The 51,669-nt window shown below is 41.9% G+C and carries 47 protein-coding genes and 2 pseudogenes; 30 read left to right on the plus strand and 19 right to left on the minus strand.

Annotation, left to right across the window (positions count from 1 at the left end):
• The 4 genes and pseudogenes from F8R90_RS31730 to F8R90_RS31745 form a co-directional block, all read left to right on the plus strand.
• The coding region (locus tag F8R90_RS31730; protein ID WP_196514041.1) for a zinc ribbon domain-containing protein at positions 1-281 on the plus strand (281 nt) is incomplete at its 5' end.
• 17 nt (positions 282-298) lie between these two features.
• Positions 299-721: pseudogene (locus tag F8R90_RS31735) on the plus strand (gamma-glutamyl-gamma-aminobutyrate hydrolase family protein).
• A gap of 386 nt (positions 722-1,107) precedes the next feature.
• Positions 1,108-1,479 carry a hypothetical protein gene (locus F8R90_RS31740; protein WP_196514042.1) on the plus strand — a complete coding sequence of 124 codons (372 nt, stop codon included), beginning with the start codon at positions 1,108-1,110 and terminating at the stop codon, positions 1,477-1,479.
• Positions 1,480-1,758: 279 nt separating this feature from the next.
• Positions 1,759-3,072, plus strand: coding sequence for a hypothetical protein (locus F8R90_RS31745; RefSeq protein ID WP_196514043.1), 1,314 nt, complete (start codon positions 1,759-1,761; stop codon positions 3,070-3,072).
• A gap of 237 nt (positions 3,073-3,309) precedes the next feature.
• On the opposite strand, the gene F8R90_RS31750 is transcribed toward F8R90_RS31745, so the two are convergent.
• Both F8R90_RS31750 and F8R90_RS31755 read right to left on the minus strand, forming a co-directional pair.
• A complete protein-coding gene (locus tag F8R90_RS31750; RefSeq protein WP_442946773.1) occupies positions 3,310-4,572 on the minus strand; it encodes a hybrid sensor histidine kinase/response regulator in 1,263 nt (420 codons plus the stop codon).
• 52 nt (positions 4,573-4,624) lie between these two features.
• Positions 4,625-7,057, minus strand: coding sequence for an MASE1 domain-containing protein (locus F8R90_RS31755; protein ID WP_196514045.1), 2,433 nt, complete (start codon positions 7,055-7,057; stop codon positions 4,625-4,627).
• Positions 7,058-7,354: 297 nt separating this feature from the next.
• Here F8R90_RS31755 and F8R90_RS31760 point away from each other — a divergent pair, with 297 nt between their 5' ends.
• The 9 genes from F8R90_RS31760 to F8R90_RS31800 all read left to right on the plus strand — a co-directional run bounded on the left by F8R90_RS31760 (position 7,355) and on the right by F8R90_RS31800 (position 19,881).
• Positions 7,355-8,773: a DUF3370 domain-containing protein gene (locus F8R90_RS31760; RefSeq protein WP_196514046.1), complete on the plus strand. Its 1,419-nt coding sequence runs from the start codon at positions 7,355-7,357 to the stop codon at positions 8,771-8,773.
• A 15-nt stretch (positions 8,774-8,788) separates the two neighbouring features.
• The gene (locus F8R90_RS31765) at positions 8,789-9,172 is read left to right on the plus strand and encodes a VOC family protein (RefSeq protein ID WP_196514047.1); all 384 of its coding nucleotides are present in this window, start codon (positions 8,789-8,791) and stop codon (positions 9,170-9,172) included.
• 31 nt (positions 9,173-9,203) lie between these two features.
• Complete coding sequence (ylqF, locus tag F8R90_RS31770; protein ID WP_196514048.1) at positions 9,204-10,085, plus strand: ribosome biogenesis GTPase YlqF; 882 nt, start codon at positions 9,204-9,206, stop codon at positions 10,083-10,085.
• A 254-nt stretch (positions 10,086-10,339) separates the two neighbouring features.
• Positions 10,340-11,980 (plus strand): adenylate/guanylate cyclase domain-containing protein, encoded by a 1,641-nt coding sequence (locus F8R90_RS31775; RefSeq protein WP_196514049.1) that lies wholly within the window; start codon positions 10,340-10,342, stop codon positions 11,978-11,980.
• 215 nt (positions 11,981-12,195) lie between these two features.
• Complete coding sequence (locus F8R90_RS31780; RefSeq protein WP_190900370.1) at positions 12,196-13,563, plus strand: NAD-dependent succinate-semialdehyde dehydrogenase; 1,368 nt, start codon at positions 12,196-12,198, stop codon at positions 13,561-13,563.
• A 109-nt stretch (positions 13,564-13,672) separates the two neighbouring features.
• Positions 13,673-15,316 (plus strand): acetolactate synthase large subunit, encoded by a 1,644-nt coding sequence (locus F8R90_RS31785; protein WP_196514050.1) that lies wholly within the window; start codon positions 13,673-13,675, stop codon positions 15,314-15,316.
• A gap of 261 nt (positions 15,317-15,577) precedes the next feature.
• Entirely contained in the window at positions 15,578-16,948 is a 1,371-nt protein-coding gene (locus tag F8R90_RS33270) for an ATP-binding protein (protein ID WP_331000758.1), read from the plus strand.
• Between the two features lie 14 nt (positions 16,949-16,962).
• Positions 16,963-17,154 (plus strand): hypothetical protein, encoded by a 192-nt coding sequence (locus tag F8R90_RS31795; RefSeq protein WP_230967216.1) that lies wholly within the window; start codon positions 16,963-16,965, stop codon positions 17,152-17,154.
• Positions 17,155-17,238: 84 nt separating this feature from the next.
• On the plus strand, positions 17,239-19,881 hold the full coding sequence (locus tag F8R90_RS31800) for an AAA family ATPase (RefSeq protein WP_230967219.1): 2,643 nt from the start codon (positions 17,239-17,241) through the stop codon (positions 19,879-19,881).
• 388 nt (positions 19,882-20,269) lie between these two features.
• Here F8R90_RS31800 and F8R90_RS31805 read toward each other — a convergent pair whose 3' ends face one another.
• Complete coding sequence (locus tag F8R90_RS31805; RefSeq protein WP_196514051.1) at positions 20,270-21,268, minus strand: M48 family metallopeptidase; 999 nt, start codon at positions 21,266-21,268, stop codon at positions 20,270-20,272.
• Positions 21,269-21,502: 234 nt separating this feature from the next.
• Entirely contained in the window at positions 21,503-21,820 is a 318-nt protein-coding gene (locus F8R90_RS31810) for a hypothetical protein (protein ID WP_196514052.1), read from the minus strand.
• A gap of 352 nt (positions 21,821-22,172) precedes the next feature.
• Here F8R90_RS31810 and F8R90_RS31815 point away from each other — a divergent pair, with 352 nt between their 5' ends.
• The 5 genes from F8R90_RS31815 (at position 22,173) to F8R90_RS31835 (ending at position 26,312) form a co-directional block, all read left to right on the plus strand.
• The gene (locus F8R90_RS31815) at positions 22,173-23,255 is read left to right on the plus strand and encodes a class I fructose-bisphosphate aldolase (RefSeq protein WP_196514053.1); all 1,083 of its coding nucleotides are present in this window, start codon (positions 22,173-22,175) and stop codon (positions 23,253-23,255) included.
• Positions 23,256-23,474: 219 nt separating this feature from the next.
• Entirely contained in the window at positions 23,475-23,843 is a 369-nt protein-coding gene (locus F8R90_RS31820; protein WP_196514054.1) for a hypothetical protein, read from the plus strand.
• Positions 23,824-23,976 carry a hypothetical protein gene (locus F8R90_RS31825; RefSeq protein WP_196514055.1) on the plus strand — a complete coding sequence of 51 codons (153 nt, stop codon included), beginning with the start codon at positions 23,824-23,826 and terminating at the stop codon, positions 23,974-23,976. The genes F8R90_RS31820 and F8R90_RS31825 overlap by 20 nt, the downstream gene beginning before the upstream one ends.
• A gap of 216 nt (positions 23,977-24,192) precedes the next feature.
• Complete coding sequence (locus F8R90_RS31830; RefSeq protein WP_196514056.1) at positions 24,193-25,359, plus strand: pyridoxal phosphate-dependent aminotransferase; 1,167 nt, start codon at positions 24,193-24,195, stop codon at positions 25,357-25,359.
• Between the two features lie 173 nt (positions 25,360-25,532).
• Positions 25,533-26,312 carry a PEP-CTERM sorting domain-containing protein gene (locus F8R90_RS31835; protein ID WP_230967221.1) on the plus strand — a complete coding sequence of 260 codons (780 nt, stop codon included), beginning with the start codon at positions 25,533-25,535 and terminating at the stop codon, positions 26,310-26,312.
• Between the two features lie 380 nt (positions 26,313-26,692).
• Here the strand turns inward: F8R90_RS31835 and F8R90_RS31840 are convergent, their stop codons facing one another.
• From F8R90_RS31840 to F8R90_RS31850, 3 genes are all read right to left on the minus strand, one after another.
• Positions 26,693-26,950: a helix-turn-helix domain-containing protein gene (locus F8R90_RS31840; protein WP_196514058.1), complete on the minus strand. Its 258-nt coding sequence runs from the start codon at positions 26,948-26,950 to the stop codon at positions 26,693-26,695.
• Between the two features lie 124 nt (positions 26,951-27,074).
• Positions 27,075-27,533: a DUF3592 domain-containing protein gene (locus tag F8R90_RS31845; protein ID WP_196514059.1), complete on the minus strand. Its 459-nt coding sequence runs from the start codon at positions 27,531-27,533 to the stop codon at positions 27,075-27,077.
• Between the two features lie 140 nt (positions 27,534-27,673).
• Complete coding sequence (locus F8R90_RS31850) at positions 27,674-28,861, minus strand: tetratricopeptide repeat protein (RefSeq protein WP_196514060.1); 1,188 nt, start codon at positions 28,859-28,861, stop codon at positions 27,674-27,676.
• Positions 28,862-29,486: 625 nt separating this feature from the next.
• On the opposite strand from F8R90_RS31850, the gene upp reads away from it, so the two are divergent.
• Positions 29,487-30,122 (plus strand): uracil phosphoribosyltransferase, encoded by a 636-nt coding sequence (upp, locus tag F8R90_RS31855; RefSeq protein WP_196514061.1) that lies wholly within the window; start codon positions 29,487-29,489, stop codon positions 30,120-30,122.
• A 250-nt stretch (positions 30,123-30,372) separates the two neighbouring features.
• The gene (locus F8R90_RS31860; protein ID WP_196514062.1) at positions 30,373-30,777 is read left to right on the plus strand and encodes a DUF2294 domain-containing protein; all 405 of its coding nucleotides are present in this window, start codon (positions 30,373-30,375) and stop codon (positions 30,775-30,777) included.
• A gap of 19 nt (positions 30,778-30,796) precedes the next feature.
• Here F8R90_RS31860 and F8R90_RS31865 read toward each other — a convergent pair whose 3' ends face one another.
• Together F8R90_RS31865 and F8R90_RS31870 are read right to left on the minus strand one after the other, a co-directional pair.
• Positions 30,797-30,976, minus strand: coding sequence for a hypothetical protein (locus tag F8R90_RS31865; RefSeq protein WP_196514063.1), 180 nt, complete (start codon positions 30,974-30,976; stop codon positions 30,797-30,799).
• Positions 30,977-31,018: 42 nt separating this feature from the next.
• Positions 31,019-32,335, minus strand: a complete 1,317-nt coding sequence (locus F8R90_RS31870) for a CCA tRNA nucleotidyltransferase (protein WP_196514064.1) — start codon at positions 32,333-32,335, stop codon at positions 31,019-31,021.
• An 86-nt stretch (positions 32,336-32,421) separates the two neighbouring features.
• On the opposite strand from F8R90_RS31870, the gene F8R90_RS31875 reads away from it, so the two are divergent.
• The gene (locus tag F8R90_RS31875; protein WP_190893341.1) at positions 32,422-32,670 is read left to right on the plus strand and encodes a Ycf34 family protein; all 249 of its coding nucleotides are present in this window, start codon (positions 32,422-32,424) and stop codon (positions 32,668-32,670) included.
• Between the two features lie 77 nt (positions 32,671-32,747).
• On the opposite strand, the gene F8R90_RS31880 is transcribed toward F8R90_RS31875, so the two are convergent.
• Entirely contained in the window at positions 32,748-32,915 is a 168-nt protein-coding gene (locus tag F8R90_RS31880) for a hypothetical protein (protein WP_196514065.1), read from the minus strand.
• 154 nt (positions 32,916-33,069) lie between these two features.
• On the opposite strand from F8R90_RS31880, the gene tsaB reads away from it, so the two are divergent.
• Positions 33,070-33,726, plus strand: coding sequence for a tRNA (adenosine(37)-N6)-threonylcarbamoyltransferase complex dimerization subunit type 1 TsaB (gene tsaB, locus F8R90_RS31885; protein ID WP_196514066.1), 657 nt, complete (start codon positions 33,070-33,072; stop codon positions 33,724-33,726).
• A 45-nt stretch (positions 33,727-33,771) separates the two neighbouring features.
• Here tsaB and F8R90_RS31890 read toward each other — a convergent pair whose 3' ends face one another.
• Positions 33,772-34,689, minus strand: a complete 918-nt coding sequence (locus F8R90_RS31890; RefSeq protein WP_196514067.1) for an AEC family transporter — start codon at positions 34,687-34,689, stop codon at positions 33,772-33,774.
• A 102-nt stretch (positions 34,690-34,791) separates the two neighbouring features.
• Between F8R90_RS31890 and F8R90_RS31895 the strand changes: the two genes are divergently transcribed.
• Positions 34,792-35,592 (plus strand): M15 family metallopeptidase, encoded by an 801-nt coding sequence (locus tag F8R90_RS31895; protein ID WP_196514068.1) that lies wholly within the window; start codon positions 34,792-34,794, stop codon positions 35,590-35,592.
• Between the two features lie 354 nt (positions 35,593-35,946).
• On the opposite strand, the gene F8R90_RS31900 is transcribed toward F8R90_RS31895, so the two are convergent.
• From F8R90_RS31900 to F8R90_RS31910, 3 genes and pseudogenes are all read right to left on the minus strand, one after another.
• The gene (locus F8R90_RS31900) at positions 35,947-36,702 is read right to left on the minus strand and encodes a TspO/MBR family protein (protein ID WP_196514069.1); all 756 of its coding nucleotides are present in this window, start codon (positions 36,700-36,702) and stop codon (positions 35,947-35,949) included.
• A 625-nt stretch (positions 36,703-37,327) separates the two neighbouring features.
• Positions 37,328-39,160, minus strand: coding sequence for a penicillin-binding protein 2 (gene mrdA, locus F8R90_RS31905; protein WP_196514070.1), 1,833 nt, complete (start codon positions 39,158-39,160; stop codon positions 37,328-37,330).
• Positions 39,161-39,520: 360 nt separating this feature from the next.
• Positions 39,521-39,823 (minus strand): annotated as a pseudogene (locus tag F8R90_RS31910) (hypothetical protein); the annotation flags it as partial.
• A 310-nt stretch (positions 39,824-40,133) separates the two neighbouring features.
• Here F8R90_RS31910 and F8R90_RS31915 point away from each other — a divergent pair.
• From F8R90_RS31915 to F8R90_RS31940, 6 genes are all read left to right on the plus strand, one after another.
• Positions 40,134-41,261, plus strand: coding sequence for an ABC transporter ATP-binding protein (locus tag F8R90_RS31915; RefSeq protein ID WP_196514071.1), 1,128 nt, complete (start codon positions 40,134-40,136; stop codon positions 41,259-41,261).
• 208 nt (positions 41,262-41,469) lie between these two features.
• Positions 41,470-42,669: an AAA family ATPase gene (locus F8R90_RS31920; protein ID WP_196514072.1), complete on the plus strand. Its 1,200-nt coding sequence runs from the start codon at positions 41,470-41,472 to the stop codon at positions 42,667-42,669.
• Entirely contained in the window at positions 42,663-43,307 is a 645-nt protein-coding gene (locus tag F8R90_RS31925) for a DUF4276 family protein (RefSeq protein ID WP_196514073.1), read from the plus strand. Before F8R90_RS31920 ends, F8R90_RS31925 begins: the two co-directional genes overlap by 7 nt.
• Positions 43,308-43,393: 86 nt before the next feature.
• Positions 43,394-45,967, plus strand: coding sequence for a DNA mismatch repair protein MutS (gene mutS / locus F8R90_RS31930; RefSeq protein ID WP_196514074.1), 2,574 nt, complete (start codon positions 43,394-43,396; stop codon positions 45,965-45,967).
• A gap of 339 nt (positions 45,968-46,306) precedes the next feature.
• The gene (locus F8R90_RS31935) at positions 46,307-47,053 is read left to right on the plus strand and encodes a 3-oxoacyl-ACP reductase family protein (protein ID WP_196514075.1); all 747 of its coding nucleotides are present in this window, start codon (positions 46,307-46,309) and stop codon (positions 47,051-47,053) included.
• 184 nt (positions 47,054-47,237) lie between these two features.
• Entirely contained in the window at positions 47,238-47,591 is a 354-nt protein-coding gene (locus F8R90_RS31940) for a hypothetical protein (RefSeq protein ID WP_196514076.1), read from the plus strand.
• A gap of 450 nt (positions 47,592-48,041) precedes the next feature.
• Here F8R90_RS31940 and F8R90_RS31945 read toward each other — a convergent pair whose 3' ends face one another.
• From F8R90_RS31945 to F8R90_RS31955, 3 genes are all read right to left on the minus strand, one after another.
• The gene (locus tag F8R90_RS31945) at positions 48,042-48,278 is read right to left on the minus strand and encodes a DUF4327 family protein (RefSeq protein ID WP_062297131.1); all 237 of its coding nucleotides are present in this window, start codon (positions 48,276-48,278) and stop codon (positions 48,042-48,044) included.
• A gap of 917 nt (positions 48,279-49,195) precedes the next feature.
• Positions 49,196-49,615: a 30S ribosome-binding factor RbfA gene (gene rbfA, locus F8R90_RS31950; protein ID WP_196514077.1), complete on the minus strand. Its 420-nt coding sequence runs from the start codon at positions 49,613-49,615 to the stop codon at positions 49,196-49,198.
• Between the two features lie 123 nt (positions 49,616-49,738).
• On the minus strand, positions 49,739-49,945 hold the full coding sequence (locus F8R90_RS31955) for a DUF751 family protein (RefSeq protein WP_190893370.1): 207 nt from the start codon (positions 49,943-49,945) through the stop codon (positions 49,739-49,741).
• A 164-nt stretch (positions 49,946-50,109) separates the two neighbouring features.
• On the opposite strand from F8R90_RS31955, the gene F8R90_RS31960 reads away from it, so the two are divergent.
• Positions 50,110-50,937 carry a DNA adenine methylase gene (locus F8R90_RS31960; protein WP_196514078.1) on the plus strand — a complete coding sequence of 276 codons (828 nt, stop codon included), beginning with the start codon at positions 50,110-50,112 and terminating at the stop codon, positions 50,935-50,937.
• On the opposite strand, the gene F8R90_RS31965 is transcribed toward F8R90_RS31960, so the two are convergent.
• Both F8R90_RS31965 and F8R90_RS31970 read right to left on the minus strand, forming a co-directional pair.
• A complete protein-coding gene (locus F8R90_RS31965; protein ID WP_230967223.1) occupies positions 50,934-51,350 on the minus strand; it encodes a PD-(D/E)XK nuclease superfamily protein in 417 nt (138 codons plus the stop codon). The two genes, F8R90_RS31960 and F8R90_RS31965, sit on opposite strands and share 4 nt — an antisense overlap.
• Positions 51,351-51,366: 16 nt before the next feature.
• On the minus strand, positions 51,367-51,669 hold a 303-nt coding region (locus F8R90_RS31970; RefSeq protein ID WP_196509864.1), incomplete at its 5' end, for a zinc ribbon domain-containing protein.

Genomic DNA, 51,669 nt, shown 5'->3' on the forward strand with positions numbered 1-51,669 from the left:
GTAGTGAGACTCTGCTACCAATCCCAATATTGCAAAATGGTTATGATTCATTGGGTATTAGGTTTGTAGATTGTCCACACTGCCATAAGCAGCATGATAGAGACATCAATGCTGCTATAAATATCAAAAATGAAGGATTGCGATTATGGGCGTTAGGAACTAGCGCTTCTGCCCTTGGAGGGGATGTAAGACCAAAGTCTTCAGGACGTAAAAAATCTACGAAGGTTGAGGCAATCCCCAATGAATTGGGAAGCCTACACTGTACCGTCAGGTCAGTGTAGGTAGTTCACAAATTCTCATCGTCGCCTGTGGGGGTACTCTAATTCCTCACATTCCAGATGTTTACGGTACATCTGCATTACATCGTCTAAAGTCTGAACCTGGACGACATTTACCTACAGAACATCTCGTCAGGATAGATGTAGAAAGCCTTTTAGCTGACTGTTTACAGAATTCTCACATATCTGTAGTTTCTTGGCATCATCAAGCGGTAGATAAAGTACCGCCTGGTTGACGGGTTGTTGCTCATGCTTGGGATGATGGAGTCATTGAAGCTGTGGACCATGAACACCATCCTTGGGCAATTGGTGTGCAATGGCATCCTGAGCTTTCAATTCTCGATCCCAATCATCAAAGAGTTTTTCTAGCTCTCGTTCAGGCTGCACATACAAGACACTTCTGGGATGACCGTAACCTCGCAACCGGGTCAGAGCCAGGGTGATCCCCCCAAATTAATCGGTGCTGAAAATTTTTTCTGTAATTGCAATTATCTCCCCTATTTATCCCCTATTTATCTTTAAATTCAAATCACAATAGCAGAGAACACCATCTAATACAGGCGGACACTCTCTGTCTAGAACCTATCCCACTAATAATATTAGTGTCACAAAGCTTAAGCTTATCGAGAACTGACAACGAAAAATTAAGGTTTTTAAGCACATTTTACGAAAAGATGTAGGGATTTTTAGAATCATGGTATAGGTTCACAGATTTTGCCGTTTATACACACAAGCGTGTCTGAAAAGCTTACATGGCTAGCATCTCTGATCTACTTCATCGATGTCGAAACCTAATTATTAGTTTTTCAATTTTTTGGAGGAGAGGAAAATGAAGAAATTCACCTGTTTGATGATTGTCGGGGCAGTATTGTCGATTAGTGCGCCCGCTGTGGCTGAAAGTCGTGCGGTTAATATCAGTATTGGCAGTATTGGTGGTTCTTTAGATAATGCCGCTTTGCGAACAATTCGCCAAGTTATCGGGTTTGCAGTCGGCACTAGTACCGTCGATAAATTCATTGTATATAGTCCCAAGGCCGGATCTCCTATTCCCATCGAAGGAGGTTTATCTGCTTGTGCTGAAGCTGGCTTCGGCACAAGCAATGCAAGATTTAATGCTTTTATCCAGGAGTTGCGTTCAATTAATCCCAAACCAGGGACTTTCTACAATGTAGAACTTACCGCAACCTGCAAACAGAAATAAGACGTTTGCACTCAAGCGCCGTAGGATGGGCTGAGGTACCAAGCCCATCTATCAAGTTACACGTAAGCTTAATATGTTGCTTAACTTTGGCTTAGAAGCTGTAGATCACCTGTGCTGTGGCAATATGGGTAAAGTTGATGGCTATGAGTTGTTACTTTAGCTAACAATGACTTACCCTGCGTATTGTTGTGGGAGTGATTAACCCTGTTTTGTCACTCTCGGAAACCAATAATCATAGCCCCTCAAAAAATTTTTGTGAAATATATCCTGAAGCTCAAAATGCGTAAGCACATACTGAACTCTTTGTTTCCAGTTGTCTTACTCGCTGCTTATGTAGGGATTGGGACACATCCAGCCCAGGCAAACTGTCCACGTTTTGGTCGTCCGCCAGAACAAGTGAACCCTGAAGTACAGCAACGTGCAAACCAACTCAAAAATGATCCCAATCAATTCTTTGGAAAAAAGATTTTAGATACGATTACAAATCGCCGCATCACCTTGACTCCAGATTTTGATCGTTTAACGGGAATCGAGAAACAACAAGTTCTCAATACTTTAGAATTAGACGGTTCAACCTACGAAGTTTACGCAGCTGATGAACGGCTGGTTTCGGCGCAATATGATGGCTGTACTCGTACTTACTTGAAGACTGAGCGCGATCGCTATGGTTGGTATCTCAATCGCCCTCTGGTAGCAATGCCACTGCCGATGTTACGCGATGCTTTACGTAATTGGGGGCAACCGACTTGGCGCAAAGTTAACCAGAGTATACATCCGGAAGATGAGCGTAGAGCGCGCTTCAAGTTTTGGGAAACAGTTGGCTATGACAAATACAACCAAGGCTGGTGGATTGGTTGGGTGCCAGAAGGGGGCTACTTTGAAGTTACAGTTCGCAATGCTGATGGTGTTACCCAACTCAAGCCTTATTTAGGAACTGCGTTTCATCAATATCGCTATGTAGTAATAGCGAGTGATGGTACTCCTCTGTACGATACTCAAACAGAATTAGGTAATCCGTGGCTGTCGGTTCTAGGTAAAACCTCTTCTCCTGCGGGATGGAATGTCAGCCCTTGCCATTATCAAAATCCTTTCTTGTGCGTCTATCGCAACAAACTTGATGTGGGAAGCGTCGAACTTCAACGCCGGACGTATACTGACTATCCCATTCTGCAAACCCAATTTGAACAACTTGGGTTAGTCCCAGGGCTATTCACCTATAGCAATCCTAATGATAAAGCTAAGGCACTGATTGCATTAAAAGCTGTAATCGCAGATTACTACCAAACGATTACAAAAGAACGTACTTCGACTTATGGCACAACCTACAAAGTTCAGGTGCAACAACCAGAAGAAGTCAAAATTGGTGATTTGCCAGGGTTAAAGTATGGCTTTAAGAGTATAGACCGCTTAGGGCAGGTGCGCGAAAAGTATGTGAACTATATGACATTTAATGGGAATTTGTACATTATTACTACAGGCTACGAGCCAGCGGAAAAAAGTAATACATTCAAACAGCTTGCCAGCCTCGAGCAGTTTGAACCTCATTTAAAGACGATTATGGAAAATCTGAAGCTGTCTGAAACTGATCGTTAATGTGCTTCTAAATTAAGTGCTGCACTCATAAAAAGTATATATTTCTTGCAGTACTAATTCAGCGCTAAGGGTGGGGCTATGCTGTTGCTCGGCTTGGCGGCTATCTCGAACATCGAAGCAAAACACCTATTGGTATCTAGGTACTGTGGCGAGGTTGGTTAAAATTACACGACCTTTGTGAGGGTGGTTTGATAGAGATGGGGATGGCGTGGGTTGTGAGAGTTAACTATGTAAGTTCTACAAAGGCAACATAATTGCAAATTCAGTTCCTTGATTGAGTATGGAATTAACCTCCATTGCTCCACCATGCTTTTCTACTACAATTTGATAAGCGATCGCCAATCCCAGTCCAGTACCTTTACCAACTGTTTTCGTTGTGAATAGATAATTAAAAATTTCTTGCCTCACCTCGTCTGTCATGCCAATGCCATTATCGGCAATCCGAATCGTTACATATCCAGGGCTGGACATCTCTGTAAAGATGTTGATTGCTAGGGAATCATTGACTCGCTTGCCCTGCTGCCAAACATCTTCTAAAGCATCTACAGCATTAGCTAAGATATTCATGAACACTTGATTGAGTTGTCCTGGATAGCACTCAACCTTTGGTAAGGAAGCGTATTTTCTGACGACTTTAATTTCAGGTCGCTGTCCCAACCCTTTAAAACGATGTCGCAGGATTAATAATGTATCGTCAAGTCCCTCATGAACATCAAACTTAACCTTTACCGATGTGTCAGTCCGGGCAAAGTTTCGCAGCGACACGGATATTTCTTTAATTCGTTCTGTGCTAACCTGCATGGAATTGAGGAGCTTGGGCAAATCTTCTAAGAGAAAGTCTAAATCTATTTGAGCGATCGCATTCTGAATGACAGGCGGTAGTTGGGAATAATTTTCCTGACATAATTGCAGGACATGAGTGAGATCAGCAATATACTCTTGAGCAGGATGAATATTGCTAACAATGCAGCTAATGGGATTATTCATTTCATGTGCTACACCTGCTACCAATTGACCAAGCATTGAAAGCTTTTCTTGTTGCACCAGTTGCACTTGTGCCTTTTGTAATGCTGTCGTTCGCTCTGTAACCATTTGTTCAAGATTATCGGTCAATTGCTTCAGTTGCAAATGCATTCGCACTCTAGCAATCACTTCTGCTTGTTCAAAGGGTTTGGGAATGTAATCAACGGCTCCTAACGAGAACCCTTTCACCATATTTCCAGTATCAGCTAACGCTGTCATAAAAATAATTGGGATGTTTTGCATTAATGGATCAGCTTTAAGTTTCTGGCAAGTCTCAAACCCATCTATTCCCGGCATTTGCACATCTAACAAAATTAGAGCAGGTGGTTTATGGTGCACCATTTCGATCGCACTTTCTCCATCTTCGGCGACTCTAACTGCGAAACCTGCACTTTTTAGCGCTTGTGATAGTACTGACAAATTAGTTGGATTATCATCAACAATTAAAACAAAATCAGAGTTTTTCATGGTTATCAAATGTTTTTTTATAAAATGAATTAACAAAAAATCATTAAAGATAATTTACAGTTTATTTTGACTGGTCTATCCATTCATTTAATGCTTCTCGCAATTTCCTGATTTGGAAATTTTCTGCAAGTTGGATTACTTGTTGAGCGAAATCAAAACAAACAGGATGATTACTCTTTAAGTTATTGGCTTCATGCAATATCCCATCAACATTGCCATATTTTGCTAACTCATATAAGCTAGTCAAAATCTCAATCGAAGGTAAAGAGAGATTCTGAGAATCTGACTGAACATGAGTTTGATTGCACTTTGAATCAACTTCCAATTCTGGTGCATAAATCCATACCAAATTTAATTTTAATCGCAGTAATTCCAGCAAAATTTCAGCTACAACAGGTTTAGATAAGAAAGCATCCGCCCCAACATCTAAACTACGATTTTGATCGCTGTCAAACACACTTGCAGAAGAAGCAATAATTGCTACGTTTTTTAACTGAGCAGATTGCTTGATGTACCGAATCAGCTCAAAGCCATCCATTACAGGCATAACTAAATCAGTAACGATCAAGTCAGGTTGAGATGTAACAGCCCGATCAATCCCCTCTTGTCCATTACTAGCTTCTATTAACTCAAATCCAATTGGTTCTAATAAATTAAGGATTACCGAACGGTTTTCCCACTTGTCATCTACTACTAAAATGCTGCGTTTTTTGCCTTGATAGCCTGTAATAGCTCCTTGTTGCATTACTCTGGAACTTGCAGCCCATTGTTTTGCTTCTGGTAACTCTACTTCAAACCAGAAAATACTACCTTGACCAATTTGACTTTCAACTTCCAAGGTACTACCCATGAGGTAAACAATTTTTTGACTAATAGCTAATCCCAAACCTGTTCCTTCAGATTGTCGTTTGATGTCTCCTGCTTGCTCAAAGGGAAGGAAGATTTTCTGCAATTGCATCGATGTCATCCCAACCCCTGTATCTTCTACTTGAAAACGAATTTTATAATTAGTTATTTGTTGTGTTTCTTGACTACTGACCCTGGACGAATGATTAATAACGTTTACTTTTAAAGTCACCCCTCCTTTATCTGTAAACTTGACTGCGTTACCCAAAAGATTAATCAGAACTTGCCGCAGTCTTTTCTCATCAGCGTGGATACCAACCGGGAGTTGAGAGTCGGGCTGATAGGTGAAGGAAATAACTTTTTGATCGGCTTTAATCCGACAGATTTCGACTACTCCTTCCAGAAACGAAGGAAAATGGAAATCGATGGGATACAACTCCATTTTGCGGGCTTCGATTTTAGACAAATCCAGCACGTCATTAATTAAAGTTAATAGATGAAAGCCACATTGATGGATAATTTCAATTCCTTTGTATCCTTTGTCTGACAAGGTTTCAGTCCGTTGTAGAATTTGAGTATAACCAAGGATGCCATTAAGTGGAGTTCGTAATTCGTGGCTCATGTTGGCGAGAAATTCACTTTTGGCTTGATTAGCAACTTCGGCAACAGTTTTTGCTTCGTTGAGTTGGGCAGTTCGTTCTTCAACTCGTCGCTCTAGTTCATCATTGGTTTGTCGCAGTATCATTGCTGATCTTTGGTTTTCACTAGTTACCGCAGAGATAATAAAGGTAGTGATAGCAATTACACAAATGAATGATTGCAACAAGATGAGCGATTCATTAGGTGAGAGTTGTTTGGCAAACGAACCAAAGCCTTTAACAGTACCAAAAACAGCGATCGCTGACACAATAAGTACAGCTAGAGTCGATATCCGCGCTTCAAATCGAAATGCCGTCCAAATTAACGGCGGAATGATCATGTATTCAATTGGGTATCCCCCTGAAAAAGCGACCCGAACAATCGCCATCATTGACAATAAGACGAATGTAAGTTCGATAATTTGTCGCCGATGGAAGCTTCTCGGCGATGGAGATTTTTGCAACCATGCCAGCACTAAAGGTGTAACAATTAAAATACCTGTGCTGTCTGATGTCAGCCAAGTTCGACAAATGTTACTAAATATTGACCAAGGTGCAATACCACTAATACAAAGCGTTAGTGCAGCCAAGATGGAACTGATTAGGGGGCTGGGTATAGTCAGAACCATAAATTTAAAAATATCTTGCGATCGCTCTAAGAAATGGCGACGCTTGATAAACTTATGAATTAAAAAAGTTGCTACGAAAGGAGTAATTAAGTTGATAGCCGGAATGATAGTACTAATTAAAAGATTGTTCTTAAAAAAGAAAATATAACTAACAATAAAATCACTCAAAAATATGATGGGCCAGACCCGATAGCCTACCAATAACATTCCTGCTAAAAACACACCGAATGAAGGCCAAAATGCTGACGCACCACCGACAAATGTCATAGATAAACCTATGTATCCAAGTCCGAGGTGAACAATAGGAATGGTCAGTGCTGCTATTATAAATGGACGATCCAGCTTAGGTAGGAATTGCTGTTTTATCGTAGTTTGCTGCATTTCTTGTCTCCGTGCAGATAGCTGAAGGTCAGTAACCCTCAATAAAGGTTGTCCAGTTTATAATTCCCAAAAGTAGTTGTGACTTTTATCATCAAGAATAGATATGACATAGCTGTCATACTAATTCATTAAAAGTGTGATACAAATAGCGGGACTTAAACAAAACAGGAAAGTTAAAAAGACTATAATGCTTAGATAGCACAGCTTTCACGTTCGCATTCTCAGAAATCTGCTTCAAGGAACTTGTAGTAATAAGTTGTTATCTTTGACACCACAGCTTTCTTGACGCTCAACTTTATGCTAGCTAAATTCCCTTCACCTGTATTTACACTTCTATTAGGACTTGCCATAACTCAAACCTTCGGATGCACAACTCAAAAAAATAATTCAGCGATCGCTCAAACTTCACCGAAGCCAGCACCCCAAGAAATTGTGCAACCAGGAGAAGTTCGACCTTTACCAGGAAACTTGGATAAAATACCCGTTTTTAACAGCAATAGCCCAGAATGGATTAAAACTGAGGGTATTTTACTTTCTACCTTTCCTACAAACGGTAAAAAAGTTCCAGCAGCGCACCTCAATTTTCCCTTTCAGGGACGCTTTGACTTATTTGCCCACCACTACACCCACACTCCCAAGGATTTACAAACGCTATATTTGGGCGTAATTGTGCATAATCCTGGTAAAAAACCTGTAACAGTAGATGTATTGCAAGCCGCGAGTTATCTAATGCAGGATGCACCCTTTGTCACCTTACCCCCCTACATAGAAAATAACGATGGTAAGACTTACTCAGGCCCAGGCAATCGCGCTGTTGCTGATGTACTCCGAGGTGTTCGACAAGCAGATTTTCCCGCAAAGCTGATAATTCCGCCAGGACAAAGTCGGATGTTGTTAAATCATCCAATTCCTGTACGGAATCTAGAAAAGCCGGTAAATGGTCGCTCTAGTTTTATGCGGCTGCGTAGTAACAATCAAGTTTATGCGGCAAGTTTAGCAATGTTTGCTAAGAAAAATACTGATAATACAGACCGCCCACCCACTCTTGCAGAATGGCAAGCTTTACTAAATACCGGGAACTTCGCTGGGCCGCGAGATAAAACTCCTACTCCTCTAAATGCTACTAGTGGCGCACTGATTTATGGGCGTGTAGCTGGTGTGTCTAGTGGTTCGCAGTGGAAAGCAAAGTTGGTGGATAATCCCCAAACCACAAATCTGACTATTCCCCAGCGTGGGAAAGCTATTTCTTATGCTTTAGATACATTGCTCAGTGGTCGATTGGGCACTCAACAAATCCAAACAGCCAAGATGCTGGTACGTTATCCAGATACGGCATACGAAGCACATGGCAATTATGGGGTGGAATATAAACTCACTTTACCCTTAAGTAACAATACCAGTCAAAACCAGACCGTAGCTGTTACTTTAGAAACACCATTGAAGGAAGATAAATTATCCCAAGGTGGTCTACGTTTCCGCAAACCATCCCTAGATTTTCCTTTCTTCCGTGGTACAGTACGGCTACGCTACTTTGATGACCAAGGTCAACAAAAAACGCGCTACATACATCTATGGCACAGAACTGGTCAGGTGTTAGAACCATTAGTGCAGCTTGTACTTCCCCCATCGACTCAACGAATAGTACAGGTAGATGTGATTTATCCACCAGATTCGACACCACCGCAAGTGCTGAGTGTAAAAACTTTAGAAAAGTAATAAATTAAGGCTTATATGGTTTTCCAGTACACTAACGCATTTGTCACCATAGCATCAGTTAACTTTGAGGAGTTAGTGAGTTTTTATACTAGATTTCTGGAGCAAAAGCCAGTTCTTTTGATTCCGAATGTCTATGCTGAGTTTAATTTGGTTAGTATGCGATTAGGTATTTTTAAACCCAAGAACACAAACGAATCGGAATTTGAAGCGATAGCCAAAAGTAAGATAAGTTTGTGTTTAGAGGTGAATCACTTAGAAGATGCGATCGCTCACCTAACTGCTTTGGGCTATCCCCCACCAGGAGACATTTCCATTGCTTCCCACGGCAGAGAAATTTATGCCTATGACCCTGATGGTAATCGTCTGATTTTACATCAAGCCCCAGTGAATGATAATTAATAAGTGATAATAATTTATTTGGTAATTAATTATGGCTATAACTCAAAACTATAGATTAAACCTGATTCAATGGTATCCAGGTCACATTGCTAAAGCTGAAAGGAAGCTCAAAGAACAGCTTAAACGCGTAGATGTGGTGTTTGAGGTACGAGATGCCCGGATTCCCTTAGCGACTCACCATCCCCAAATAGGTGAGTGGGTAGAGGGTAAGGCACGGGTCTTGATACTTAACCGAGTAGATATGATTACGCCGCAAATGCGATCGCTGTGGATAGATTGGTTTAAACGCCAGGGAGAAGTCCCTTATTTTACCAACGCTCAACATGGTAAAGGTATAGCAGAAGTGGCGCGGGCAGCGCAAGCCGCTGGAGTAGAACTCAATCAAAGAAGAAGCGATCGCGGAATGTTACCCCGTCCAGTCCGGGCTGTGGTGATTGGTTTTCCTAATGTCGGTAAATCAGCTTTGATTAACCGCCTGTTGGGAAAGCGAGTAGTGGAAAGTGCAGCCCGTCCTGGCGTAACTCGCCAACTGCGCTGGGTGCGAATTTCCGAACATTTAGAATTGCTAGATGCTCCTGGTGTTATCCCTTTAAGATTGGAAGACCAAGACGCAGCATTGAAATTAGCCATTTGTGATGATATCGGTGAAGCATCTTACGATAACCAACTAGTAGCAGCAGCCCTAGTGGATTTACTCAATTATTTGGAAGCTGTAGCCGCAGATTTATTACCAAAAAAACCATTACAGTCCCGTTACCAACTCGATTCGACATCAGACACTGGAGATACCTATTTGCACGCCTTGGCGGAGCATCGTTACAAAGGTGATATAGAGCGAGCTGCAAGACAACTTTTAACAGATTTTCGCAAGGGGTTGTTGGGTGAATTAAGTTTAGAATTACCTCCTAATTAAATAAGGGTGACAGAAGCTGAACTCACCGCGCTGGCTCACAAAATTGAAAAATTCCTGGCTTCCCTTCACAAAGAGATCAAACCCCCTCTAAACTGAACCTACAGCAAAATTGCTTATTTCAATGTAATATCCGTCACATACAGTTGTCGGAATGCAGTTAACAGTGTCATAAAGAAAAGGTGAAGGTTAACCTGTAGGGTATAACTTACCTTAGAGTTGCTTGCACCTCTAGCTTCGATGGATCTATCACGCTCATGACTGAACTCACGCTACGCCTACAAGAGGGAGATACCGAGACAACGATCGCAGTTGACCAAGATATCTTCACAATTGGTCGTTTGCCGGAATGTAATTTATACTTACCTTTTGCTGGAGTATCCCGCAACCATGCCCGCCTAGTGAAAACGGCTGACGGTGTGTGGACTATTGAGGATCTGGGCAGCAAAAACGGGACGCAAGTAAATAAATATCTTATTAGCTGTCCCCAAGAGTTACATCACGGTGATAGCGTTTGGCTGGGCAATGTAAGCCTGTTAGTGCTGTTCACAAGCCCTATTTCCCAATCGACACCGGAGTATCCCGGAACTTCGGAAAATAATGAGCAAAGAACAATCCTTCACAATGTCAAGCAATTACAACAGCAATGGATCGCAGCTGATAGCAAAGATGGCAACATCAGTAATAAGGATAAAACCATTGCCCGTCTCAAAGACTTAGTGGATATAGCTAAAAATCTCTGTGCAGCCGCGTCTATAGAAGAGATTTTTTCTCAGGTGCAGCAAGTGGTTTTTCGTTACCTTGATAGTATCGATCGCTTGGCATTATTAATTGATGTTAATGGTTGCGGCCAATTAGAATTAGTGAATGCTGCCACTAGAAACGTTTCTCAACAAAAACATCTCGCCTCAGATGGAAGTTGGATTAGTCGGAGTATCTGTCAAAAGGTATTTGACGAAAAAGTTATCATTCAAACCGCCGATACCCATCAGGATGAACGGTTTGCTAGTGAACAGAGTATTTTGGTCAAAGGCATTCGTAGCGCGATGGCGGTGCCTTTATGGGATGAAAATAAAGTTGTGGGCGTACTATATGCCGATGCCAATCTTTCTTCTTACCATTGGGCAAATGAAGGCGAAGAAGAACTCAGCTTTTTTTCAGCTTTAGCAAACCTTGTAGCTTCTAGCGTCCAGCGTTGGTTGCTGGTAGAGAAACTCAAAACTGAAGAGATGATTCGTCACCGACTAGAACGCTATCATTCTCCAGCAGTCGTACAGCAGTTAATATCTGTAGGCGGATTACCGGGTGGTCGTTTAGCTCCCGCCGAGAGCGAAATTAGTATTTTGTTTGCAGATTTGGTTGGCTTTACGGCAATTTCTGAGCGGTTAACGCCAACTGCGATCGCTCAACTGTTAAATAATTTATTTGAAGAGATGCTAAAAGAAGTGTTTACCTACGGCGGCACTTTAGATAAATATATTGGCGATTGTATTATGGCATTTTTTGGCGCTCCAGAACCGCAAGCAGATCACGCCGATCGCGCTGTTGCTGCTGCAAAGGGAATGCTGACTCGTCTGGAACATCTTAATGCCAATGGTTTTTGGCACGAACCTCTGCAATTACGTATTGCTATTAATAGCGGTAAGGCTGTTGTGGGAGATGTTGGTAGTTCCCAAAGAGTCGATTATACGGCATTAGGCGCGACGATCAATCTTGCTGCTCGTATGGAAGCAGTTTGCCCCCCTAGTGAATGCGTGATTAGTGAAGCCACTCATAAAATGCTTTCACTGCCTTCAGACTTTGAGGAAATGGGAGATTATCGTTTCAAAGGTATTGATCGATTGGTAAAGGTTTATAAGACAAATTTGCAGCAAGTGCCAACAATTATTGGTCATTAGTCATTGGTCATTAGGTATTGGAATGACAAATGACTAATCTCTCTATAGAAATACATAGTTAATTAGTATATTTTATTTCAAAAATAATTGCGAAATTGTAATTTAAGCAACTAATTCTTGGTGAAAAGACTAAAATTTGGGTGGTAGCTTCCAGAATTGATCTGTGTAACACTAGGAAGCCTACCTCAAGCTATTTTTTAACGGGAGGTCAGGTAATGGCTATCGCTACCATTAATCCCGCCACTGGGGAGACGCTCAAAACCTTTGAGGCGCTCAATGATGCAGAGATTACCGCTAAACTCAATTTGGCTAATCAGGCTTTTGAAAAGTATCGTCAGACTAGTTTTTTGACGCGATCGCACTGGCTGCAAAAGGCTGCTGATATTTTAGAGCAAGACAAAGCAGAATTTGCTAAGTTGATGACTCTGGAAATGGGTAAGCCATTTAAAGCAGCGATCGCAGAAGTAGAAAAATGCGCCGTCGTCTGTCGCTACTATGCCGAACACGCCCCTGGTTTTCTGGCTGATGTTTCTGTAAAAACGGATGCCAGCCATAGTTTTGTTCGCTATCAACCAATGGGTGCAATTCTCGCAGTGATGCCGTGGAATTTCCCCTTCTGGCAAGTGTTCCGTTTTGCCGCACCAGCTTTGATGGCGGGAAATGTCGGCTTACTCAAACATGCTTCCAACGTGCCGCAGTGTGCCTTAGCAATTGAAGATATTATCCGACGAGCGGGTTTTCCTGAAGGTGCGTTTCAAACTCTATTGATAGGCGCTGCTAAAGTCGCCGATTTAATGGCTGATGAACGAGTAAAAGCTGCCACATTGACAGGAAGCGAACCAGCAGGCGCATCCCTCGCCGTCGCTGCCGGCAAACAAATTAAAAAAACCGTCTTGGAATTGGGAGGAAGTGACCCATTTATTGTGTTAGAAAGTGCTGACTTAGAGACAGCAGTTGTCACAGCTACTACAGCACGAATGTTGAATAACGGGCAATCATGTATTGCAGCAAAACGTTTTATTGTCGCAGAAGCGATCGCAGACAAATTTGAAAAATTACTTTTAGAAAAATTTGAGACGCTGAAAGTAGGCGATCCCATGCAACCAGATACCGATTTAGGCCCACTGGCAACTCCTGGTATTCTCCAGGATTTAGACCAACAAGTGCAAAATGCCATCAGCAGCGGTGGTAAAGTCCTCACCGGTGGACATCCTTTATCAGATCGTCCAGGGAACTTTTACCCGCCAACGATTATCATAGATATCCCGTCTGACACACCAATTGCAAAAGAAGAATTTTTTGGCCCAGTAGCCTTGTTATTCCGGGTTCCAGATATCGATGCTGCCATAAAACTCGCTAATGACTCACCCTTTGGCTTAGGTGCAAGTGCTTGGACAACCAACGACCAAGAGAGCGATCGCTTGGTTGAGGAAATCGAAGCAGGTGCCGTATTTATCAACAGTATGGTCAAATCTGATCCCCGATTGCCCTTTGGTGGCATTAAGCGTTCTGGATATGGCAGAGAATTGAGTATCCAGGGTATACATGAGTTTGTCAATGTTAAAACCGTGTGGGTGAAGTGATTAGTCATTAGTCATTGGTCATTAGTCATTTGTCAAAGAACTAATGACTAATGACAAAGAAAAAATTACTAATGACTAAAGTCTTATTCGTCAATAGTTAGGAAATAAAATGAATACAGCAGAATTATTGGTGCAGTGCCTAGAAAATGAAGGAGTGCAATATATTTTTGGACTCCCCGGCGAAGAAAATCTGCACGTTTTGGAAGCGTTAAAACATTCTTCCATAAAATTTATTACGACTCGTCATGAACAGGGTGCAGCATTCATGGCCGATGTCTACGGACGCTTAACAGGAAAAGCCGGAGTATGTCTTTCTACTCTTGGGCCTGGAGCAACCAACTTGATGACTGGGGTAGCAGATGCGAACCTCGATGGTGCGCCCTTAGTGGCGATTACCGGTCAGGTTGGAACAGATAGAATGCACATCGAATCTCATCAATATTTAGATTTGGTGGCAATGTTTGCACCTGTTACCAAGTGGAATAAGCAGATTGTGCGACCTAGTATTACACCAGAAGTAGTGCGGAAAGCATTTAAGCGATCGCAATCCGAAAAACCTGGTGCAGTTCACATTGATTTGCCAGAAAATATTGCTGCCATGCCCGTCGAAGGCAAACCTTTGCGTAAAGATAATAGCGAAAAAACCTATGCATCTTTTGCTAGCATTCGGGCAGCAGCAGCGGCAATTTGCCAAGCAGTTAACCCATTAATCTTAGTAGGAAATGGGGCAATTCGTGCTCAAGCAAGTGATGCTGTCACACAATTTGCCACATTGCTGAATATACCTGTTGCCAATACCTTCATGGGTAAAGGCGTGATTCCCTACACACATCAATTAGCTTTGTGGTCAGTGGGATTACAGCAAAGAGACTTCATTACCTGTGGTTTTGATAACACAGATTTAGTAATTGCGATCGGTTACGATTTGATTGAGTTTTCCCCGAAGAAATGGAATCGTAATGGTGAAATTCCCATTGTCCATATTGGGGTAAGTCCGGCGGAAATTGATAGTAGTTATATTCCCAACGCCGAAGTTGTCGGAGATATTTCAGATTCCCTCTACGAAATCTTAAAATTAGCAGACCGACAAGGTAAACCCGATCCCTTTGCTATTAGCTTAAAGTCAGAGATTCGGGCTGATTATGAACAGTACGCCCATGATGATGGATTTCCAATTAAGCCGCAAAAATTAATTTATGACTTACGGCAAGTGATGGGCCCAGATGATATCGTCATCTCAGATGTTGGCGCACATAAGATGTGGATGGCCCGCCATTATCATTGCCATAGCCCCAATACTTGCATAATTTCCAACGGCTTCGCGGCTATGGGTATTGCCATTCCTGGCGCTTTAGCAGCAAAACTTGTTCATCCTAACCGCAAAGTCGTTGCTGTAACAGGCGATGGCGGCTTTATGATGAATTCTCAGGAATTAGAAACAGCCTTACGTGTCGGTACACCCTTTGTCACCATAATTTTCAATGATGGTGGCTATGGGTTAATTGAGTGGAAGCAAGAAAATCAATTTGGCAAAGGAAACTCATCTTTTGTGCATTTTAGCAATCCTGATTTTGTTAAATACGCTGAAAGCATGGGTTTAAAAGGCTACCGAGTTGAATCGGCTCTAGATTTGATTCCCACTTTGAAGGAAGCCCTCGCTCAAGATGTACCTGCGGTGATAGATTGTCCCGTAGATTATCGGGAGAATCACCGCTTTAGTCAAAAAGCCGGCGAGTTGAGTTGCGCGGTGTAAAAAGTTAAATGTTAGGAGTTAGGAGTTAAGAGTTAAGAGTTAGGAGTTATTTATTCCTAACTCCTTTTTAATTTTTACTCCTTTAGTGTTTTGTTATATCGCTTAATCGAAATATTGTTTATATAAATTTTAAAAATGATTATGACAGATGGAATTATAGAACCCTTTAAGAGAAAGAATTCTCAATCTAAAATCTAAATTCTAAAATGGGATTAGCTAGTATAAAAATCTGATATACTCTCAGCAGTTTCTCGATAAGGAATGATGGCGCGATCGCTTCGGGTAGGCCCAGAGTATATTGATAAAGTTAAGTCAGCACTTGGGCGCAATGGCTATTATAGCCAGCAGTCCTTGCCTAGTGATATGGAATTTTCTCCCCCCACAGTCAAAAACTTTCTCACTGGTAAACCTGTTGACTCTCTAAATTTCATAAAACTCAGCGAGAAATTGGGGTTAGACTGGCGAGAAATTGCATATAAAGAACCAGAAAATCCGCAAGCTGAAACCTTGAGCGTAGAACAACAATTTAGATTAGAGAAGAACCGAGATGGACTTCAAGAAGCGTGGAATATCCAGCACAAAAAAGTCAGCCAAATAAGACTTGCCTTAATGATTGAGACTGGGACAACAAATAAATTTCAATTAGAACAGCAGTTTCAAGAAGAAACAGCTAAATTAATAAATCTAGAAGCTGAACTTGATAAAGTCGAAGCAGCACTTAAATTAGCTTCACCAACCAAAATCTTTGAAAAAAAAGTTCAAGTTTATCCATTCAAATCCCAGCCAACTAACGGGGAAGTATCACCCTTCATCACTGGCGCACCCATCACTCAACCCCGTTACTTTTTTGGGCGCGAAAAAGAATTAAAACGCCTCTTTAACTTACTCAAACGCCACCCCTTACAAAACGCCGCCATTATCGGCAAAAAGCGTAGTGGTAAAACATCTTTGCTGCACTACTTAAAAAATATCACCACCACCCCAGCACAACAGCTGCGTCCTGAGCAAAAATCTGACTGGCTACCGCATCCAAAAAATTACTGTTGGATTTTCGTAGACTTGCAAGACGCACGAATGCAAAGCCGAGAAGGGCTACTAAAGTACATCCTAAAATCACTGAATATGCAAGTGCCTACACCTTGGGATTTAGATCATTTCATGGATGTAGTCAGCGATAATTTACATTGTCCCACAGTCATCTTATTGGATGAGATTAGTGTTGGATTGGAACGCTGTCCAGAATTAGATGATAGTTTTTGGGAATGTTTGCGGTCTTTGGCAACTAACCATACAGGAGGGAATCTAGCATTTGTCTTGACTACCCCCGAATCACCGATTGAAATGGCGCGAAACACAGGACACAGTTCACCCTTTTTCAATATTTTCGGTTACACCGCATATCTGGGAGCATTGACTGAGATAGAAGCGCGAGAATTGATAGCGAGTTCGCCCATTCCTTTGACTGATGAAGATGTAGAGTGGATTTTGTCACAAAGTTGCTGCTGGCCACTGTTATTGCAAATTCTATGTAGAGAAAGATTATTTAGTTTAGAAGAAGGAGAGACTGATGATAATTGGCGTGAGGAAGGATTACGACAAATGAAACCATTTGCTGATTTATTAGATTCATAACTAGCAGAGTAATTATGAAAGCACACCGAATTGAAACAAAGTTAACTAAAAACGGAATCTTGATTATTGAGGATTTCCTGTTTCAAGCAGGTGAAGCAGTAGAAATCCTAATTTTAGAACGTTTTTCCCAACCTTCAGACTCTAACCTTTATCCTTTACAGGGAAAGGTTATTCATTACGATGAACTAATTGAGGCTGTTCTATAGAAGATTGGGAAGTGCTGTCATAACTACGTTTGTAATGACAACAATATCTTTAATATCTCTGCTATTAACCTAAGCAGGCAAATTATGCCTTCTCAAAACTCACTCACTAATTATGCTGAAATCTACACTGATGCACCTAAACCACACTCTAATTTGATCATAGGTGGTTTACAACTATTGTTTTGGCTATTTTTTCGTCCTGTAGCTTGGTATCAGCACACTTTACATATTAAAAATGAGATTACCTCTTTAGCAGACTTGAACAAACCATCTGTATGGCAGCCAGTGCTACAAGGGTATTTAATCGTACCTCTCTGGGCTAATTTTATCCTTGGTTTAGTACTTTGGGGATTAGGTCAGCCATTACCAAATATTTTGTCTATTGTGGCCTCAAGCTTAGGGTGTTGTGTAGCATTAAGCGTGGCATTTGGCGTGGCGGAAGGCGTGGCGTTTGGCGTGGCAGAAGGCGTAGCGTTTAGCGTGGCATTTGGCGTGGCGTTTGGTGTGGCGTTTGGCGTAGCGTTAGGCGTGGCATTTGGCGTGGCATTAGGTGTGGCATTAGGTGTGGCGTTAGGTGTGGCGTTAGGTGTGACGGAAGGTATGACGTTTGGCGTGGCAGAAGGCGTGGCGTTTGGCATGGCAGAAGGCGTGGCGTTAGGCGTGGCGTTTGGCGTGGCGTTAGGCGTGGCGTTAGGCGTGGCGTTTGGCGTGGCATTTGGCGTGGCGTTTGGCGTGACGTTAGGCGTGGCATTTGGCGTGGCATTTGGCGTGGTATTTGGCGTGGCGTTTGGTGTGGCGGAAGGCGTGGCATTTGGCGTGGCATTTGGCGTGGCGTTTGGCGTGGCGGAAGGCGTGGCGGAAGGCGTGGCGTTTGGTGTGACGGAAGGCGTGGCGTTTGGTGTGCTGTTATTTCTGGGTATAACTATCAACTTATGGCGACCAATAGTTTTATACCCATCACTCCAATTATGGAATTTAGCACTTTATCGGTTGGAAGAAAATCGCATTAACCAGCCTTCTATTTTATTAAGATTGTCTAATATATTTCCTTATCGAATTAACCAAAGGCACACCGATGAAACATTTCCAAAGCCCATATTACCTTTACCTTCTCAACAAATTGAAAAAAGTATAGATGAGTATTCAAGTTCATTACGCTATCATTCAGCCTTTTGGGATCAATTTCAACGCATACCTTTATATGGCTTAGAGAAGTATTTACTTTTAGTCATAGAACATAACCCAAGCGAGGGTGAAGCTGCCATTGATTATCTCAATAAAAGTCACCAAAAGTGGGCTGTTCAAATTTGCAAAGATGCATTGAACCTAAGAAAATGTGATGATGTAGAAGCTATACGTCAGCTTCATCGCACCATAGAAATTGAGGAATTAGGGAACTCAATTAATTCTGTCCTACGCATATTCACTCGCATCAGTCAGGATGTAAACGCAGCATTAGAACAAAGAAGTAATTACAACCAGCGTATAGCTCTTAAAGCTGTAGCAGAAAAACTAAATGGACAGCTAGAAAACTTCAATCGTATTAATAATAAATACGCTTCTTTCTTTCTACCTTTTGCGAAAATATGGCTGGATATAATCAATAAATATATAGAAGAATTAGCTATCAAAGTTGAACAAAATAAAGAAATTGATAACCCTTGTATTATTGGTGTACCGCTCACACTAGAGCAAGAAATTTTCACAGGGCGTGATGACATTGGCTTACGCATTGAGCAGTTACTTTTAGATCGCCGTCGTCCACCTCTGCTACTATATGGTCAGCGACGCATGGGTAAAACTTCCCTCCTAAATAACATCGGAAAGTTACTACCTAATAACATCATTCCCATGTTTGTAGACTTGCAAGGCGCACCTTCATCAGCTAGTGACCATGCAGGTTTTCTCTACAACCTGGCTAGAGAGATGGAGAAGTCAGCAAAAAAGCAAGGTTTAACTCTACCGTCCCTAGCCCGCGAAGTACTAAAATCTGACCCTTTCACCTATTTCTATGAATGGCTAGATAAAGTAGAACAGGCTCTAGAACAAAATACCGCCTTACTAGCGCTAGATGAATTTGAGGTGCTAGACAACGCCATAACCAAAGGTCGTTTTGATGAACAGGATGTTTTGGGAATGTTGCGTCACCTCATCCAACATCGTCCCCGCTTCAAGGTTTTACTGGCTGGCTCTCATACTATTGAAGAATATCAGCGCTGGGCTAGTTATCTAATTAATGTCCAAGTAGTGCATATCTCCTACCTCAAAGAAGCGGAAGCACGACAATTAATTGAACGTCCCGTCAAAGATTTTACCCTCCGCTATGAACCCAACGCTGTTGAGCGAGTGCTGCAACTCACCCGTTGTCACCCATTCTTAGTACAACTACTCTGTGCGGAAATTATCGTCCTTAAAAACGAACAAGACCCCTCTATCCGGCGATTGGCAACTTTAGCGGATGTGGAAGCCGCGATACCAGAAGCTTTGCAAAGTGGCAGCTTTTTCTTTGCTGACATTCGAAACAACCAAGTAGATGCTACTGGACAAGCTATTCTACGTTTTATCGCCGTTCAAGGGGAAGGGGCTATAGTCAGCCGCCAAATTCTATTGCAACAGTTCCCCGATGCTAATATTACTCTCAACTTGCTGTTGCAACGGGAGTTAATTGAGGAAGTTGACGACGGCTATAGCTTCCAGGTGGAGTTGATTCGCCGCTGGTTTGTTTGAATCATGTCTGATAAATTAACTTATGACATGCCATTGTGAATGAAGCAAAGCAATCCCAACATCCTTGTGATTGCTTCGCCTCGCTCGCAATGACAAGCTTTTAACTGTACGTGATACAAAAGACTCGTTCACGAGTATCAAAGTCTCGTTCACGAGTATCAAAGTCTCGTTCACGAATATCAAAGTCTCGTTCACGAGTATCAAAGTCTCGTTCACGAATATCAAAGTCTTGTTCACGAATATCAAAGACTCGTTCACGAATATCAAAGACTCATTCACGAATATCAAAGACTCATTCACGAGTATCAAAGACTCATTCACGAGTATCAAAGACTCATTTACGAGTATCAAAGACTCATCTGAGCTTAACTATTCGTCACCCAGTCTTTTATTTACCAAAGCGACGTTCTATATCATCTGCTTGGGAACCGCCGCGAACTGAGTTAATCCGTAACGAGGTTTTATCTTTAGAAATGTTATACGTTAAAGGCTTTGTCTTAGATATTCGCGCTTCACCCTCTTTAACCAAAGTCTGGGGTGGATACTTAATAATTAAAGCTTTAATTGCCTCAATCCGTTTGGGTACTGCTGGATGAGTTGTATCAAATTCAGAACCAGGAGTTTGAGCCAAAACCTGCATGACTCTCAAACATCCTTCTGGTTCAAAGCCTGCTTTCACAGAAGCTATGTAGCCAATTTCATCAGCTTCAAACTCTTGTTGTCGTTCTTGTTCTGCTAACCGCTGTTCTAACTCTTTTTTCTTTTTCTCGACAATCTCATTAATGCGTTGCTGTGATTCTACTTGTCGTTGAGTACCTTGATTGCCAAGAACGGAACCTAGGAAACCACCGAGATTTCCCCCGATTACACCACCCAAAACGGCACCGCCAACAGTAGCAGCTGTTGACTCTTGGTTTGCAGTTTCTCTTTCTCCCAGTACTTCTTTGGTTGCTTCTTCCTGAATTTTGGCAATCAACTCAGTTCTTTGAGCTGCGCCAACAGCGATGTGACGCTTGGTGTGATGTCCCATTTCATGGGCAACTACACAAGCTAATGCTGAGGAATCACCAGCTAACTGGTCAAGTATGCCATCGTAAATCGCAACCAAATTAACGTCACTTGCAAATGCATTGACATCATACTTGGGAACAGCCACAACTCGCCAAGGACGATTATCTAATTCGTTGGCACGCGCTATTCTATCTATGACGCGATAGAGAGTATAAAAATCTTCAGGTAATTCTTTTTTAGCTTGCTGGTAAAATGTTGTGGCTGTGGGTGCTGGTTTCTTCTGTTGGACTGGTTTAGCCTGGACTGGCAGCATTGCAGAGAACAAAAGTAGGCACAAGGAACTAGTAGTTAGCAGTGTTCTGTCCCAGTTAAGCATTATTGTTGATACCGCTGTAATACAAGGATGATTTTTATACAATAATGCAAAATAGATTTTGTGTAAATTTAAGATTTACAAAGGTACTACAAAACAAAGTCCGCTCAGGAGGACTTCGGTCTGTTGGCGTTAGCGACGGTAGCCATGTCGGCACAGCGTAGGCATAGCCTGTCGTAAACATCGCTACTCAGAGATAGAAGTTAGAATACACTTACATCAGACTTAGGTAGCTATTTACTGCTTGTGCTGGCGTAATTGCTCTACTATATAATCTTCTAGTTCTTGCCTTTCTCTCTTACTGGCATTTCGTTGATAAGTTCTTCCGGTTTCTTGCATAAACCTGCGTTTTTCGCTTGGAGAAGATTTGAGTTTACCTCCGGTTCCTTGCAGCTTTTGCTGTAATTCTTCCCAAGTTTTTTCCCCTACACTTTCACCTACTTTGACTAGTACCTTTGGTAGTAATATTTTTGCCTCTCTTTGAAAATCTTCTTCTGTCTCAAGGGAAGCTAAATCTATATTGCTGAAGTCGATATCGATTTGAAACTTACTCATATAATTGTCTTTGTTCTTCCAAGGATTATTACTACAATTGGGGTCTATGGAGATTACTTTCTAACTTTATTATTGTCAGATTATAAGTATCAGAATCGAAATATATCAAATTAATTATCAGTCTGCAATTCACCAAAATCTTCAAAAGCACTATTTTTTCTTTGTGCATCTTGGCTCAAATCATGGTTATATCTCAGATAATCATTGATTTTATCGATTTTTAAAGAATGATTTAAGACTTTTATATCCAAAGGAATATATATCTAGTTAATGCAAGCTTAAGCAGGTTACGAGTATTAAAAATGCTATCTTAAGGGCAAAGGTCATTTGCTCAATTTTTGAGGAAAACGCTATGACTACAACGCTCATAGAGGCTACTTCTATAGAGTCATTGCTAGGTAAAGAGGCAGAAGACCTGCTTACCTACAAAGCAAAAGTTTCTCGTGATTTACTACATTTGCCTGGGCCAGACTTTGTAGATCGCATCTGGATCAACAGCGATCGCAACCCTCAAGTATTACGTAATCTCCAGTTACTTTATTCTACTGGTCGTCTTGCATATACTGGGTATCTGTCTATTCTCCCGGTAGATCAAGGGATTGAACACTCAGCAGGTGCGTCTTTTGCACCCAATCCGATTTACTTTGACCCAGAAAATATTGTCAGGCTAGCGATCGCTTCAGGTTGCAATGCGGTTGCTACCACTTTGGGGACATTAGGTATCGTTTCACGCAAGTATGCCCACAAAATTCCCTTTATTGCCAAAATCAATCACAATGAGTTGCTGACTTTCCCTAATCAATTTGACCAGGTATTGTTTGCTGATGTCGAACAAGCTTGGAATTTAGGGGCGGTGGCGGTGGGTGCGACAATTTACTTTGGTTCAGACCAGTCTACTAGACAAATTCAGGAAATCAGCAAAGCTTTTAAACGCGCCCATGAACTGGGGATGGTGACAATTCTCTGGTGTTATCTGCGAAACAACGCTTTTAAACAAGATAAAGATTACCACCTTGCTGCTGACCTCACCGGGCAAGCGAATCATTTGGGTGTAACCATTGAAGCCGACATTATCAAACAAAAGTTAGCTGAAAATAACAATGGTTACGGTGCAATTGCCAAAGCCACTGGTAAGAGTTACGGCAAAACAGATGAGCGGGTTTACACAGAGTTGACAACTGACCACCCAATTGATTTAACTCGTTACCAGGTACTAAATTGCTACTCTGGGCGGGTCGGGCTGATTAATTCTGGTGGCGCGACTGGTAAAAATGACTTCGCCGAAGCAGTTCGCACCGCTGTAATTAATAAACGGGCTGGTGGTTCGGGATTAATTTCTGGGCGAAAGACATTCCAACGTCCCTTTGAGGAAGGTGTGAAGCTATTTCACGCTATTCAAGATGTTTATTTGTCGCCGGATGTGACGATAGCTTAAGGAGTGGAGAGTGGGGAGTGGGGAAGAAGCAGGGGGCAGGGAGCAAGGGAGAAGAATTTTCCCCTCTGCCCCCTGCACCCTGCCCCTCTGCCTCTTCTCCATGCTCAATGCCCACCTTACTTTTTATATATAGATAACCAACCTAGAGGAAGACGTTCACTCCATAACAGTTCTCTAATATTTAATCGTTTGTTAAATATTGAGGAGCAAATATCTCCAATGTTGGAAATCCAGAGAATATTTAATCAATTGCGCCGCAAAATTGCGATAGTCATGCTGGCAAGTTTAGTGTGGCTCATTAGCTTACCTGCTACTTCAGTTCAGGCGGAGGGTTATTATTCGGAAAAAAACCACAAGGTAGAAGTAAATAAACCTTATTACACCAGCAAAGACCGACGGGTAGCACAAACTGAATCTTCCAAACCTTATTACGCTACCAAAGAACGTCAGAAGGTAAAAGTTAATATACCAGCAACTGGCGATGATTATATCGATAGTGGAAGGCGTACAACAGAAGGGATTCCTAAAGACTCGGAAAGTGGGAGTCGACCAAGAAATTCCAGAAGTTATGCTGAACCGAAGCGGTGAGGAAGCAGTTAATTTAGAGCGAAAGGCTACGATCGCAGTAATTTTGAAAAAGAAATTACCCAAAATCAAGCCGCTAAAGGGGATTTTGATTGAGTCACTTAACTTCGCTACAATCCAAATCCAACAAAAATAATTATCCTTACACTCTACCTCCAAAGGAGGCTTGGTGAGATTGATGGCTGTTATAAAAGCCTAGCTGTGTGCCCTTGCATCTATAGACACTTAGCTGCTAATAAAATTGCAAATCTTTGTTAACTAAACCAGCGAAGGAATTCTGAGAAAGCAAATCTTGGTAGGGATTCTGGGATATCCTTAGATAAGTGAAAGATTTGCCAAAAAAAAAGTAAGAATGAAGCTGGCAGCAAGAGTAAGTCAGGTAACACCTTCATTAACCTTAGCGATCGCAGCCAAGGCTAAGGCACTGAAGGCAGAGGGAATAGATGTTTGTAGTTTTAGCGCTGGAGAACCAGATTTTGATACCCCAGCGCATATTAAAGCCGCAGCAGTCAAAGCTTTGGAAGAAGGCAAAACCAAGTATGGTGCAGCAGCCGGAGAACCAAAGTTAAGGGAAGCGATCGCCCATAAGCTTAAAATTGATAACGGTCTTGATTACAAGTCTGAGAATGTCATCGTCACCAATGGCGGTAAGCATTCTCTGTACAACTTGATGGTGGCGCTGATTGATCCAGGTGATGAGGTAATTATCCCTGCACCCTACTGGCTAAGTTATCCCGAAATGGTAACCTTGGTCGGTGGAGTTCCGGTGATTGAGCCTACAGATGCCACGACGGGTTATAAAATTACTCCCGAACAACTCCGTAAAGCAATCACGCCGAAGACGAAGTTATTTATCCTCAACTCCCCATCTAATCCCACTGGGATGGTGTACACGCCAGATGAAATCAAAGCACTGGCGCAGGTAGTAGTTGATGCAGATATCTTTGTCGTCTCTGATGAGATTTACGAAAAGATTCTCTACGACGGTGCAGAACATATCAGCATCGGTTCGCTTGGGAAGGAAATTTTTGACCGCACTTTGATCAGTAATGGGTTTGCAAAGGCTTATTCCATGACTGGGTGGAGACTTGGTTATTTAGCAGGGCCCGTGGAAATTATTAAAGCAGCGAGTTCCATCCAAGGGCATAGTACATCTAACGTGTGTACCTTTGCCCAATATGGTGCGATCGCGGCTTTGGAAAGTTCTCAAGATTGTGTCGAAGAAATGCGCCAAGCTTTCGCCAAGCGGCGACAAGTTATGTTAGACAGACTCAACGCCATTCCTGGATTGAGTACCGCAAAACCAGATGGCGCTTTTTATCTGTTCCCTGATATCAGCAAAACCGGTCTGAAATCCCTAGAATTTTGTGATGCTTTGTTGGAAAAACATCAAGTTGCAGTCATTCCCGGAATTGCTTTTGGTGCTGATGACAACATTCGCCTTTCCTACGCCACCGATATGGCGACGATTGAAAAGGGAATGGATAGATTAGAGCAATTTGTCAAGTCGCGTATTTAATTAGTTGTCATTTGTCATTTGTCATTCGTCATTTGTGAGGAGAATTTACCAAATCTCCAAATTTTAACTCCACCTTTTCGACTCAGAACGGGTGGAGTTCATTTTTAAACCTGAAGTTCCGAGTTTCAGACAGGGGAAATGCATCTTATTTTCTAACAAAAACTAGTCTCTCAATGCCATCAAAAAAGCTAGTAGGCATCACTCCAAAAAAAAGATTATTTGTGCAGTCGATGCATCAGAATAGTATCAAGGGACGATCGTTCTCAATATCACCCCTTGGTATTTGCAAAAACAAGATACAAAAGCTCTTTACAATATTTGCGATCGCACTAACTCCCTTTATGAAAAATCTAGCTCTACTATCTGCTACAGCCCTCGCCGCCACAACTGGATTGGTTTTTGGGACAATGCAAGCCGCCTCTGCTGCCACTTTAACCTGGCAATGGAATTATTCTGGTACTGGTATAACAGCAAACGGTAATTTTAGCAGTAATGACACCCCTGACGATTTGGGTTTTTACCAGATTACGGGGATTACTGGTACACGAAATGGTGAGACAATTACTGGTCTGCAACCTGCTGGGACTCCAATACCGGGAAACGAACCTTTTAATGTTGACAATTTAATTAGTCTTAATAGTCAGCAGTTAACAGGTGACGGTTTTGGGTATTCCACCTCCGGGGGAAACTATTCTAGTCCGTTTTTTGCTAATTTTTTGCCGACACCAGGTTATTTAGAGGTTTTTTCTGCGCCACCATTGACACCAGGTTTTGAAAATTTTGGGACGGAAGATAGTGAATTACCCATTAGTTTTTCTGCAACTATAGTCAGCATCCCTGAACCCACCTCTATCCTGAGCTTACTCGCCCTCGGCACTCTCAGCACACATTTAGCATTGAAACGTAAGAAGCTATCCAAATTAACTGATAATAAGCTCGAAAAAGTTTCCTAGTTTTGGTAATAGAAAATTTCCATATTTCAGAAGCTTTAGGGTCAATTATCAACGCTTTAGGAGGTAGACATAGACATATCAGTTATGGAGCCAGGGCAAACACATCTAAATTACTCCTTGATCATAATCAACGTTAAGAACCAACGAAAAATAAAAATAAGCATTTCTTGTTTAGTTTAGTTTCCAAGACTCATACCAATTCACGAAAATCCTGATACATATAGATTTATAGTAGGGGCATGGCAATGCCCCTACGAGCGTATTTGTATCATTATTAAAGTGAAATGGTATCAAAGCGATGTCTACGAAGGGCTACGCCTATGCTTAAATCCTTATCAATAAACAAGCCTTTATGAGGTTGATTTAAGTTCCAGAGGCTTTTAGTAAAACATCACTTGTTTAATTGGCTCTAATCCATCTAAAGACAACTCACGGGATTCAAGATAATATAAGATTGCTTCAATAGGGTCTAGTGCTTCAATTGGGTAATGCCTATGCTCGTATGCTTCCACAAGCGTAGTTAAAACTTTCAAACGGTCAAACTCTGGTGTATTTAGTTCTGCATCAAACAATCTTTCAATTTCATCAAGTGCAGCACGATAATCAGCTTTGGTGCGGATCGGACAGGGTTCAAGCATAGTTATTACTGCCTCAAATATTTATTAAATCTACCTTGTCGGATTTTTTCTGTTTTTAATGTAGATTTGACTGGTAACTTTGATGCAATATAAAAAATAAGTATATTTTGTTCTCAAAATACTTTTATTTAAAACTTATCAAACGTGGAAAAGTCCTGACTAGGACAATTCCTCCAACCAAGGCAAAAATTGATCCTAAGCTGATAAACATAACAGGTAAAAACCATAAACTTAACCAAGAGTTGATCATGGCAGAATTTGGCTTTTCAGGACTATATAATATTTCTACCTGCTGACCTTTAGTAAATTCTGGTGGGTTGCTGCCTGAATTTGCTTCAAAAACTGTTGGTTCACCAGAGGGAGTGGTAAATTCCACCACTGGATAGTAGACATAAGAGGAACGGCCCTTACTATCAGTTGATGAACGTTGCACCAAATCGATTATTGTCCCTTGTGCTGGTACTGCCGTGGCCACAAAGGAACGAGTATTCAGCCCAATTATTATGCCCGTGACGGCAATTATGCTGCCAACACCGCCGAATATTGAACCAAATATCCGAAAGAACTTTGTATCTTCATTCATAAAATATTCAAAAGTTCGATATAGCCAAGAGTTTTGATTTCAACTTTTAGGTTGATATTTCTAGATTAGGTAACAATCGGGGAGAACCAGGGGAGACAAGTCTTGAGACTTTTGTTATTCTCCCCAATGTCTTCTCAAATCTACATCAACTCCATTTCCCGCAACCCCTGGCGTAGTCTCTTAGCCTCATCGGGATTATATCTTTCATGCAGGGCGATCGCTTTTTTAAAAGCCGTTAAACTATCTTGATGATTGCCAGCTTTGAGCAACACTACCCCTAAATTTTGATACGCTTCGGCATAGTTGGGATTTAACGCGATTGCATTTTGGTAACATGCGATCGCATCTGTAAATAAACCCAAAGCCTTAAATGTCATCGCCAAATTATAATGTCCAACAACAAAAGTAGGGTCAATTTTCAAAGTTGTGGCGTAAGCAGCTTTCGCACCGTTTAAATCTCCTGCTGCTTTGAGTAAGTTACCTAAGTTATTGTATGCTCCTAATTTGAGCATGGGGTAAATTGGCAATTTGATGGCAGTTTTATAGTGAGAAATAGCTTGTGGAAATTTTTGCAACCGACTGTAGGCAATGCCTAAATGATAGTGGAGTTCATATAAAATATCATAGTTTTCTTCAGCAGCGCTGATTCCTCGTCTCAGCAACTCCATACCTTGGGAAACTTTCCCAGTTTCCACATACAATGCCCCTAATTTACTGCAAACATAGGGATCATCAGGATGAGTAGCGAGAAATCCTTCCATCGCCGTAGCTGCTTTGGCATATTTGTTATTTTGAGCGATCGCACTTTTTTGATATCCTACGTGTGAAAGTGCCACCCCTGGTAAATAGCCCACTTGCCAATGAGGTTCTTTGGTTAAAATTTCTGACACGCTATCATCTACCAAAGCATGATAAGGACGGTCAAAGCGAATATCTGGATGATTGCGGAACAGCCTGGAAACCAGAGAATAGGGAGATTGTTCTGCACCAATTTCGTGGCGGACGAGGTTGATGAGCAGGTATTCGTCTCTTGCGATCGCCTCTCGCAACTGCGGTACAATTCCTGGTGTCAGAGTTTCATCAGCATCTAATACCAGAATCCAATCTCCAGTGACATATTTTAGAGCTGCATTGCGGGCAGCACTGAAGTCATTACACCATTTAAAATGATGGACTTTTGCACCGAGTTGTTGGGCAATATTGGGAGTGCGATCGATTGAGCCTGTATCCAAGACTACCATTTCATCGACTACTTTTCTGACACTGTTCAGGCATTTAGGCAGTGTTGCTGCTTCATTTTTCACAATCATGCACAGACTGAGTTTCATATTGCCAATAAATTCTGGATTCAGATTTTTTTGCTTGCTTTAGTGACCAACTTCTATTTTGTGCCGATATAGCATCAAATCATCATATGGCGAGTTTTTAACAAAGCACAGCATAAGGATACTTGATTTGCCATCAAAAATCCTCAAGTTGTACTTGTTAGACAAGCTTACTGAAACTAACTCAAGATATATATATCTTAGGACTTCCGCAGAAGACATCCCCCAATCCCCTAAATAAGATCCATCCCTTTTTTAGGGGTGCGCTCCCTTCGCGCGGAGCGATCGCGTTAAATCCCTCAAGAGCGATCGTAGCCAACTCTTACTTTTATGAGTAATTTTAACCAGCCCCGCCACAGTACCTGGATACCAACGGGTTTATTACGTCGATGTTCTAAGTAACCTCTATATCAAGCGATGTCTAGCGACAAGCCGCTTCTCTAGGAGACGCTCTGCGAATACGTCTACGCTTCCATAGCCCAACTAACTGTTAAGTTCATATAAACTAATTCCTCAGATCACCAACCCCAAAGTGGCTATCGTATACACTGGATACAAAAATGCCATAATTTTTTCAGAAAATTACTTAATTCTTGAAGAAGGTTTTGTAGCTCAAAATGACTAAAATATGCACAACCAAGTAACATTAATTGAACATCCATTGATTCAGCACAAACTAACGCTGATGCGTAAAGCTGAAACCAGCACAACTAAATTTCGTACTCTCCTTAAAGAAATTAGCCTGTTGTTAGCTTATGAAGTCACACGGGATTTACCACTGAAATATGAACAGATTAAAACACCATTAGCCCCAATGAATGCACCAATGCTTGCTCCTGATAAAAAGTTGGTGCTAGTTTCTGTGATGCGGGCAGGACAAGGAATTTTGGATGGTATGCTGGAGTTGATGCCATCAGCACGGGTAGGGCATATTGGTTTATACCGTGACCCAAAAACCCTAATTCCTGTTGAGTATTATTTTAAAGTTCCTCATGATGTTGACCAGCGAGATATGCTCGTGGTAGACCCAATGCTGGCGACTGGTAATTCGGCTGTGGCAGCTGTGGAACGGCTGAAATCAACTAATCCCTTATCAATTAAGTTTGTCTGCTTACTCGCTGCACCAGAAGGTATCGAGCATTTTTGTGATGTACATCCTGATGTGCCGCTGTATACTGCCGCCATTGATGATCATTTGGATGAACATGGCTATATTATTCCTGGATTGGGAGATGCAGGCGATCGCTTATTTGGCACAAAATAAGCTGATTAACCATGAGCAAATGATGATCAATGCAGTAATTAACCGGACACTGCACGAATCCTTGATTAACAACTTTTACATTCGTAAAATTTGATAAATTTTTAAAATAAAATCATAGCAAATACATCAAATTGATAAACTAACTTCATATAAAATATTGATTTTCTCGGACTATTTTATGAGCATCTACTATAGTATTGGATATTTAAACTAACAGACTCGAACGTTAAATATTACATTGTAGATAATTATGGAAAAATCGATTTTTGGACAATTAGAAACAGAAATATCACAGCGAATCATAAAATTATATAATGATAGACTAGGCAAGTCTCCTAGCCTAATTATTTGTCATTTTTTTGATACTGAAATTGTAATTTCTATAGAAAACTCTGTGACCCAAGCAGAACAAACTCTACTGAAGGGAGGTTATGCGATTTTAGCTGAACAAATACGATTATATTTAGACAAAATAATTAAACCAGAATTGAAAAATTTTATTGAGGAAATTATTGGTCAACCAGTCCTAGAACTTATGTCCAACACAAATTTAGCAACAGGTCGTACTGGAATTATTGTAGTTTTCAATCAATTACCTGATCTGCGTAATCTTGAATTTATTCCCAAGGGGAATGTAAAGAACTTAGCTGACTGATGTAGCGACTGATTACTACTTATAATTGAATAAAATCATAGGGTTTAGTAATGCAATCATCAAATCCTGTGAGCATCGCAGATTCATAATATTGTGCCATTGTTAGAGGTGTTATTGCAATGAGTGGGATAGTAGCGGTTTTTGAGTCGTGTTTGAGGTAATTAATAACTCGGTTCGCACTCAAATTAGTTAGCATCATATCTAGCGTCTCTAAACTTACACTAAAGTTTTCCTTTTATCCTTACTTACCTGCTGTCCTCTGTTGTAACTGACGTGCAAAAGCGATCGCCTCTGTTGGTGTTGAGACTTTCCCTTCAGCTTGTGCTACGCCAATTTCTGTCAACAGTTGGCCGATGATTGGCGAAGCTGGAATATCTAATGCTATAATCAACTCCTTCCCGCTTACTAGTGGAGTGGGATGAGCGACCAGATCATCAGGGTTTAGGTAGCGGTTGATCAAAGGTGCCCAAATAAGGCAGCGTCTTGCTTTGGTTTCCACTGCTGTGTGTAGTGGCTTGTCACCAGACATCGCCTCTACCAAATTATCAAGTGCTACAGCGAGTACTACGGTAGCGGGAAAGACAATATCTGCGTCATGGAAGAAAAAGTATTGTTCTCGCAAGGACATATCGACTACTTGAAGCTGCGGTAACAGTTTCAAAGCAGTGGTTACACCCCGGATTTCGGCACGACTATAAGTTAGTTGCTGTAGCTCTATTTCTGCTAATTCTGGATCTGGGTTGACAAGACAAGCAAGTTTGGCAATACCTAACCAAGTAGTTTTGATACTATCGCGGACATATTCTTGCAGTTGTGCCCCTAATTGTTGCCAATTTTGGGTGAGCAAGGCGGCTGCATTGTCAACTGCTGCTAGTTTGATCAAGCTTTCACGGGTGGTGTTTTTGAAGAAGGGGGCAAGTAAACCATCTTCCCAAGCACTTGTGATCCAGCAAGTACCCTGAGAATTTGCCAGTAGATAGCCAATTTCTACCCTAACTCGTTCGGCTGCAACTTTGCTGATATGTGATGCTAAAGAACGAATTGCGGCTTGGGTAGCTGGCTCAATAGTAAAACCTAGTTGGGCGGCTTGGCGATAACCTCGCATTAACCGCAAAGGATCATCTTCTAAGTTCGCGGGTGATACCATTCGCAAAATGCCCTGTTGTAAATCTGCATAACCTTGCAGAGGATCAATGATTTCTTGGGTATGGGGATTATAGGCGATCGCATTTACTGTAAAGTCCCGTCTGTGCAAATCAACTTCTAGACTATCTCCTTCCTGTTGGGCAAAGTCAGCTGTGGCGTGAGGAAAAACCACACGAGCAATTTGTCGTTCGGCATCGAGCAACACAAAACCAGCTTTGTAATGATGAGCGATCGCTCTCGCTACCTTTACCGCATTGGATGGTATAACAAAATCTAGATCCAGATATTCGCGAGTTCTGCCAAGGATAGCATCTCGGACAGCGCCACCTACCATGTAAGCGGGTTGTGGCAAGAATTCCAAGCTGAAAGGCCAATTTTCGGGAGCTAGGGTAGAAGAAATTGATTCGTGCATTGTAATAAAAATCAACCCAGCAACTCATGAATAACAGTTGGGCTTAAGTTAGATTAACAATAAAGGCCCCTGGAGTTGGTTCTATTATGTGTATTTGCGTGAACTGCCACTATGTAGACCGATGTGTTACCTATCATGCCGTCGAAGGACAGCACCAACAGCCTCACTTGACCGAAACACCAAATTTTGACCCGAATGAACCTTCTATCAATGTCAACATTCGGACTAAAGAGGATGTAATTGAAATGGAATGGGATGTTGTTGGTTGTCTGAGCTTCAAACGGGAAACGGGTAAGTGGTCGAAGTTGCGTCCTGGTGAATTAGTGCCGACTTGATAGAAAATGATTGGTGTATCTTACAGCTATTTTCGGGTAAATAGACCACTCGGTAAGGGCACAGCATTGCTGTGCCCTTACGACAGATGTGCTTCAAATACATGATTTTTGCTGTAATGAGATTTTGTCCATCTCAACGATCGCGAATTTATGGTATAGGGAAGAGATGTCGGGAAAGCGATCGCTATTAGAAAGTGAACAGCAAGGGAAGATTTGCGATCGCCTACGGCGGGCGCTTGCGCCATCGCGTTCTGATTTTGCTCAAACAGTAAAACATTTACCCTAAGACTTCTGTGCAAAGCATAAGAAAAGAAATGTAGTCTATTCAATTAAGAACCGCTATGTTATATGCTTGAATAAATCACGTTAACTTTATAAAAATAGATATTTTAAGTAACTTTGACAACGGAACTAGAAGACCTTGTAACAAATAAATACGCTTTGGCACTACATACCACCACACCAGAATTAGGTTTGGGAATTAGTAATTTTGCTGGTGAAACTCGCTCTCAGGTTTGGAATTTGGGACGTGATTTATCTAGCTTAGTACATCAATATTTAATTGAATTTCTCAAACCGCAAACTTGGGGAGATTTGTCATTTATCGCAGTTGCAAAAGGGCCTGGCGGCTTTACAGGAACTCGGATTGGTGTTGTTACTGCTCGTACTTTAGGGCAACAGTTAGATATTCCTGTATTTGCGATTTCAACTTTGGCTGCGGTAGCTTGGTCAGAAGCAAGCAAAAGTCAAAATCCAAAAACGATTGCTGTGGAAATGCCAGCCCAACGAGGTCAAATTTTTGCTGCTATTTATCAGTTTGAGCCAGATGCTTCTAAACTCAAAGTGTGTTTGCCAGATAGAGTGTTCACACCAGAAGCATGGCAGGAAACTTTAGCGAATTGGAACACTAATTATCAGTTGATTCAAGCCCAATTTGGTCTAGCAGCGACAGTGACAAGTATTTTGGAACTAGCTAATCTCGATTGGCAAGACGGCAAGTGTCCTAATTGGTCAGAGGCTTTGCCATATTATGGGCAACATCCTGTAGAACTTTAACTGATATGCGTCAATTCCTTCGCGTCACAGTACATAAATCTAAAATCAGAACAGCCACAGCCAAACTGGGAGAGTAACCAACAATACTATAGCCCCAGTAGCTAAAGCAGTAACCGCTAAATCGCGATCGAGATTGAATGTCTCAGCAATTACCAGTGTGCCGAAAGCTGGGGGCATAGCCATTTGTAAGAGAATTACCTTTGCTGTGGAACCAGTTAATCCAAACAGTGGCAATATACTGCCCAATATCAAGGGAACTAACAACATTTTGATTCCCAAACTCATCCCTGCTTGTGGTAGGCTACGCCAAGATTTGAGCAGTCCTAATCGCATTCCGATTAACACTAGAGATAAAGCTACACTACTCCAAGCCAATTTCTCCAAGCAGAATTCTACCACTGTGGGAATTGTTGCTTCTCGAACCAGCAAGCCAAATCCGAAACTCCATAGCGCAGGATTAATTAAGATGGCCCTAGCAGTCTGCCAATGATTCTGGACACCGCCGCCAAAATGGGCTGCTAGTAGAACACCCAAGCCATAAGTTCCTGGGAATGAACCTAACAAATCGTAAAATAACGCCCAAGCAAAGTATTCCTTGCCTAGTATTGCTAAGGTGATGGGAAAGCCAAGATAACCTGTATTACCCAACGTTGCCGCTAGGATCAAGCTAGCCTGAGTTGGTGCTTGGGGGACAGTATTTCTAAAATAGGCTTGTCCTTTAATCCCTAACCAAGCTAAAAATGCTCCGAGTAAAATGGCGAGATAAGCGATCGCAGGTGCAATCCAAATTTGCCCTGACAAGCTAGATTGACGCAAAAAAGATACTATGCTTATGGGTACTCCCACCCAAAAAAGATACTGTCCCAAACGTGTAGGAACTGTTACAGGTAGTTTGCGTCCGAGAATAAAACCTACCAGGACTAATCCTCCCAGCTTGACGTATAGTTCTAAAAGGTTTGTCAAGATTGCGCCTAAGAACCACAGATGTAAAATGCTACCTGTTACGTTTACTTTTGTCCAGTGCAAAATCTGTTATGGCTATCCCACAAAAACAGGAGTTTACCCTTGAATAAGGCTGGGTTTTCTGGAAAACCGCAAAACTCATCGAATGACCTTGGTGATGATATTCCAGTGGCTGTACGCGATACCCCTGTTGCAGCACCTAACATCTGGTTGCAACCCCAAATTATCCTTATTGGGGGAGTTGCGGGATTTGTCTTGCTGGCTTTAATTAGCGGTTTTTTGTTTTTCGTCACTGCACCCAAAAAAACCGCTGATTCTCAACCCTCGGTCACTAGTTCTGCACCTACACCGACTACAGAATCTGATAATGTCAATACTCTATTGGGGCATTTAGCTTACCCAGAAGCCCCTGAGTCAGAACTAGTAACCATCTCCGCAAATAGGGGCATTAGAATGCGAAAATCTGCTGCCCAAAAGTTTGAGGAGATGGTAGCAGCAGCGCGGAGTGCAGGTGTAATTTTAGTACCAATTTCTGGCTTTCGCTCAGTCAAAGACCAGGAGCCATTGTTTTTTGGGGTCGGTGCCCAACGAAATCAAACACCATTAGAACGAGCTGCCCTCAGCGCTCCTCCTGGTCATAGCGAACATCACACAGGTTATGCTGTGGATGTTGGAGACGGATCAGTACCAGCAACTAATCTCCAAACAAAGTTTGACAATACCAAGGCTTATCGGTGGCTACAAGCTAATGCAGCGCGTTTTAGCTTTGAAATGTCATTTCCTAAAGATAATGCTCAAGGTGTGAGTTATGAGCCTTGGCACTGGCGTTTTGTAGGCGATCGCAATAGTTTAGAAATGTTCTACAAAGCCAGAAATTTGAAACCCGCTCAAATATCACCATAGGAGACAGGAGTCAAAATAATTCGTAATTCGTAATTCGTAATTCGTAATTATTAACCCATGCACGCCACTTGCTGTACTTGGGGAAATCCCAAGACCGCAGTGGCTTATAAATGTGCTTGGTCTGTAATATGCGACTAATCATAGTGGTTGCATCAAAGATAGCAATGTCGCTCTAGTTGATGTTGATTAAGGCAATGTACAGGTTAGATTTAATATTAATTAAGTCTCAGATTTAAGAGCTTAAAAAATGGTAGATTGTTGATTTATCTACCGTTTTTTATGTATGTTGAATACGGTACTCAAAAGTCAAGTAATATTTTTCCTTGCTTTCATTTCAAGATGAATTTTGAGTATTTATTTCTCCACAGGTGTTAGTTTTAAAGGATACAATGGCTCAGATCCATTTAATTGCCAAATTCTAAATACCAATACAGCAGCTACAGTTAGCCATACACAGGAAAATGATAAAGTCATTCCCGCTATAGGATTAGTTTGCCAATAAATTGCCGTCACCACTACAGCAGATAACCAAGGGCCGAAAATAACTACAGGTACAGCAGCACCTAATCTCCGTTCTACAGTAAAAATCGTATTCCAAGTATCACCTAAAGCCAGATGTACCACAAACAAAATTAAAGGCAGCACTAAAAATTGGTGATTCATTTGCTGCCAAACCAATACAGAAGAAATTACCCGCAAAACGGCAATTATCATCCAAACTATGGGAAATACTAAAGGTGGAGGAGACCATCTTGGTCTGATCACCTGGTCATAAGTCTGACGAGAACGAGTATTATCTAAAAGAGAAAAAATTCGTGAACGGATACTTAATATAGCAGAAAATAGTCCAGTCAATAAAGTGCTAAACCAACTGGGAAAAGAAGAATTGCTATCAATCAACATTACTAATTTTTCCATTCCCAGCAGCACGAGAATCATAACTACTATTTGTAGGATAGTCCCTAGTGTATAAACTAAAACTGCTCTGATATCTAGTTCTTGTGTAGTAGCTATTGATGTATGTGGAGACTGTTGTTGATTAAGAGTTTTTACACCCATCACTGTATTGACAAACTGTTCAAGTATTCCACTATTATTGGATTGATTCATAATTAAGAGATTGTGCGTAGTTTGTAATTAGTATTATTGGCACTCTCAGGGCTAAAGCCAATGGGATTCTTATTCTTAAGACTTCACAATCTTAATGTCCTGCTTGCACAGGTTCCCAGACTCAATACGTTTGCTCATAGAGCGTACTGATATCTTCTGAGCGTTCTGGTGATTAACACCTAGTTTCGAGTAGTCCTCCCGTACTATTTTCAAGAGTTAAGTTCTCACTCTTGCATTCCAGCATATAGTAATCGTACAAATAAGCGAACGCCATCATCTTTTTTCAAAGTTGCATAAGACAGAGCTTGTGATGCTGACCAATTCCACGTAGGTATGATAGTAGTTCTGGATGAAATTGCCACCATTTTTCAGGATTGGCAAGGACGAAGGCTTTTTTGAATATTTTAACTGGTTGACAAAAAGTGCTTTACCTTAATCGGTCACAGATGGCGATCGCTTCTTCTAGCGAAATGCTCCATTGCTCCACCAGCATGATTATCATAGTCATCAATCACGATTGACCTCATTGTTATTTGGCGATGGGAAGAAGCAAGGGAGTAGAATTTTCCTCTCTGCCCCCTACACCCCGCCCCTCTGCCTCTTTTCAATGCCCCATGCCCAATTATCATCTGCTGTTTCCTGGGTTCACAGGCACTGGTTTCTGATACTTACCTGGATACTTGCGCTGAAAATATTCCTCCATAATTTGTAAGATCATCGGCGCAGCAATGCTACCACCACCACCGCCGGAATGTTCAGCAAATGCCACAATCAGAACTTCTGGCTGTTCAGCTGGTGCATAGGCTCCAAACCAAGCGTGATTTTGCTTAACACGGCCCTTCCACGCTTCAGCAGTGCCACTTTTACCAGCGACTGGGGGAACTGTTGGCTGCTTCAAAGCTTTACCCGTGCCTTCAGCTACTACTTTTCGTAGTCCCTGACGGAGAACACTTATGGTTGTCGGCTTCATATTTAAAGATTCTCGCCAGCTTTTTGCTTCTTCGTTGTCTTTAAGCAAATGTGGCTGGACTAGGTAGCCACCATTAGCGGGCACGGCAAACATGACGGCGACTTGTAAAGGTGTAGTTTGTAAAGCACCTTGACCAATTGACATATTAATGCTATCGCCTACAGTCCAAGGTATCTTCCAAGCTTTCTGCTTCCATGCCTCATCTGGTACTAAACCTTTTGCTTCTTCGTTGCCAAACTCAAAGCCAGTTCTTTTACCAAATCCATACTTGCGAGTCCATTCAATTAAAGTTGGGCCGCCGACTCCCCGACCAATTTGATAGAAGAACGTATCACTACTCCACTGCAATGCACCGACAAAACCCAATGGGCCAAATCCAGCGTGATTCCATTCACCAAATCGGGTACCGCCAAAAGTTAAGGAACCGTAGGTTTGCAAAACTGTGCTAGGAGAGAATTTACCTGATTCTAGACCGGCTGTGGTGGTGACAATTTTGAAGGTGCTTGCAGGTGGAAAAGCGCTGAGGGCGCGATTTACCAAAGGATGGTCGGCACCTTGGACAGTTTCCCAATCTTTTTGAGTGAGTTTCTGCTTCGAGAAAATATTTGGATCAAAGGTGGGGTGAGATACCATAGCTAAAACGGCACCATTCTTTGGGTCAAGTGCCACGATCGCACCGTCGCGATCGCCCAAAGCTTTTTCTGCTGTCTTTTGCATATCCACATCTATAGTTAAGTGCAAATCGTTACCAGCTTTTGCCTGCTTTTCACCTAAAACCCGAAGCGGCCGACCTGCACCATCGACTTCTACCTGCTGACCGCCCCATTCGCCCCGCAGATTTTTCTCATAAGCTTTTTCAACTCCCATTTGACCAATCACATCACCCAATCTGTAGCCTTCCTGCTTCTTTTCTTTTAACTGGTCGGCGGTTAGTTCTCGCGTATATCCTAATACATGTGCTAATTGCTTACCGTGAGGGTAGTAGCGAACCGCTTCTGTATGAATTTCTACGTTTTGGAGTTCAGTTTCATACTCTTTCAATGCGGTAATTTGTGCTTCGTTTAAGTCACGGGCAATCCGTATGAGTGAAGAAGAGTTAGCGCCTGCTTCTTCTAGTTTCTTTTCTATTTCTTCTTGAGGAACGTCAAGAATTTCAGATAGACGTGCTCCCACAACCGACCACGCAGGTTTGGTATGCGCCATCGGCCACAAATATACAGAGCGAGGATAGCGAGTACTGGCTAAAAGTTTGCCATTGCGGTCAAAAATATTGCCTCGTTCTGGTTGTTTCGGAATCATCCGAATTCGATTTGACTCGGCTCGTTTTCGGTGGCTTGCTCCTTCAGTAATTTGCAAATATGCCAAACGAACACTGATCCCAGTCATCATCAGTAGAGTAAATATAATTAAAAATATCGGCTGGAAACTCCGTCCGACTGTACGTGTATTTTTTTGTCCGCCAAGTGGAGATGGGTTGAATAAAGTCATAAGACAAAGAGGATTTCAAAATTAAGATTATTTGTAAACAATTCTGCTAAATTCCTAGCAGGGATTTGATAGCAAATTAATCGAGAGTGATTAATTATTTTTAATAGATACCATAAGCTCATATCTTCGATTTCGTCACCCAAAGGCTTTTTGAATTTTGAACTCCGCACACTATTACATAACGGCAGAAATAAAAATAGCATTGAAAATGCTTAAAATGCCTAGAAATAGCGAATTTTTAATTTTTAATTTCCCACACTAGTAGTCCCCCAAAGAAACTTTACGGGGTTTATGGTAAGAAAATTAACTTCTTTTCTCCCCTTGTCTACTTTCACTCATTATTTTTGGGTTGGTCGAGTACTAGTCTCCAGTGCCATGTTCTGAATTATGAGTTTTTGCTTCTGATGGCTCAGGCTGAGGTTTTTGATACTTACCTGGATATTTATACTGAAAATAAGCTTCTAGCACTTGTAAAACCATCGGTCAACAAACACTACCGCCATGATCGCCGGAGTTTTCACCAAAGGCCACAACCACAATTTCTGGTTTATTACTGGGAGCATAAGCACCAAACCAAGGCTGAACTCGATACCCGCCATTAGCAGGGACAGAAAACATAATCGCTGATTGCAGGGGTGTCACTTGCAAAGCACCTTGACTGACATATTTCTTTTCCATTTCATCTTGCAGGATATTGATAATTTGTGCTAGACACGGGCCAACTACAGACCAGAAAGGCTTAGTATGTGCCATCGGGCACAAATATACAGAGCTAGGATAGCGAGTACCAAGAGCGGTATTATCTGTATACAATTACCCTAAACTCATGCCCAATAATGGGTATAAAAGAATCGGGCAAGTATATTCTTGAACAATTGTTTTTGGCGGATACAATAAACCAAAGTGTCAAATCTAGTCTGCCCACAAGACTACTGTCAAAATTACGTAATATCACGGCATTCTACTCAGAACTATGGCTCAAATTGTCATGCAGAATCAGAGGGGGATAACAACTTTTCAGCCACTTGATGTTGAACTGCGTAACGTGTTCAAGTTTTTTAACCAAGAACCAGCAGTACATGGAATAGATTTGGATGTCAGACAGGGAGAATTTTTTAGTATTTTAGGCCCCTCCGGTTGTGGTAAAACAACAACACTGCGCTTAATTGCTGGGTTTGAAATCGCTGACGCTGGCAAAGTGTTGATTCAGGGTCAGTCTATGACTAATGTGCCGCCTTACCGCCGACCCGTCAATACTGTATTTCAAAGTTACGCTCTATTTAACCACCTGAATGTTTGGGATAACATCGCCTTTGGACTACGGTTAAAAAAAATCCGCAAATCGGAAATTGAAGCTAGAGTTCAAGAAGCTTTAAAGCTAGTAAAAATGGAAAGTTTGCGATCGCGCTTTCCCAATCAACTTTCTGGTGGTCAACAGCAGCGAGTCGCTTTAGCAAGGGCCCTAGTCAACCGTCCCACCGTCGTACTACTGGATGAACCTTTAGGGGCGTTAGATTTAAAACTACGTAAAGAAATGCAGGTGGAGTTATCAAATTTACACAAAGATTTGGGAGTGACCTTTGTGATGGTGACACACGACCAAGAAGAGGCATTATCTTTGAGCGATCGCATTGCCGTGATGAACCAAGGCAAAATTGAACAAGTTGGCACTCCCAGCCAAATTTACGAACGTCCTCAGACATCTTTTGTTGCTGATTTTATTGGCGATACTAATTTATTCAGCGGTGAAATCGTAGCGGTAGACTCATCTAATATTAGAATTTCGACCAAAACGGGTCTATCAATTGTCATTAGCCGCGCTGAAGATGCACCATCTGAATTATCACAAGCGGTGGTAGTCAGCGTCCGCCCAGAAAAAATACAGCTTTCGCTTTATCCACCCAATTTGCCAGCTAACTGCTTTGAAGGACGGCTGATCAATGTTATGTATTTGGGCACACACGTTAATTATGTTGTGGAATTAACAAATGGTATTAGCATAAATGTGTTGCAACCTAATACTTTTGGCCCTTTAGCAGACCGCAACACGCCTATCTACGCTTGGTGGGCAGAAAATGATTGTTTGGCTATTAGTCAGTAGAGTTATCAGAATCTGCCCTAAAGGTTTATCAACCAACTATCCCATCGCACCAAAAGGGTAAAATATCCTTGAGCGATCGCTACTGATATGATCTCAATTAAATTGTTTAATTGTTTGTTATGCTGACAAACCACATTGGCGATTCTTAATTACATTATTGATGGGTAAGGTTTAATAGTAACTATGATTAGCTAAATAGGTAAATATAATGGAAGGTAAAAGATTTATCCATACCTTGCGATTAAAAAACTTCATTTCCTATGGAAGTGAGGGTGAAGAAATTGAGCTGCAACCGCTCAATGTTTTAATTGGGGCTAACACTTCGGGTAAATCGAATTTAATTGAAGCAATGGGTATTTTACGCGCAACACCCACAGATTTACCAGCACCTTTTCGTCAAGGGGGAGGCATTAGCGAGTTTCTGTGGAAGGGTGGACAGGAAACTCCGGTAGCTAAAATAGAAGTAACTTTAAATTATCCTCAAAGACTCCAAAATTTGCGCTATTACGTTAATTTGACTTCGATTGGTCAAAGACTAGAGCTAGTAGACGAAGCTGTAGAAAATGAACAAAGATATCACGGTGAAAGCGATGTCTATTTTTACTATCGTTACCAAAGTGGTCATCCAGTTTTAAATATCACCAAGATAGAGAACGATGGAAAACCATTCAAACGCTCTCTTCGCCGAGAAGATTTGATTCCAGATCAGTCAGTTTTATCTCAGAGAAAAGATCCAGACTTGTATCCAGAACTTTCTTATCTCAGCACACAATTTTCTAATATTGGTTTATATCGTTACTGGCAGATGGGGCGATATTCAGAACCAAGGAATGCTCAAAAAACTGACTTACCAGAACATCCTCTACTAGAAGATGGCAGTAATTTAGGTTTAATGTTAAATAACTTACAACACCAAATAGGAAATAGAAGAGTTATTGAAAAACTGAAAAAGTTTTATGAAGCAGCCGAAGAAGTGAGTGTAAGAATATATGGTAGTACAGTACAGATATTTATTCGTGAAGAAGGCCTTCTTGAACCAATTCCTGCAAATCGTTTATCTGATGGTACACTCCGTTATTTATTTTTAATGACTTTACTGCTTGACCCAACTCCACCACCACTTATATGTATTGAAGAACCAGAGATTGGTTTACATCCAGATATTTTACCTACTATTGCAGAAATGTTAATCGAAGCATCAGGGCGAACTCAAATAATAGTTACTACCCATTCTGATGCTTTAGTTTCTGCTTTGAGTGAATATCCTGAATCAATACTGGTGTGTGAACGCAATGAAAAAGGATCTCATCTCCGCCGCCTTGAACCTGATAAACTGAAAAATTGGCTTGAAAATTATACTCTTGGCGACCTCTGGCGGATGGGTGAAATTGGGGGCAATCGATGGTAATAGAGGTTAGAATTTATATAGAAGGTGGTGGAGATGGAAAGAATACGAAAGCTTTAATTAGACAAGGATTTAGTAACTTTTTAAAACCACTTGTAGAAATAGCTAAAAGTCAAAAAATTAAATGGGATATTACTATCTGTGGTTCTCGTAATAACGCTTTCCGTGATTTTAGGAATGCTTTAAAATCTCATCCAGAAGCCTTTAATGTGTTGCTTGTTGATGCAGAAGCATCTGTTACCACACAGTCTCCTTGGAAGCATCTGAAGTTTAGGGATAATTGGGATGCACCATCAGGTGTTGATGATAGTCATTGCCATTTAATGGTACAAGCAATGGAAGCTTGGTTTATTAGTGATATAGCAACCCTAAAAAAATTTTACGGGCAGGGATTTAAAGAAAATGCTATTCCCAAAAATGCTAATGTGGAGATTATTGACAAAGATAGTTTAGAACCAAGCTTAAAAGCTGCTACTCGTTCTACTAAAAAAGGTGAGTACCAAAAAATCAAACATGTCTCGAAACTTTTAGAATTATTAGATGTGGACAAAGTACGCAAGGCTTCGCCACACTGCGATCGCCTATTTACCACACTAACAACAAAAATGGGTGTATCAACCAACAACCCTAATGAAGAGTAAAAAATTCTTGAGCGATCGCAATTCACCTCTAACATCAAGCTATCATCGGATATTGTGGAATTTCCGTGCGTAACCCAATAGCATCTATGACCGCTTCTCACTCTGAAACTCCATCTACTAAACCCGACGCGAGTACTTTTATTTCTGACCATCGACAGGTAGACCGCAGCAAGTTAAGTCAAATGTATCTGCACTATGTCGAGACGAAGGATAAATATCCTCACGCAGTATTGCTGTATCGGGTGGGAGATTTCTTTGAATGCTATTTCCAAGATGCTGTCAAACTAGCGCAAGAATTAGAATTAGTCCTCACTAGCAAGCAAGCTGGGGAACAGGGACGAGTGGCGATGTCTGGTGTTCCACACCACGCTTGGGAACGCTACACCACAATGCTGGTAGAAAAAGGCTATGCAGTGGTAATTTGCGACCAAGTGGAAGATGCTTCAGAAGCTGCTGGTAGATTGGTACGCCGGGAAGTAACGCGCATTTTGACTCCTGGCACTTTGCTAGAAGAGGGAATGCTCAAATCTAGTCGTAATAATTACCTTGCAGCAGTAGTAATTGCCGCAAATCATTGGGGTTTAGCTTATGCAGACATCTCCACAGGGGAATTTCTCACCACTCAAGGTAGTGATTTAGAACATCTGACACAGGAATTAATGCGCTTGCAACCTTCAGAGGTGTTAGTTCCGACAAATGCGCCCGATTTGGGTAGTTTGCTGCGCCCAGGAGAAACTTCGCCGCATCTTCCCCAGTGTTTGCCACCATCATTTTGCTATAGTTTGCGATCGCAAGTACCCTTTTCCCAAGGCGAAGCTAGACCTAGATTATTGCAGAAATTTAAGGTGCGATCGCTCGAAGGACTCGGTTGTGATCATCTTCCTCTCGCTGTTCGTGCGGCTGGTGGCCTTCTAGAATACCTGGAAGATACCCAAAAAGAAAACCCAGTTACCCTTCAGAGACTTCGCACCTACACAGTTACCGACTACTTAATTGTTGACAATCAAACCCGCCGTAACCTGGAAATTACCCAAACCGTCAGGGATGGAACTTTTCACGGTTCCCTACTCTGGGCATTGGATAGAACTAGTACAGCGATGGGTGGGCGTGCTTTGCGGCGGTGGTTGTTGCAACCATTACTCGATATTAAAGGCATTCGGGCACGTCTTGATACCATCCAAGAATTGATGGAAAATACGCCCCTACGTCAAGATTTGCGGCAGTTGTTACGCCAAATTTATGATCTAGAACGCCTGACGGGAAGGGCAGGTTCTGGTACAGCTAATGCCAGAGATTTAGTAGCTTTGGCAGATTCCCTCTCACGCTTACCAGAATTATCCCACTTAGTAACTGAGGCGCGTTCTCCATTCCTCAAGGCTTTGCAGAAAGTTCCAAGTGTGTTGGAAGAATTAGCACAAAAGTTACACGCGCATCTTGTGGAGTCGCCACCCATACTAATCAAAGAAGGCGGATTGATTCGCCCTAGTGTAAATCCCTTGTTGGATCAAAGGAAGGCGACTGTAGAAGCTGACCAACAATGGATTGCCAACTTGGAAGTTGATGAGAGAGCTAAGACCGGAATTTCGACACTGAAGGTAGGATTTAACAAAACTTTTGGTTATTATATCAGTATTTCCCGCAGTAAATCTGACCAAGTACCTGCTAATTACATCCGCAAGCAAACCCTGACCAATGAGGAACGTTACATTACCCCAGATTTGAAGGAACGAGAAGCCCGGATTCTCACGGCGCGGGATGATTTAAATCAGTTGGAGTATGAAATTTTTACGGCGTTGCGGGAAGAGGTAGCACAAGAGGCGGAAGTAATTCGCAATCTTTCTCGCGCAGTGGCGGCGGCGGATGTGTTGTGTGGTTTGGCTGAGTTGGCGGTGCATCAAGGTTATTGTCGTCCAGAAATGTTACCAGGAAGGGAGATAAATATTGTTGATGGCCGTCATCCGGTGGTGGAACAGTCTTTACCTGCGGGTTTCTTTGTGCCGAATTCGACTCAATTAGGGAGTAGTGAAGAAGAAATTTCCCCACTCCCGGATTTGATTATTCTCACCGGGCCAAACGCTAGTGGCAAAAGTTGTTATTTGCGTCAGGTAGGATTGATTCAGTTAATGGCGCAGATTGGTAGTTTTGTACCAGCTAGGTTTGCAAAATTGGGAATATGCGATCGCATTTTCACCCGTGTAGGTGCAGTGGATGATCTTGCAACTGGTCAATCTACGTTCATGGTGGAGATGAATGAAACGGCGAATATTCTCAACCATGCCACATCTAGGTCGCTGGTTTTATTGGATGAAATTGGCCGGGGAACGGCAACTTTTGATGGTCTTTCTATAGCTTGGGCGGTGGCAGAATATATAGCAGTGGATATTCGGGCACGAACGATTTTTGCTACTCATTACCATGAATTGAATGAACTGGCTAGCATTTTGCCGAATGTGGCTAATTATCAAGTGACGGTGAAAGAATTACCCGACCAAATTATCTTTTTGCATCAAGTTCAACCGGGAGGCGCTGATAAGTCTTATGGAATTGAGGCGGGAAGATTGGCGGGTTTACCAGCCGTAGTTATTCAACGAGCAAAACAAGTAATGGGGCAAATTGAGAAGCATAGTAAGATTGCGATGGGGCTGCAAAATCTGGATTAACTTGTGTCGATTGCCAAATTATTTGTCTGCGTTGACAGATTTTAAAGGATAAGGAAGCCCGTGCTTTATTCAGAAAATGAGCAAGATTTGAAGAGCGAAATCTGATTTCCACCTCAAATGTCCATGCGACACCAAATAGGTATAGGTGTTGTCCTAAGCTAATCGTCATTTAAATTGCACCATTTTCATGGTAATAAAAGCTGCAAACCCTCTCCCTTGCTCCCAGCAAGAACTGCCCCCCTGCGATCTCAATGTGCAAATTAAATGCTTAACAGCTTATCTATACCAGACGATACAAAATGATATTGTAACGACAAACTCCAACGACAAAAGAATATTATGAGCACCAAAAAACTCACAGGTAAAGTGGCATTGGTCACTGGCGGCTCACGCGGTCTGGGGGCAGCGATCGCCAAACGTCTCGCGGACGATGGTGCAACTGTTGCCCTCACCTACACTAGCTCGCCGCAAAAAGCCGACGAGGTGGTGCTTGCCATTGAAGCGGCAGGTGGGCAAGCCTTGGCTATACGCGCCGATAGTGCCAATGTTGAAGCGGTTAAAAACGCTGTCGCCGAGACTGTGAAAGCCTTTGGTCGCCTCGACATCCTCGTGAATAATGCGGGGGTCGCCGCTTTGGCCCCAATCGACGAGTTCTCAATGGAGGATTTTGATCGGCTGATTGCGGTTAATGTCAAAGGTGTCTTTGTGGCAACTCAGGAAGCTGTCCGCCACATGGGCGAGGGCGGACGGATCATCATGATTGGCAGCGTCAACAGCGACATCATGCCTTTTACTGGTGGCTCCATCTACGCTTTGACCAAAGGTGCGATCGCCAGCTTCACGCGCGGTCTTGCCCGCGATCTCGGCCCTCGTGGTATCACGGTGAACAATATCCAGCCCGGCCCGGTAGACACGGACATGAACCCAGCGGAAGGCCCCTTTTCCGACACCATGAGAAGCATGATCGCCCTCCAGCGCTATGGACGAAGCGAAGAAGTCGCCGGCATGGTTTCCTATCTCGCCAGTGCGGAAGCTGATTTTGTCACCGGTGCGAACCTGAAGATTGATGGCGGCTTCGCAGCCTGATTCGGCGGCCACAGCCAAACCAAGAAAAGTCCGATCATACAAATCTGTCTGACGACGATCCCAGCACCAAGGCAAAACTGGGGCGCATCCTTAAAAAAATTGGCTTCACCGCCGTCGATCTCGGCGGCTTCATCTCTTCTTCCGGTAATATTAGTACTTATCAAGAAGTTTTAATAAAAAAGAGATGTCTTCAATTCCTCTAACATTGAACCTAATTGAAGGTTCTGTCTCCTTTAGTTTTTCACCCCAAGCAGCACGAGAATTAAAGACAGCGACGGATCAACTGATGGAGCGCCTGAAAGCTGTCGCCTCTAAACCCACTCCTGGCAGCGGTAAAGTCACTCCCCAACCACCCCTGGAATATCGTTATACGGGTGAAGTATTTTTAGAAATTTTCTGTAATCCTAATATCTGGCCAACCCCCTTTGCAGCCAAAGTTTTACTGACTGTCCGCAACGTCAACATCCGCTTGACTACTGAAGCTGAACTTACCCGCATCATTGAAGATATTAATCAGTATTTAGAGCAAGTAGGTTAATAATTCACCAAGGCGGCGGGAAGCCCACCTCTTCTCTACGAGACGCTGTACAAACAAGGGGTGTCCGGGATAGCCGCCCCGTCGCCGTTAACTGTTGACTGTTAACCGTCATCAGTCATCAGTCAACGTAAAATCCCATCCCCTTTTAAATAGTGAAGTTCCTACACTTATCTATCGGATAAATGTAGGAACTTCACAGAATCTACATACTAGACTCAAGCTCTAGCACCAGATATCCAGAACAATTAATTCCGATGCCTTCTTTCACTTGAAAACTTGTATAAATTCAGACTCCAATGCTTCTGTGTTAATGAAAAACGCAAGATTCTGTATGGGGCAATGCTCATCAAAAACCAGAGATTATCCCCTAGATTGGGCGTTCAATGGTTGATTGTGACATCCACACATCGAAAATAAACTCCCAATCCCAAATTTGAAATCAAACATTGATTAGTCGTTGTCCCACTGTTCACGACCAATTAGGTCGCCAATGCGATCGCGTAACAAAAAGTCACATTTCTCTAATTCACATTCAACGCAAACCCACTCTCTCGCTGGAATATATTGGCAGAGGGTATATATTGGCTGTTGTCTGCTAACCATTCCCTTTTGCACCAGTCGGCGTGCTTCGTCTTGAATCACATCGAGAGAGTAGTAATTGATAGAAGGCACCGTATTCACACTCATGGTTTTTACTCACAAATTAACACTTACGATAGTGTTCCCGTTAATAATTAGGAACAAACATTACAGAAATTAGACTTGTGGCTAGGATTTTGTAGTTTGCTATACGGAACTATTTTTATTTTGACGCTACATATCCTGAAATTATCTCAAGAAATGTTAAGAAAGTCAACGAATCCTGACATTTTTCGAAAATTCGCTTTACAAAAAAAATTCCGAGTAGTTAACTTAACCTGCTAGGGTAGCTGTATGACTTTTATTCCACAAGTCTGAAAGTCTTGCCATTACTGTATTTAAGCAAGATTTTGTGGGTGGGAAGAATTCACATTAAGATCGCTTACATATCAAATAATCACCTTAAACCCGGATCTAGAACTGCTGGTATTTATCTAAGGGTAAACAACACAAGAATATTTGTCAGATACTTGGGTATAAAGTGTTGCAAAACATAACGGCTAAAGTACACTACGAAGGCTTTTACCCAGGATCTGTTAACAATTTCTTAAGTAAGACCGTAATATCTTGGTTATATTCAGCACTAATGTTACACAGCTTTCTTTGGATAAACATCTGTACAAGGGTGGAGTAAGGGATTTCCAAATAAAACAATATCCAATTGCAGGCGAAGCAAAATCTGATAGTTGAATTGGATGCAAGAATTGGATAATTGGATTTTTGGAGTTCCCTTGATAGGATTTCTCTTAAAGGTCATTACAAATAGGCAAGAGGGGGTAGAGGGAAAGAGGAATAGTAGAGTAAGGACGAAAGCCAAGGCAAACAAAAAGCGTATATATGCAACTAGCGATCGCTGATGTAGGTTATGGTCACATTAAAACAGACGCGATCTAGTCACGTCTGTAAACTGTTTGGCGAATTTGCTGAGATTAATTGTTCTGAAGTTACATTGTTATTTAAGTTACTTATTCACTAAATGATTCATCATCTTGATCTGTGCTGTCTTCTACTGGTACCAGATTTTCTGGGGGACGCTCATGGTTAAGTTGGCTTAGTAGTGCCAGTACTTTATTACCGCGTTCTATGGAGCGATCTTCCAGAAACAGCACTTCTGGTGTACGACGTAGCCGTACCCGCGCCCCAAGTTCACTACGGACGTAACCCGTAGCTGACTTTAAGCCTGCCATTGTTTCTGCTTTAGCTTCATCTGTACCATAAATACTGACGTAGATTTTGGCGTGTTGGAGATCACCAGAAACATCAACGTCAGTAACACTTACCATTCCTGTACCCACACGGTCATCCTTAATGCCGTTGAGCAGCATTTGGCTAACTTCCCGTTTGATCAGTTCAGCAACGCGGGAAACCCGGCGATTTGTAGCCATAAAAATTTCGCCTCCTCACAGAGGTTGTACACAAAAATATATGCAAGTTGGTTTAGACAGTACTTAGCGGGAGCAACGCCAAGAGCAACCGTCTGTGGGGCACAGCCCCGATATAGCGCTAGTCTAGATTGTACTCAAGCCCAGCATTGCACGTAGGGTGAGAGTAAGGAAGACTAGGCTGCTCACAAATAAACCCAAGAGGGCGATCAAGGTAACTGGGCGCTTTAACAGTGGCATTAATGGCGCAAAGGTGTTCAGAAACAGGCCTAAGACGATACTAATTAAGTACCGGGGGTAGCGAAAGACGTTATCCCAAAATCCGTCAAACATCTGAATGTAAACTGCCTTGTTATATACTTACGTTTGTTTTGATATGTTGATCTACTCAATTGTAATCTATGCGGCTGGAAAATTACCCAGTTAATATAAAATATGGTTCGTCGCTTATATTGGCTTTATTTAGTCAAGATTATTTTCAGTTAAATCGGAAGTAAATGGTAATTCAAATCCCCAAAGAAACTAGCCCGCGTCCATTTTTGAAGTGGGCAGGGGGTAAAAGTAGGTTGATACAGCAATATATTCCTTATTTTCCCAAGAGTTATAAAAATTACTATGAACCATTTTTAGGTGGTGGTGCTGTTTTTTTCTATCTTCAACCAACCGCAGCAATTTTAACTGACATTAATGCCGAATTAATTAACACTTATTGTTGTGTTAGAGATCATATTGAAGAATTAATTTCTATATTGAAAGAGCATAAAAACCGACATGATAAAGATTATTACTATAGTGTCAGAAATAACTCTAGTGGTACTGATATAGAAAAAGCTGCTCGTCTAATTTATCTGAATAAAACTTGTTTTAATGGTCTTTATCGAGTCAATTCACAGGGTAAATTCAATGTGCCTTTAGGCAGATATGAAAATCCGAATATTTGTTCTGAGGTTTTACTGCGAACAGCTTCAGAAGCACTTTCTACATCTAAAATTAAACAAACAGATTTTGTTGATGTACTAAGTTATGCCACAAGCAGTGATGATTTTATTTATTTTGATCCACCATACTATCCTGTAAGTGAAACTAGCTATTTTACAGCTTACAGTAGCGATCGCTTTGCTGAAGAGCAGCAAGTTCAACTCAAAGATGTATTTGAAAAATTAGCTGAACGTGGAGTTAAAGTTATGCTATCTAATTCAGATTGTGAATTTATTCGCAACCTTTACAGCAGTTTCGATATCCACACTATATCAGCATCTAGGGCAATTAATTCTAACGCCAAAAAGCGTGGAAAGATCACAGAAGTTTTAGTAACTTCGTATTAAATATTATTGTTAGACCAAGCAATGAATGAACTTAAATTATGAACAGAGAGAAGATTTTGATTGAGAACAACTTGTTTATCTAACCACGATACAGCTTGCGGTTTCATACCTCCACCGTCAATTAATACAACTGCTTGTGCAGGATAGCAATTTTGAATATTCAAGTTAAGGTAAGGAAGTTTTTCATCAACTGAACCGCTAGTTTGCTGCCATTTACACTCAATAATCAGCCCGGAAGAAACGGATGCAGCGCCAATAATGTAAAAGTCTACATATATATAGCTCCCATAAATTCCTGCTCCGATATAAACCTGCCTTGCATATCTTTTTGGTATAGTATTCGAGCTTAAAAGACATCCTAGACGCTGTTTCTTTGGTAAATCAAAGCCCACTTGCACATATCCATGACCCATTGACATCCTCCCGCCGCTAATCAGGAGTACCTGATATAGCGGGGGATTCCAAAGATCGCTCTTTGGACTTCCTCTTTCCGCGACCCGACTTACTTGGAGGAGTTTCCTCACCCACGCAGAGGTCGATGTCTCCAGAGGCGATTAACGTTCCTGTGTGCCCCACAGTACGGAGTCCAATTTCAAGAATATTCAGCGCTGCATTATGGTCACGGTCTAAGGCTGTTCCGCAATGGGGGCAGCAATGAGTCCTGGTACTCAAAGTTTTTTTGACAACCTCACCACAGTTAGAGCAATTCTGACTGGTGTAGTAGGGTGGAAC

It is taken from the genome of Nostoc sp. NZL, from assembly GCF_015714705.1.
GTDB classification, from domain to species: Bacteria; Cyanobacteriota; Cyanobacteriia; order Cyanobacteriales; family Nostocaceae; genus Nostoc; species Nostoc foliaceum_A.

Excerpts from the sequence above, each read along its gene's own strand:
- F8R90_RS31765 (WP_196514047.1), top strand. The coding sequence starts at position 8,789 with ATGGTTTTCCAGTACACTAACGCATTTGTCACCATAGCATCAGTTAAC.
- F8R90_RS31745 (WP_196514043.1), top strand. The coding sequence starts at position 1,759 with ATGCGTAAGCACATACTGAACTCTTTGTTTCCAGTTGTCTTACTCGCT.
- F8R90_RS31825 (WP_196514055.1), top strand. The coding sequence starts at position 23,824 with ATGCTGAACCGAAGCGGTGAGGAAGCAGTTAATTTAGAGCGAAAGGCT.
- F8R90_RS31810 (WP_196514052.1), bottom strand. The coding sequence starts at position 21,820 with ATGAGTAAGTTTCAAATCGATATCGACTTCAGCAATATAGATTTAGCT.
- F8R90_RS31880 (WP_196514065.1), bottom strand. The coding sequence starts at position 32,915 with ATGGCGCAAGCGCCCGCCGTAGGCGATCGCAAATCTTCCCTTGCTGTT.
- F8R90_RS31870 (WP_196514064.1), bottom strand. The coding sequence starts at position 32,335 with ATGCACGAATCAATTTCTTCTACCCTAGCTCCCGAAAATTGGCCTTTC.
- F8R90_RS31960 (WP_196514078.1), top strand. The coding sequence starts at position 50,110 with ATGGTAATTCAAATCCCCAAAGAAACTAGCCCGCGTCCATTTTTGAAG.
- F8R90_RS31915 (WP_196514071.1), top strand. The coding sequence starts at position 40,134 with ATGGCTCAAATTGTCATGCAGAATCAGAGGGGGATAACAACTTTTCAG.
- ylqF (WP_196514048.1), top strand. The coding sequence starts at position 9,204 with ATGGCTATAACTCAAAACTATAGATTAAACCTGATTCAATGGTATCCA.
- F8R90_RS31805 (WP_196514051.1), bottom strand. The coding sequence starts at position 21,268 with ATGCTTAACTGGGACAGAACACTGCTAACTACTAGTTCCTTGTGCCTA.
- mutS (WP_196514074.1), top strand. The coding sequence starts at position 43,394 with ATGACCGCTTCTCACTCTGAAACTCCATCTACTAAACCCGACGCGAGT.
- F8R90_RS31800 (WP_230967219.1), top strand. The coding sequence starts at position 17,239 with ATGCCTTCTCAAAACTCACTCACTAATTATGCTGAAATCTACACTGAT.
- F8R90_RS31815 (WP_196514053.1), top strand. The coding sequence starts at position 22,173 with ATGACTACAACGCTCATAGAGGCTACTTCTATAGAGTCATTGCTAGGT.
- F8R90_RS31775 (WP_196514049.1), top strand. The coding sequence starts at position 10,340 with ATGACTGAACTCACGCTACGCCTACAAGAGGGAGATACCGAGACAACG.
- F8R90_RS31865 (WP_196514063.1), bottom strand. The coding sequence starts at position 30,976 with ATGATGCTAACTAATTTGAGTGCGAACCGAGTTATTAATTACCTCAAA.
- F8R90_RS31875 (WP_190893341.1), top strand. The coding sequence starts at position 32,422 with ATGTGTATTTGCGTGAACTGCCACTATGTAGACCGATGTGTTACCTAT.
- F8R90_RS31940 (WP_196514076.1), top strand. The coding sequence starts at position 47,238 with ATGTCTTCAATTCCTCTAACATTGAACCTAATTGAAGGTTCTGTCTCC.
- F8R90_RS31945 (WP_062297131.1), bottom strand. The coding sequence starts at position 48,278 with ATGAGTGTGAATACGGTGCCTTCTATCAATTACTACTCTCTCGATGTG.
- F8R90_RS31850 (WP_196514060.1), bottom strand. The coding sequence starts at position 28,861 with ATGAAACTCAGTCTGTGCATGATTGTGAAAAATGAAGCAGCAACACTG.
- F8R90_RS31935 (WP_196514075.1), top strand. The coding sequence starts at position 46,307 with ATGAGCACCAAAAAACTCACAGGTAAAGTGGCATTGGTCACTGGCGGC.
- F8R90_RS31780 (WP_190900370.1), top strand. The coding sequence starts at position 12,196 with ATGGCTATCGCTACCATTAATCCCGCCACTGGGGAGACGCTCAAAACC.
- F8R90_RS31820 (WP_196514054.1), top strand. The coding sequence starts at position 23,475 with ATGTTGGAAATCCAGAGAATATTTAATCAATTGCGCCGCAAAATTGCG.
- mrdA (WP_196514070.1), bottom strand. The coding sequence starts at position 39,160 with ATGACTTTATTCAACCCATCTCCACTTGGCGGACAAAAAAATACACGT.
- upp (WP_196514061.1), top strand. The coding sequence starts at position 29,487 with ATGCACAACCAAGTAACATTAATTGAACATCCATTGATTCAGCACAAA.
- F8R90_RS31900 (WP_196514069.1), bottom strand. The coding sequence starts at position 36,702 with ATGAATCAATCCAATAATAGTGGAATACTTGAACAGTTTGTCAATACA.
- rbfA (WP_196514077.1), bottom strand. The coding sequence starts at position 49,615 with ATGGCTACAAATCGCCGGGTTTCCCGCGTTGCTGAACTGATCAAACGG.
- F8R90_RS31795 (WP_230967216.1), top strand. The coding sequence starts at position 16,963 with ATGAAAGCACACCGAATTGAAACAAAGTTAACTAAAAACGGAATCTTG.
- F8R90_RS31755 (WP_196514045.1), bottom strand. The coding sequence starts at position 7,057 with ATGCAGCAAACTACGATAAAACAGCAATTCCTACCTAAGCTGGATCGT.
- F8R90_RS31740 (WP_196514042.1), top strand. The coding sequence starts at position 1,108 with ATGAAGAAATTCACCTGTTTGATGATTGTCGGGGCAGTATTGTCGATT.
- F8R90_RS31860 (WP_196514062.1), top strand. The coding sequence starts at position 30,373 with ATGGAAAAATCGATTTTTGGACAATTAGAAACAGAAATATCACAGCGA.
- F8R90_RS31925 (WP_196514073.1), top strand. The coding sequence starts at position 42,663 with ATGGTAATAGAGGTTAGAATTTATATAGAAGGTGGTGGAGATGGAAAG.
- F8R90_RS31920 (WP_196514072.1), top strand. The coding sequence starts at position 41,470 with ATGGAAGGTAAAAGATTTATCCATACCTTGCGATTAAAAAACTTCATT.
- F8R90_RS33270 (WP_331000758.1), top strand. The coding sequence starts at position 15,578 with ATGATGGCGCGATCGCTTCGGGTAGGCCCAGAGTATATTGATAAAGTT.
- F8R90_RS31760 (WP_196514046.1), top strand. The coding sequence starts at position 7,355 with ATGCTAGCTAAATTCCCTTCACCTGTATTTACACTTCTATTAGGACTT.
- F8R90_RS31830 (WP_196514056.1), top strand. The coding sequence starts at position 24,193 with ATGAAGCTGGCAGCAAGAGTAAGTCAGGTAACACCTTCATTAACCTTA.
- F8R90_RS31955 (WP_190893370.1), bottom strand. The coding sequence starts at position 49,945 with ATGTTTGACGGATTTTGGGATAACGTCTTTCGCTACCCCCGGTACTTA.
- F8R90_RS31835 (WP_230967221.1), top strand. The coding sequence starts at position 25,533 with ATGCCATCAAAAAAGCTAGTAGGCATCACTCCAAAAAAAAGATTATTT.
- F8R90_RS31965 (WP_230967223.1), bottom strand. The coding sequence starts at position 51,350 with ATGGGTCATGGATATGTGCAAGTGGGCTTTGATTTACCAAAGAAACAG.
- F8R90_RS31785 (WP_196514050.1), top strand. The coding sequence starts at position 13,673 with ATGAATACAGCAGAATTATTGGTGCAGTGCCTAGAAAATGAAGGAGTG.
- F8R90_RS31840 (WP_196514058.1), bottom strand. The coding sequence starts at position 26,950 with ATGCTTGAACCCTGTCCGATCCGCACCAAAGCTGATTATCGTGCTGCA.
- F8R90_RS31845 (WP_196514059.1), bottom strand. The coding sequence starts at position 27,533 with ATGAATGAAGATACAAAGTTCTTTCGGATATTTGGTTCAATATTCGGC.